Origin of the sequence: Gilliamella apis, from assembly GCF_002142155.1 — a bacterium.
Taxonomy (GTDB): Bacteria; Pseudomonadota; Gammaproteobacteria; order Enterobacterales; family Orbaceae; genus Gilliamella; species Gilliamella apis.
On the sequence record NZ_NASD01000018.1, the window covers coordinates 1 to 53,469 of the forward strand.

Consider the following 53,469-nt stretch of genomic DNA (forward strand, 5'->3'; position numbering starts at 1 on the left):
GCTGAAAGTATTACTAGCTCAGATAATACAGAGGTATGGGATTTTTATAAGGTTTCTGAAAGAAATGTATTAAGCAATAATGATAATTATAGAGACAATCTTATAGAACAATATAAAGATACTAAAGTTAGTATACACAATAAGCAATTAACAGTTAACAACCTTTGTTCGGTTCAGTATGTTAAATATCAAAGAAAACCAGTTGAATATTGGATGTCAGTGAAAACGGCAGAATTATATAAACAGCTTTTTTTAAAAGAAGGTATTTCTTTAGATAGTGATATGAATGTTTTAATGTCTTTATACCCCGATAAAGATTGTCCTGCTCCATTTACAGAGCTTATTGAAACTAACAATTATTTAGTAGCAGTTACTAAAGAAGGATATTTACTATTTTTTTTACAAGAAAAGAATTATAAATATAAACAAAATGTTGTAGATTTAAATGAAAAGAGTGAGTTTAGCTTATTAGGTGATCCTATTATTAGTAATAAAAATTTTATAACTGAAACTAACAAAAACTGTAATTTTCCATCATATGACAATGAAAAGGATAATCAATGTGAAGTGGTTAAATTAGAAATTTATTATGGTGGACTAATTGAAGAGCAATTTGTAAATCAACAACAAGTTTATTTACAAAAAGACAAAGAATCTAAATATTTTCTTAGGAAAGATAGTATACAAGAAAATGTGTTAGAAATAACTTTACTTATAGAGAATAATAATGAGCTTATTGATACTTTAAAAATATATAGTGAAAAAGTGTCAGAAACAGCTGCAATCACTCAGTATTACTATATAGATGAACAGTTAAAAAATATATGGACAGTGCAAATACTAGCAGACGAACTTAATCGAAGAGTTAGTTTTTGGAAGCATTACGCTATTGAGGATACAAAGCATATTAAATTAATAGAGTCTATATCATGTAAATATGACATGGGAAATATTGATACTACAAAATGTAGCAGTGATTACTAAAAAGATGAAGCAACTAACTCTACCCAAATAAAATAGGGGCATAAATAGGGGTATAAAATTGAACTTACTTTTTAAAAATACTTTAAAATCAATAAATTAATCACTTAAATTGGAGCGGGAAACGTTCTCTGGTTTTTAGTGCTAACTCTTTGAAATCTCAAGAGTTAAAAAATACCAATTAGTAAGAATGTACCTGTTAATGTACCACTTCTTGCTAGATACCTATTTTAATAGTGATACAGCAGTTAATCAATACAAATTACCTAAAAGGTACAAAAGAAAAAGGCGTAAGGGCCATAAAAAAGGGAAGGGGTATTAAAATTAAGAGAAGCCATTTCTAGCGAAATGGCGACTATCTGGAAAAGGATCAATACTTTAAAAGGAAAAGACTTATAATCCTGACGCTTGATAGCCAAGCATCAAGGTTAATTTCAATTATCTCAATTAATTGATAAGATCGTTATCATTTAGGGCTCCTAACACTTCTGCGAGGATGATTTGTTTGTCAAACACAGCGTAAAGGAGTGTTTCACGAAAGCCTGCATCATCAGTATTGAGTGCTGCTCGCGTCATAGCAATACATTGCATGATGAGCTCATCGGGTTCTTGTGTGATGTAACTGGCAAGATCTTTCATGGTTGCACCACCTTATCTGTCGTGGTTACCCAGAAATGATATTTGCGAAAAAATAAAGATCCTGTATGCTTATAAATAGCCATGGCATTACCTCCCGTAATGTTGTGGTTAGAAGCCTCGTTGTGTTCCACCACAGCGGGGTTTCGTTAAGAACAATTCAAATGTTCTGTTCAATGGTTAATAACTGCACCCTAGTTATAACAAATTAATGAGCTATTTTATAATCGTTTGTTTAGATCAATTGAGTATTATTGATCGGTGAGTTAGGGATAATTTATAAGTCTATTACTAAAGATAAAATAAAACCTCGTAAATAAGAGGCTTCTAAAAAATATTGCTGTATCAAGCGCTATAGGCCTATAGCATTTTCTTATGCCATGATGGTGAATTTACTTTTTCTGAAACTTTAATCATAAAACTTTGTTGTAACTTTGTGGGGTCTGGATACTGCAAACCTAATAATATATCAGACCCAAATGGTGAACCAATAAAATAGCGAGATTTAATTAATTGCTCAAATATATTGATGATACAGTCAATATAAAATTTACTATAATCATCATAATTTGTACCATCAAAATCTCCTTCTTTATAAATTCCTATTAAGTCTCCATCATAATCAGCATTTCGTATTTTTTGTGTGAAGTCATTTATAGCAGAAAAGCTCTTACTACTAGGGCTATAATATCCCCATTCAGCTGCATGCATTTCCACATATAAAATTGCTTGCTGTATACTGCATGCATTTATTTCTTGTATTTTTATTGATTGAGATTTTAGCCAGCTTTCTGTGCAAACAGCAGCTCCAAAATTACTAAATGCACTATCACAAAATATGCAATATGAAAGAATAGTTTCTTTACATAGTTTTTCTTTTACAATAGATATATCTTCGCTATAAGCTTGTATTAATAAACTTTCAAATTCATTTCTATGTTCACTTAAAATCATCCACACCTCCACACTTATTGCTTTTTCAGTGCCTTATGGATAAAAAACCTCTAAAAATAGAGGTTTTTTAAGAACGCTATTGAATTAAGAACTATAGGCTTCTAGCATTTTTTGATACCAATTTTCAGAACTAAGTTTTTCAACAGAGTTCAATATATATTTTTTAGCACCATCTGTTGGGTCTGAAAACTGAATTCCTAAAAACATATCTATTTCGAAGGGTTTAGTCTTAAAAATATTATCATCTTTTAACTTTGATAACACTTGAACAGAGATATCAAAGAAAAAGTCATCAAGATCAGTTGTATCATCAGTTATATCTTCAATCTCACCATCGTAAAAAGCATCTTGTACTTTTTCGATTAATTTATCTACACTTCTAAAAAATTGACTATTCTTATTAAGATAATCCCAGAGATCAGAAGAAGATTCAGCTATTAAACAAGCTTTCTTTTGTGTTAATCCCTGCTCAAATAGTTCATGAGTATAACTTTCTAGTCTCTTCCTTGTACATGCACAACTACTGAGTGAGTCAAAACCGCTATTACCTAATATAGCATAAGAAAAAACACTCTCACTTTTCAAATCCTTTATTATTAAGTCAATATCTTGTTTACATGCAAAGTATAGATCTTCTGCAAGTTCGAGTTTAATATTTTTCAATAATATCATATTAACTACCTATTTTTTGACATTCTACAGCCCATTTTTTTGAATATATAGTTGTTTGTATATCACTTTATTGAGTATAGAAAAAAGCCTCTAAAATATAGAGGCTTCTAAAAAATATTGCTGTATTAAGGGTTATAAGCTTTTAACATTTTTTTATGCCATGCTGGCGAGTTTACTTTCTCAGAAATATCTAAAATAAAATTTACCTCTGTCTCATCTGGATCTCCAAATTGGAGCCCTAGTAAAACATCATTTTCAAAATTAATATTGAATAATATTTTTGAGTCTTTAATTTTTTTAATAAGATCTTCAACTATAGAAATAAAAAAATCATATAACCTCTTAAAATCCAAAGAACCAGGAATTTCAGGTAAGTCAACAATTTCATTAGCATAAAAGGCATTAAATATCTGATCAACTTTCTCATTAACACTACTAAATAATTGCCATGTATTTTTAACATAATTCCATTCTGATGAAAAAGTTTCAGCTCTTAAATATGCTTGTTTATCCTCAAAAAATATATTTTCTATACTTTTCCTAGTACAGGCAGCACTTCCAAAACTAACAAAACCACTATCACAATAAATCGTATAAGCAAAAAAAATGTCTTGAGATAATTCAGTTTTAATATAATTAATATCTTGTACACAAGCATCATATAACAAATCAATTAGGTGATTTTTTAACTCTCTTAATAGCATATTATTTTCCTATATTTTGACATTCAATAGCCTATTCTTTTAAAACCGCCTCAATAGCACCTCGATTACCTTTAACAGGCGCTAAACGTCTATTCAATTCAGCTTGAGGGAGTTCACCATGTTGTCCTGTTATTTTATTGAGAGCCGCCGTAAAATTTTCTCCATTAAGTAATAAATTTGTATCAATATCTTCTAATTTTTTTGATTGACTATTGCTTTTAAAAGAGGAATCAGAGTTTAGATGTCTTGTACAACGAAGGTTTTATAGTATTATTTCAATAAGTATTTATAAGAAAGCTCTTAAACAAAGAGCTTCCTTAAAGAACTGATATCAAGTTTAATCAGTTAATTTCATATGATTCAATCATTTTATCATGTAGAGCATTACTATTTAATTTCTCAGAGATTTGAAGTATCCATTCTCTTTCATCTTCATCTGGACTACCAAACTGTAAACCTAATAAAGTATCTTTAGAAAAAGGAACAGTACTGAAGAGGCCAGATGCTTTTAATTTTTGTAGAACTTTTATAATAATACTTACATAAAATTGGAAAAAAAGATTGTAGTTGAAGTCTCCTACCTTATATACACCTATTATTTTCCCCTCATTGTCAGCATCTACTATTTTTTGATTAAGTTCATTGACTTTAAAAAATAAATTAAGTTTATTATCATTATAATAATCCCATTCAGCTGCAAATGTAGCAACATATAATTGTGCAGACTCTTCATTTAACTGAATTTCTTTTTCAACTAACTCTTTGGATTGAGTTATTAATTGTTTTTCAGTACATGCAGCCGTACCAAAACTTCTAAAACCACTATCACAATAAACTGCATATGCAATAATATTATCTTGTGTAAAATTTTGCTTAATATGATCTATGTCTTTGACTAATGCTTGATATAATAATTCTTCAAGCTCTTTTTCTACGCTATTAAGTAACATATCTATTTTCCTCTATTTTGACACTCTATAGCCCATTCTTTAAGTACTTGCTCTATGCCTTCTTTATTTCCACGAACAGGCTGTAACCTTCTATTTAATTCTGCTTGAGGTATTTGTCCATGTTGCCCTTTTACTTTATTCGGAGCCCATGTAAAGTTTTCTCTTTGTAAGTTAGGATTAATACCTACCTCTTGTAATATTGTCCTATTTTCTGCGCCTGCAACCCCACCGCCTACTTTTTCCACCAAGTGATGTGCATGCATTGGATCTCCAGGATGTGTTGTCCCTGAAACCTCAGACCAGTATTTGCCCCAGTCTTTACCTCCTCCAAAAATATTTTCATTTTTCTCAAGAGAGCCACGATAAAAAATTTCTCTTATACTTTCATTTGCCTGCGCTTCACTAAGCCCTTCTGCCTTCAAGTCTTTGGCTAACTGCTTTTTCCATGTTTCATAATTTGATGAGGTAACATTATCTCTAAAATATTTTATCTTTTCTTCAAAAGAAGTTCTAGTAATGCCTGTTGGAATATCTGCATCATCAATCGGTCGTTTTAAAGGACAAAGATCACTCAATCCTAACGGATCAACATAACCCACTGGATTTTTGGTGTATTGATAGTTATTTAAACCTCCCGCCAACTTGATAGGGTCAGGGGTCATATAGCGACCAACGGTTGGATTATAATACCGATAGCGGTTGTAGTGAAGCCCCGTTTCTTGGTCGTAATATTGGCCTTGGAAACGTAACGGATTATTTACTTCTGCAATATCCAATACGGCTAAATTACCGTAGGCTTTATAGCGAGCAGACCAGCAGATACTACCATGAGTATTGGTGAGCTCCTGTGGTGTACCTAGGTGGTCAAGTTGGTAGTAGTAAACTTGGGCTTCTTTGCCTTTGCCTTTGAGTAAAGCAAGTGGTTTAAACGTACCGGGTTCGTAAAGGTAACTTTGGTAATGTTGTTTACTGCTTTCTGCAACAATTTTACTGCCTTGCCAAATGTATTCGGTTTTAGTTTTTGTACCAGCTTTGTCAGTCACTGTTTTACGAATACGACGACCAAAGGCATCGTATTGGTATTCAGCTACTGTTCCATCGGGTAGAGTAGCAGTTTGTAGCTGGTGTTGGCTGTCGTATTGGTAGTGGGTAACGAGCTGTTGATTTTGCCCTCGGCGCTCTTCAATTAAGCAACCAAAATCATCATAACTAAAATGTTTATCGCCTTGCATAAGCAAGCGATTGCCTTGCATATTGACGTGATGAACGTTATGTTCTTGACTGAGTAAGTTACCAGCAGGATCATGAATCAGGTCTTCAGTGATATCGCCACGGACTTTAGTGAGGCGATCCAGCGGGTCATAAAAATATTCACGTTTACCTTTACGGCTATCTTCAATTTGCTCCAAATTGCCCGCAGGACTGTATTGATAGTGGCGTTTGTAAAGAGTTTTATGTTGATTACTGATAAAGTGTGATTTGAGACGACCCTCGTCATCGTAATCATAGATACTGGTTAACGCACCTTGTTGGCGCTCCACTTCTTGGCCTAAGTTGTAGAAGTGTTCAGTCAGTTTTTGACCATTTAAATTCACTTGGCTAAGTTGGCCACCTTTGGTGTGTTTGTAGTCAATAATATTGCCATCAGGCAGTTTGCATTGGCTTAAAATACCGAGTGGGCTGTATTGATAGCGTAGTGTTGCCCAACCTTGGTGTTCGGTGGTTAATCGACCTGCAAGGTCATACTCATAGTTGATTGGCCAGTTACCATCCTCTACGCTTAACAGTTTGCCTGCTGGATTGTAGCGGTAGTTGATTTGTTTACCATCGGGCAAGGTTTTTTGTAGCAGTTCACCCGTATTGGTACGTTGATAGGTGGTGGTGTAGGCATTACCTTGTTTATCATATTCTGTTTTAGAGAGTAGATGCCCACCAAGATCATATTGATAGCTCGTTGTTAATCCTTCAAAAGAGGTTTCTTGGCTAACTAGCCCATTAGGGTAGTAGTCTATATGATAGCGTTGCCCTGTTTCATTGATAATATCGGTTAAGTTAAGTTGTGCATTATTGTATTGGTAGTTAACCTCTGAACCATCAGGATTAATCTTGCGACTGATAACGTGTAGGTTAGGTACATAGTCATAACGAGTGATGCGGCCTTGCTCATCAGTCACCTTGGTGACTTTGTTGTAGCCATTGTACTCAAAGGCATTACTTTTACCATCGGCGCGAGTTATTTTAATGAGTCGATCAATGGCATCGTACTCCATTTGAGTAACTTTGCCAAACTCATCTTGGCGAGTGATTTGACGGCCTAGCGTGTCATATCGGTAACGTACAGTGCCACCTTCAGGGAGCTTTTCTTCAATCAGTTGTCCTAGGCGATTCCATGTGAGTTCATGAATACTGCCATCAGGGTACTTGATTTGTTTGATTTTACCCGTGGTGGTGTATTCATAATAGGTAATTTGTCCATCAGGTTCGGTTTGCCAAGCGATTTCACCTTGTTCATTGTAAGCACATCGCCACGTAGCATCACCTTTCGAGATAGAGTCCACACGTCCAAGGTCATAACCATATTGGGTAAGTTCGCCAGAGGGAGAGATAACTAGCCTTAAATTACCTTGATAGTCATATTGGTAAAGTGTTTTCGCTCCCAGTGGATTTTTTTCCGCAATAATGCGGCCTTGTGGGTCGTAATCTTTGGTGACTTCACCGCCATCCGGTGCGATTTCTTTGATCAGTTTTGCGTCTTTATCGTGTTCATAGACTTGTTGGCTACCGTCTTTACGGGTGATGGTAACCTTGCCATTATCATCCCAATCATAACGGGATTCCATTTGCTCAAAGTTAGCCCAGTGGCGTAAACAGCGTACTTCTTTACCTTGACCTTCCCATTGCCAGTAGAAGGTCGCTCCACCGGCCATTTTACGTTCTTGAATAACGTTTAATTCGTCATAGCTATAATGTTCCGACTCACCAACCGCATTTATGGCTTGAATGAGTTGGAATTGCTTGTTATAACGATAGTTAACCAGCGGTTGTATGGTTTGCCATGAGTCTTCAAGGTTATCCGCAGCGATTTCACGTTGATAATCTATACCAACAATATGATTATCTTCATAACGAATTAATAAACCTCGTCCTGCGGTATTGTGGATACGGTGAATACGACCTAGCAAATTGCGGGTGATGACAATGCGGTTATCGTGTTTATCACTAATGTATTCAAGCTGTGCACCAGATTTTGTGCGTTTAAAGTGATAAAAACCTTGTCCGTGGGCTTGGGCAAGAATAATTTCCGATTCATCACGCCCTAAATAAATAGCGGCTTCAGCTAGATTATTAATCCCGACAGGAATATCTTTAGTGGGCAGAGGTAGCTCAGTGGTTAGGTTTTCATCATTGATCCAGCGTACTTTGTCGTGCTCAATAATGAGTTGGTGTGATAAAGCATGACTCCAGCCATAACCTAAGCCGACATCAATTTCTGCGGCACTGGTGCGGTAAAGCCGTTTCCAAACGAAGGGGAGTAGGCCTCTAAGTTCGCCATCATCAAGTGATAAAAGCTCTTCTCCAGTGACCATGGAAACGGGGCAACCATCAGCAGGACAGGTTTTTGAATTAGGTGATGATTCATCTTTCGGAGTCGTAGTCGGTTTATCGACCTCACTCGTTGGGGTGGTGTCGGCTCTTTCTGCTCTAATTTCAGTTTTATTAGAGCTTTCAATCTGGTTGATAAGCTTGCCTGCATCATCTGCTGTATTTGTTCCTGTTGTCGTGCCTTCCGTAGTGGCAATAGCTCTCGCATTACCGCTATTTGACGGTTTTAAAATGTTGGGTTTTATAATATCAACGTAGCGATTCATGCTCTTGGCAATGATATTGCCAAGCTCCCCCGAAAATGAACTGACATAGGTTGTGACTTTTTCAATAGCGGAAAGTTCAGAGACGATGCCTTTTACTACCACGGCATCTCTAGCTACTAAGGCAGCTTGTATCGAAATTTTAGCGGCAAGCCCAGCTCCCCCCGTTAAAACTACACCGATGACAATATTAACAACTAATTCAGCCATCCCTCTAGAGATGAAAGCGCATAATAAATCAGGGGGAAGTAAGCAAATCCAATTAATCACCGCTGAATACACAACGTAAAGCAGCGATTTATCAATAAGTAAAAAGAAAATCCGCTCAATTTTTGAGCGCTCAAGCTTTTTTAAATTAGCAATAAGTTCATTCGTGAATTTTTCTATGGAATCTTTGTATTTACTGCGTAAATACAGCGAGCCCCCCATGCCAAAAGTAGTAAATGCGGCGATATCATCCCAGTGATTCACAACAAATGAAGCAATGGACGAAATCATATCCCAGAGCCCCACTAAGGTTTTCCAAAAGGCTTCTCCATTTTGTTTAAGAAATTCATAAAACTTTTCTTGTTCACTGCTAGATTGATAGCGAGTTTTAAAATCAATCCAATTGGGATGATGCTTTGAATCCCATTGCATTTTTAATAAGGCAGCGGCTTGAGCTATGATATCCAGATATTCGTCATTAATTGCAGCTTCACTCGTTCCGTCGTAATCAGGATAAAATTTAATCAGATATTCAACGCCAGGTGTGCATTCGTCAATAACAGCATGCCCATTTTCATCGGTAAAACCTGTTTTTTCAGCGGTAAAATAACCCTTCCAGTCATTTCTATCGGCTGCATAGGGAACTTTAGTGATAGGTATTTTCCCTGAAGGGAAGGTATGCTCTATAATAATTTGACCGGAGTTAGGACAGGTTGCAACGTCTTTTTCTACTTCTCTTGTTATAGCCCGATAGGCGGAAATCGCCATATGTGTATTGAAGCTAGTAAACCCAACATTATCTGAGTCATGTTTTGCAATACCAGTGATATAATCATTTAAATATTCATAAATATCTGGAATATCGCGTTCTTTTATCATTCTATCAAGCATGTAAGCAATAATCATGGTTAAATCTCTTCTTGAGTCAAGTAATCTAATAACTGATTGGCTACGGTATCAGCGCTGTACTCATGGTTTTCAACAAAGTAAGTCACTTTGCTTCGCACATTGGGTTCAGGGTATTGGTAAAACAGGGCTGAGTTCTCTTCCTTTAGCCATTGCATGAGATTATTAATTAAACTGGTCGGGTTTTGTTCAGTAAGCTTGTTAAGTAATTCTTTTTCTACTCGCCACCAAGGATAAGCTTTAGGTTCAGGCAGGTTAGGCGATAGTGCTACTTCTAACGCCTGTTGATTAATCAAATAATGACTAAACACAGGAATTAACTGAGCGGCTTGTTGTTTTTGGTTGAGGTAATCGAGAATAGGGTAGAGGTATTTACCATCCCAGTATCTAAAAAACACATCCATGCCATCAGGCATCAATACCTTGGTGAGGCTTTTAAAGTGTTGGCGAATAGTTTCAGGCTCATAGGATGACGCCGCAAGCCAACCCCAATCCTTGGGTTTAGTTTGATCCACCCATTCAAAGAACTTGCTATCACGCGGAATGGGCGCAATATAAGGCATTGCTTCAAACCAATTGGCATAAGGCGTTTCTTGCCATAGGGCGGTTAAATTCACTTGGTTGGTTTTTTTAAAATAGGCTGTAACGGGTTTAGCTGAACTGATACTGCCCAATAATGTATAAATGGTTAAATTATCAGGAATGGTTTCAAGCCATTGTTGGGTGGTAATCATACGTTATTCCCACCATTCGGATTAAACCCCGTTGTCGTTGAGCTGATATCTGGTGTTTTTAAGCTGGTAGCCGCCGTGGTGGCTTGAGTGAGCGTTTCTGGAGTTTGTTTGGCTTTGTTGGCTAAGTCAGCCCCTTGTTGTACGGTTTCAGTGGCTGTTTTTAAGGTTTCGTTACTGTTAACCGCTTGTATTGCTGCATCGGTAGCAGCCTTTGTGGCTTGCTGCTGGATTGCTTGAGTTGGGTCTTTGGTCAAGCCTTGTAACGTATCGGTCATATTCGCCATATTACTCATATCAGCCATGTTAGTAAGATTACCCATGCTACCGGTTAAATTACTCATACCACCCATTACTCCAGTCATACTACTGCTTAAACCGTCGGTTAAGCCACCGGCAAAGCTCGGTGTACCTAAACTACTGTTCAGGCTGTTGGTATCCAATACCGCATCCGGTGTGGCTTTATTACTAAAATCAGTGGCACAAATGCCCATGGCATTCAACATACACTCCAAACAAAATGGCGCATCACTGGCCATGGTTTGGGTTTGTACCGCCGTTAATGGCCGTGGTACAGGCGCAGAAGTAGCGGCTACAGAACCCGCTTTACTGAGTGGCGGCATCGATACCGCCGGTGTTCCTTCCATTGGTATGCCTCCTGTCCATACCGGCATGGTCATCCAAATCCCGGCAGGGTTTAACACGATGTGTTGCCCCCCAGCACGTAAAGTCAGCGAAAGGCCTCCATCCACAATGGTCTGCAAACCACTTTTTAAATGAATCTCCATCCCCGCTTCTGTGGTTTTGACCGTGCCAATAGTTTCATGCTCTGAGATGCCCACCGTTTTATAGTCATTCATCATGATTTGTGTCATGCGATTTTGGTCTGTCAGATGGTGCTCTTCACTTTTGTTGTGGGTATATCGGTTGGCTTTGATAGTTTCTGAGTGCTCGTTATTCACTTGCAAGTGCGAGTTATTATTGACCTGTACCGTGTGATTATTCTTGGTCAAAGCATCAAAATTACGCTGTGATTGCACAAAGATTTGCTCTTGTCCAGCCTTATCCTCGATTCGCAGTTCGTTAGAACCCACACCACCTTTACTACTACTGGTTTTAAACACACTGCGCGTTTTATTAGCCGGTAGATCATAAGGCACTTTATTAACCCCGTTATGCAACGCCCCCGTCACCAATGGCGCTTCAGGATCGCCCTCTAAAAAATCCACCTTAACTTCCATGCCCACCCGTGGAATCACCACCGCACCATAACCGTCATGAGCCCAATTAGAGGCAACCCTGACCCAATTCGAGCTGTGTTCGTCGAAATTTCCCTCTCTATCCCACATAAACTGAAGCTTCACCCGACCATATTCATCACAAAATATTTCCTCACCGGCAGGGCCTACAACAATCGCCGTCTGACTGCCTAACACTTGCGGTTTAGGATGTAACCGTGTAGGTTGATAAACCACCTTCCGAGGGGTAGCAATAAAACAATTACGATACCCTTGGGTAAAGGCATCAAACGGAAACCCCAGCTCTTCGGCAATCGGATGACGAAAATATTTTTCTATTTTTTGTTGCGTACGCGCGGGCTGAGATGAGTCTGCTGAACTTGAACCACCAAAGGCTTCAAGTACCTGTGGTTGTCTGCCTTGGTGTCGCACTTGATTTAATAACCAAGGTCCTTTACTGTCCATCGATTCGAGTGCAGGAAAACCGTCCACCTCAAAAAAACAACCCGCATGTAAGCGGGGAATATCAGAATCACCTTCGGCTAAGACTTGTCGGGCTCGTAAGCGCTGAATCTCATTTTCAGCATAGTGTTTTGCTTGGGCAATATTAGAATGGGGATTGGGGTAATTGTAGGATTCGAGTAGGGGTTCTTGGGCGTTGTTGGCTTTTTCGCTTAACATCCCCTCGGCACTGCCTTCAGGAATTTTCATGTTAGTAAAATTATAATTACGAAAACTCGCAGTCTTTGTCGCGGCCTGTAACAACACATCAAAACGCTTTAATACGGGATAATCCGCCACAAATCCCGTGTCACTTTTATACTCAAGCGCTTTATCTAAAGAAGGGAAAAACGGCTGTGCATCAGAAAACACCAATTGATGGCTATTTTGACTAAAACGATAAGACATCGCCCAGCCATCCTCTTCACACAACCGATGAATAAAATCCGAATCAGTTTCATCATACTGCACACAAAACTCACGGGGTTGATAGAGTGATTCATCTTTTAACTTAAATGCAAAGCCATTTTGCTCATCACGCACCATCGCATGGTCAGCAAGGACATCGGTAATAATTTCCAGTGACGTTTTATCGACCCAACGGCGTTGATTCATTCGCTTATACAAATGACTAAAGCGTGGGGCTAAAATAACCTTAAACTGCGCATAATGCTCACCTATTGCGCCACGTTGTACTTCGTGGATAACACCATGAATCCCTTCCTGCTTGTCAGAAGTAAACGATAAAAAAGCGGGTTTAGAGAGTAACTGCGTGATATCAAAACGCACTCGTTCATGGACAAGGGTAATTTCAAAGGCATATTCCGCATCGAGTCCTTCAATTCCGTCAAATGACAACACCTGTAACTTCGAACTATCCACGCCCTCAACGTCCAATGAATAGTGTGTGCTATTGGCGGACTCAAACATCGGCTTACTCCTTGTAACAAAAATACGACTAAAGATAAATTGACTTATAAAAAATAACCAAAAAGCAGTCAATTAGACTATAGTCTAATAAATTAACTATAAATTGATTTTATTGATGTTTTTAATTAAAGACAGCGTAAAAAAAGTGAGGTCGTAAAACAGTTATTCGAATATAGTCGACTATAAAATCGACGATGTTATTTGATTTAACCCATGAACAATTATCAGTATAAACATTACAAACAATGAAAAAAAATTTAAATGATTCCATTAAGGTATATAGCCATCCAATGACGTGTATAGACGTATCCTAATCCATTGCAAACAGGCGCATGAAGCTAAAATAAAGGTTGATTTTGCTAAAGCGACACGCCATAATCAAGGTATGTTTCGCTAACGTAGTTAGCAACATACCCAGACAGCTCTACTCTTTGAGGCTGTGTTTCGTTGTTAACGAAATGAGTAAACGACCCAGGCTGACACAACCTTTAAGTCGGCGGTAGGTCTTTGAACCTACAGGTTGAAACCACCCACATTAGTTTCCGCTCCGGTGGGGGATTACTGTAGTTACCCATATTGCAGTGAAGGTTACATGAATAGTAAATTAGCCTTAATGGGCACGGATGTATTATTTTACATAGGTTTGGTTAAACGGAATGTTTTTTTATGCTCTTTTAATCAATGCCATTGCACTCACTTACCAATTCGTTGGTTGAGTTACGCATTCTATTAGTTAAGATTTTTTAATTTAGCTAACTTTTAACCTCGATTGCTTAACGCATACACGGTATATATTTCAATTGCTTAAGCGGCATGGTTCAATCAAAAATGTTTAACCCTAAACGTCGTTTTATGTCATCACGCTATAACACTTAAACAGCAACTAAGCTGCTCACTCTCAAATACATCCATCGTAATTAATCAAGCGCAATGGATAATCCATTTACCACACAAAATTATCGCTTAACGGTGAATTTTTGGAAGCCAAAAACGGTCGTAGCGTCACTTTACCATGAATAATGAGAAAGTGACGCTACGTAAATACCTCAAGCTAAGTCTTTGCTGACAAGGGATGTCACTCTTTGTGAGTAAATGACACACCCTTTTTTAGGCTTTTTAAGCTAAAAAATCTCAATCTTAAGGCGTGTTTAATCATTGAAATTATTCCAATGGATTAATTACCCTCCGTATTTTTAAACCCCAGTTAACTAACCACTGTTTTATAAAGCAGTAGGCATAGTTGACCATTATTTTTTAGGAGTTATGTTGACCGATACCGACGGCTGGTCACCGCCAGTGGGAATTCCTGTATTGATAACAGGCGGCTGTACTGAGTACATCACCGAACCCCAACACCTCAACACCATTTCGCTCTGGTGCATAGGTATCGTCAACGGCAAAGCGAGACTTTGTCATTTTGTAGCACGCGCCAGAGAGGGGTTTTATTTTAGTGGTAAGAGTCATTTTTTTAGGGAGTATTTTTTTATGCGTCATCACAGCAGTCAAAGTAAAAACAGTAACAACTAACCAGATAAGAATGAGATAATACCGATGAAATTAATCAATTCACAAACTAAATTTAATAAAACCAACATGAAGCATAGCCGTCAGACCAAGGCAAAACCGAAGTCCTTACAACAGCAACTGACAAACAACGCAAGGCAAGCCGGCGGTGCTCATAAAACAGTGGATAATCGGCAAAAGATGATAAAACGGTTTGGCCAGTATTTAAAAGACAACAACATCCAAATCAGCGATATGAGCCACATCAAGGTCAGCTATATAGAGAACTATATTAAAACCCGATTAAGCCAAGGGATCAGTCAACGCACCCTACACAATGAAATGTCCGCCATTCGACAAACATTAAGAGCAGCGGGCAGATATAAATTGGCTGACCATCCGAGAATCAGCAACTCAGCGTTAGGGATCAGCGGTGCCAGTCGTAAAGGCACTAAAGTGGCGATTAGCCAAGAACAATATCAAGCTATCTATCAACAAGCATTACAAAAAAGCCCCGCACTGGCTGCCACCTTAGATATTGCTGTCACCTTAGGACTACGCGGTGAAGAGGCGGTGCAAAGCTGTCAATCGATGAAAACATGGCAAAAGGCCCTACAACAAGACAAAACAACGCTTCATGTTGTGTTTGGTACCAAAGGAGGTAGACCGAGAGATGTACATATCATCAACCCACAACAAACCTTACAAGTTATTAATAATGCGCTTGCCATTATGCAACAACAAAACGGCAAATTGATTGATAAGCCCAGCTTAAAACAAGCTATGAATTATTGGCGTAATAGCACCTATCGTTTAGGTTTAACAGGCAAAATTTCGCCGCATAGCCTGCGTTATGCCTTTACCCAAGAGCAAGTCGACCAGTACCTAACACAAGGTTACAGCGAACAAGAGGCGTTGGCTAAAACCTCGATGGATTTAGGGCATGGGGATGGGCGAGGGAGGTATATTAAGCAAGTTTATAGTAAAACTTAGTGAGTAGATGTTGTAAAGCCTTATATTTGACTTGCTAACTTAAATCCATGGAATATAATAAAAGTTAGGGACAGATTAGTGCCATTAGACGAAATTAATTAAAATAGTTTTTTTATAACCGTTAAAGAAGAGATCAAAATGAGTTTACAGACTAATTTACAAGGTCGTCTACGCAATACATCCTTGCCCAAAAGTCATGGGCTTATGCCTGTCTTTGAGGCGGTTGTAAACTCTATTCATTCGATAGAAGAGAAAGGTAATCTTTCTTCAGGAAAGATTACTTTAAAGATTAATCGCGTAAGTCAAGAACACTTAGATTTTGATGCAAAAGCATTACCAGCTATTACTGGTTTTACGATTATAGATAATGGTTGTGGTTTTAATGAAAAAAACTTTCAATCTTTTAAAACATTGGATTCTGATCACAAGATAGATAAAGGATGTCGAGGTATAGGTCGTCTGATTTGGTTAAAAGTATTTAGTCAGGTAGTAATTAATAGTCAGTTTATTGATGAGGGTAGAGAACGAAAACAAAGAGTTTTTTACTTTGATAGCAAAAAAGGGGTTCATAGTGATGTAATAAGTAATAGCGACCAAGAGGAAACCGGTACAATAGTTGAACTTAAAGGGTTCGATGCTGATTACCGAGACAATGTGGCAGCAAAAGGTTTAACTATTGCCGCTCAGTTATTAGAACATATTCTTTGGTATTTTGTACGCTCAGAAGATGCTCCAACTATATTGGTTGTAGATGATTCAGGAGAAAAAATTGATCTAGATATTTTATACGATCAACATATGCATACTAGTACTTTCCATGAAACTATTACAATTCAAGAGCAAGTTTTTGAACTTACTCATATAAAATTTCGGGCATCCATAAATAAAAAACATCAATTGGCGTTGTGTGCTGCAAATCGACTAGTAAAAGAAGAATCTATTCAAGGTAAATTGCCAGGTCTTTATGGGAAAATTTCAGATGAGTCTGGTGAATTCACTTATACATGTTATGTAGCATCAGATTATTTAACAGAACATGTAAGAAGTGAAAGAACGTCTTTTAATATTGCAGAAAATGTTAATGATATTCTTAATGAAATCAGCTTTAAAACTATTCGTGAAGCTGTATTAGAAAGAGCACAAGAGTATTTGAAGGATGTATTAACAAACAATATCTTAGCAGGAAAAGAGCGAGTAGATAGATTTATTTCCACTCATGCTCCCCGCTACAGACCCATAATAAATTATGTTTCTGAAGATCTATTGATTGTTGATCCAGAAAAGTCTGATAAAGAGTTGGAACTACATCTTCACTCTCAGTGGTACGAAGTCGAACGCCAACTGCTTTGTGACGGACATAACATTATGCAGCCCCAGAGCAATGAACATATAGAGGAATACAAAGATCGTCTGAATGAATACTTAAAAAAAGCAGAGGATCTCAAAAAATCTGATTTGGCTAATTATGTATCTCACAGAAAGGTTATTATCGACCTTCTTCAAAAGTCTATTGAACGCACTCCTGATGGAAAATATGTACGAGAAGATATGATTCATAGCTTAATTATGCCAATGCAAAAAGATAGCCGGGAAGTATTCTTAGATTCTTGTAATCTTTGGCTTATCGATGAACGCTTAGCCTTTCATAGTTATTTAGCATCAGATAAGACAATAAATGCCATGCCAATTACATCGAATAACTCTACAAAAGAGCCTGATATAGCAGCATTAAAAATTTTTGATAATCCATTGTTAGTTAATAATCAGTCTGATTTTCCATTATCTTCGATCACCATCATCGAAATTAAACGGCCTATGCGGAATGATATGAGAGAAGGCGAAGATAAAGATCCAATTGACCAAGCATTGAGTTATCTTGAAAAAATTAGAGATGGTAAAGTAACTACTCCTAGTGGAAGACCAATTCCGGGGGGGAAAGATATGCCTGGCTATTGTTATGTATTATGCGATTTAACTGAATCAATGCAACGCCGTTGCAGACGGGCTAATCTTCGTATCACCTCCGATGGCATGGGGTTCTTTGGTTATAACGAACCTTCTCACGCATATATAGAAGTTATTAGTTTTGATCAATTAGTTAAATCAGCAAAAGAGCGCAATCAGGCTTTTTTTCACAAACTAGGCTTTTGTAATTAGTTGTATGAATCACAAAAATGACTATATTTAGACTTACTCTTTTTGTTGTTGACCAAACTTAGACGCCCTAAACGTCCCTAACTGAGCCTTGCGAATCATCCCAAACAAATACCCTGCAGGATTACGAATGTCTTGTGACAAACACCGCGCTTGCCACTCATCGAGCAACAACTGCTGAGTTGATAAAGGCAGTGCTGACAACTGCACCAACGCATCCTGTTGCTGATCCTTTGCTAACAATCTAAATAATTGTGGATAACTTATTTGTTCAGATAATCCGTACGTACGTTCCGTGGTATTTATTTTATTATTTTCTAAATGCCTACGTACGTACTCAATAACTTCACTACTGGGTTTTAGCATACGACACCTCATGGATAAAAAACAAAAACGACCCACCTAGTACACGCTAAATAACCACTGCAAAAAAGCAAAAAACCAAAATCAACGTTGCATATTTTAATTACTCACAAATCCGAAGGAAGCTAAACAATTCATGTGAATATTAGAAAAAGTATCGAACGTCTTCGATAATCAATAACTATAGGGTAAAAAGTAGATAAAATCTGAAAGATAAAAAAGATAAATAATTGGTTTGTAGGGTAATCCAAGAGTCACAGATAAATTATTAGAGGTCTAATAATTTGATTGTACTTTCTATCAAAAAAATTATTCGAGGGCGAATAAAATAAATGAGGGAGAGCAAGGCAACTGAATAAGAAGTAACACGGACTTATAGAATCCTATGAGTTGTGCTTAAAAAAGCATTTAAAAGCATCAAAAACAACCAATCATAAAGCTAAAAGTCAGTTAAAGTTGAGATAAAAAAGAAATAATAAACAGAATATTTAATGCTTTTACACCAACAGACAAATTATTAGGGGGCTAATAATTTGATTGTAATGTCTGTCAAAAAAATTATTTGAGGTCAAATAAAATAAATGACGAAGTGGCTAACAAAAAAACTATTTAGCCCTCAATAAACCAACAGTAGCGATTAAGTTTTAAGCAAATAATCATATAAAAACTGTTAAAATAATTAACTATGCAGTTAAAATAATTAATTATGCGGTTAAAATAATCGAAAATAACTAATTCGGTAACTAAAATACAGTATTTCGATTGAGCAATGGATTGCTTCACTCTTCATCACACAATCAACGGAAGGAGGGGATTGATTTTAGTCCCTTCGGTTTTAGTGAATTGAATTGTCGTGGCTCAAATTGACTTAAAGCAACCGCATTGAAAGATACTTGTTAAGTGTAATAAAATACCATGCCGCATCACCACATCACCACACTAACTCGCCTTGGCCTGCTGACAAAATCCTTGCCGTTGCCATTCATCCAGCCGATCTGCCCAATCCTGCATCATGACTCTACGTTGCTCCACATACTGCGCATGATTATAAGAGGCTCGAATCTGATCCTTATCCGAATGCGACAACTGCGCCTCAATCCACTGCTTAGGATAATCCAACTCATTCAATGCGGTAGACAACGTCGCCCGAATCCCATGTCCCGTTAAACGCCCATCATAGCCTAAGCGTTTTAAGCCATAATTCAACGTATTCTCACTGATAGGTAATTTAGGGTAAGAACGATGACAGAGCAAAAAAGGCTGCCAAGGATACATCAGCGAAAGTAATTCTTTAACAACCCCAATCGCCTGTCTAGACAACGGCACCACATAAGGCGGAATACTACCATTATGCCTCACTGAACGTTGCAACTGCTTGACCTGCTCTGCGGGAATGCACCAAAGCCCTTTCTCCAAATCAAACTGAGCAGGGGAGGCTTGTCGTAACTCCCCGGTACGCACGCCCGTTAACAACAACAGTAAAATACCCAGCCTCGTCTGAATCGCCCCCTGATACCCAGCTAATTTTACCAAAAAAGCTGGCAACTCCTCTTGCCGTAAAAACGGATTATGCTGCGTTGGATTTTTAGGTAACGCCAATACCGCCATCTCCGCTGCTGGATTACACCCAATCAACCCCTCAGCCTGCGCATGCTGAAACAACTCAAACAACCAACCACGGCACTTCTCCGCAATCGACAAGGCTCCTCGTGCCTCAATACCCCGTAACACCTTAAGCACATCCGCCTTACCAATCCTATCCATCGGTAATGCCCCCAACACAGGCAACATATCCTTACGCAAATACCGCTCAATCTGTACTGCCGTACTTTGTCGTTTATCCTTTTTATCTAATCCGAGCTTACGAAACTTAAACAACTTCCAACGCACACTAAAGTCAGCAAATGACTCTACCGAAGACGAAACAACAGAGGATACCGCCTTATCATCCGAAGCATGACCTTCTTGTTGTGAGTTAGATACATCAGACATACCACAAGTAGTAGGAACAACAGAAATATCAGCAGTCACAGAAACCGGTGAAATCCCTTGCTTCACCAATGAACGATTAGACTCACAGCGCAGTCTAGCCTCTGCAAGCCCAACCTCAGGATACACCCCCAATGAAATACGCTGCCGTTTACCACCTAAGGTAAACCGAAAATGCCACGACTTACCACCTGAAGGCGACACAAACAACGCCAAGCCCTCAATATCCTTCAAGGTATAAGCTTTCGATTTAGGTTTACAGTGTTTTACTAAGGCATCAGACAAAGCCATAGACAATCTCCTCAACAACAAAATAGAAAAAAGGAGATTCCAATTATTAGGAGATAGAACTAAAAGTCAGTCAAAAATCCAATGTACCGCTTGTTTATTTCAATGTACCGTTGGATGTACCACTTACGAGTGGATTATAGTACACCTTAGTACTCTTTAATGGAGTACAAAACAAGGTTTACTGACTGATTTTAAAAGAGAAAACACCACTAAGTGCTTGATTGTAAAAGACTATAAATCGTGAACTGGAGCGGGAAACGAGGTTCGAACTCGCGACCTCAACCTTGGCAAGGTTGCGCTCTACCAACTGAGCTATTCCCGCATATTGATTGCTTCGAAAGAAGTGGTGAGCATTATACAAAAATATTAGTCTATGGCAACCTTTTTTAACCGTTATTTTTTATTCTTCCAGCTAAGTGTTTCAAAAACACCAAAAATAAAAAGTCTAAGTGCTCTAAATTTATCCTGCTGCTTTTCCTGGTTGGTCATTGTTGATTGTAATAACCAAGCTTGTAAGCCATGAGTTATAACAAATGCAGCCAATCCAACGTAAGCAACAATATTGGCTGGCTTTGGAAATGGATGAACTAAGTTAAATAATAAAAATAACCATATAAATGAATAGATTGATTTGCCCAAAAGTATAAACATTATTTTTCTTCTCGTATAAATAAATAACTATGAACTTGGCCGGCGGTTTTTTCCCGATGTAAATACCAATTTGATGGGATATAACTAGTTAGATCATGATTTGTTTCAGACTCGATGTAAATATAAGCTGATGAAGTAAGCCAATGATTATTTTCAAGGAGTTGTACTGTCTTTTCAATCAATGATTGATGAAAAGGCGGATCGATAAAAACAACATCAAATTGTTTTTGCGCAGGTTTATCTAACCATAGAAAAGTATCGGTTGCAGAAATATCAATATTATTACTGGCAATGAGTTGTTTATTTTTTTTCAGCTGATTAGCTGTTTGCTTGTCTTTCTCTAATAATGTGACTGATTGAGCTCCACGTGATGCAGCTTCAAAACCTAATGATCCACTACCTGAAAAACAATCTAAACAATTGCTATTTTGTATAATTGGCATTAACCAATTAAACAAAGTTTCTTTTACCCTATCTGTGGTTGGACGCAGGCCTTGTTTATCAAGAACTGATAATTTTCTACCGCGCCATTTACCACCAATAATTCTTATTGAACCATTCATATAATAACCTTACTTAGAATAGTTCTTGAGTATTGCCTTGTGAATCCGTCACACTAGTACCAACTTCTTGTGATCCATATGTAGTTGGCTCTGTTCCTTTAATAAAGTATTCTGACATTGTTCTTGCACCAGAACCTGGTAACATTCCTGTTCGTTGATCAATTGTCACTGAAATCACATTATCTGGTTTTACATCTTGTTTTTCTGGCACATCTTTAAGAGCAACTTTCATATAATCAACCCAGACTGGGTTAGCTGTAACTGCACCAGCTTCGGCACGGAAAGTCCGCCCTAAAGCACGACGGTGATCATCAAAGCCCATCCAAACCGATGTGACAATATTGCCACCAAATCCAGAAAACCAAACATCTTTCGATTGGTTAGTGGTACCAGTTTTACCACCAACATCTTTTCGACCTAAGGCTTTTACACGCCATGCTGTACCTTGCCAATCCGAACCACCAAAAACAATGGTACGTAATCCATCTTTCATAATATAAGCAATACCGCTATCAACCGTGTGTGGCGCATATTTAGGTGTTACATCAACGGTTTTGTTATCATTATTAATATCAGGTAGGATTAGATTATCTTCTGACTTAAGATTTGCCTCTTCTGGCTCTTCATTACCTATTTCATTCGATTCATTTTCAACGTTATCTAGCGATACAGAAACTGAATCAAATTTAACAACCTCATCGTTACAATTATGACAAGCAATTAATGGTTGGTGTTGATAAATCACACCACTGTCATTGTCGTGTTCAATTTTTTCAATTAAATATGGCGTAATTAAATAGCCACCGTTCACGATTACTGAATATGCCCTAGCAACTTGTAAAGGTGTAAATGATGCAGAACCTAAGGCCAACGATTCATTATGAGAAATATTTTCTTTCGGGAATCCGAAACGTTCTAAATAGGTTGCCGCATAGTCAATACCTATAGCACGTAACGCCCTTACCATCATCACGTTTTTAGACATTCCTAAACCGATTCGCATTCTTAAAGGACCTGCATAGTTAGGAGGAGAATTTTTTGGACGCCATGTAACACTACCAGTAGTCCGCACAATAGGTGCATCATTAAGTAGCGTTGCCATGGTTAAGCCCTGTTCTAAAGTTGCTGTATAAATAAATGGTTTTATATTAGAACCTAACTGACGTAATGCTTGTGTTGCACGATTAAATTTACTTAAATTGAAATCATAACCACCAACAATTGCCTTAATAGCCCCATTATCCGAATCAAGAGAAACCAATGCGGCATTAACAGCTGGTATTTGCGCTAAGCCCCAATTATCACCAGATTTTTTTACCCAAATTAGTTGACCTGCTTTTAACGTATCATTAACTTTTCTTGGCAAAGCACCTTGTTGATTATCATTAATAAATTTTCTTGCCCATTTCATATCTTGGTAAGCAATAGTAATATTACTTTTGTCAGATAATACAGCTGTTGCTTCCTTATCATTCGATTCTAATACCACTGCTGGGCACATACCGCTATAGCAAATATATTTGTGTAAGGCTTCTTGGATTTGCTCTTCGTTTAATGCTGGCTCATTATTTTCCCATAAGACTTTTTCGGGGCCTCGATAGCCATGTCGCATATCATAATCAATAATATGTTTTTGAACTGCTTCAGTTGCTGCAACTTGATCAGTTTTAGAGATAGTTGTATAAACTTTATAACCGTCAGTATAGGCATTTTCACCAAATTTATCGTACATAAATTGTCTTGCCATTTCAGCAACATATGGTGCAGAAAATTCAATATTTGGCGTATGGTAACTTGCATTTAAAGGTTTCTTAATTGCTTCATCATATTCAGCTTGAGTAATATAAGATTGGTCTAACATTCGTCCCAAGACCCAGTTACGTCTAATTAACGCCTTATCTGGATGAGAAATCGGATTAAACGCTGAAGGAGCATTTGGTAAGCCAGCAAGTAACGCGGCTTCATCTACGGTTAACTGATCAGGTGTTTTACCAAAAAAGGTAAATGATGCGGCAGCAATACCATATGCTCGCGATCCAAAATTGATCATATTAAGATATAACGCCATTATCTCGTCTTTAGATAATTCTTGCTCCATACGAATAGCAATAATCATCTCTTTTACTTTACGAGATATGCTTTTTTCCGGTGTTAAGAAAAAGTTTTTAGCAACTTGTTGAGTAATAGTACTACCACCTTGTGAAAAGCCTTTTTGTTTTAATCCTACATACATTGCTCGCACAATACCAATTGGGTCAATCCCAAAATGTTCATGAAAACGAGCATCTTCGGTAGCGATAACAGCATTTACGACAATTGGTGGAATTTCATCATATTTTAATGGTATTCGTCGACGTTCACCAAAGACAGCAATCAATTCACCATCTTTACTTAGCACTTGCATAGGTGTTTGTAATCTAACATCTTTTAATGTTGCAACATCCGGTAAATCTTTTGAATAATAGCTATAACCAGCTATACCTATAATTAAGCCACAAAGAAATAAACCTATAAAAAGTTTAAGACAAAATTTTAATATTTTTAGTATTATCACAAATCATTCCTATCCAATTGATTTTTTTGATCAAAAAAAGATAATAAAACTGTTGTTATATTTATTATATCAAATCATTTTTAACCGACGAGTATACTACTTACTCGATAAGACTCAAAATAAAAAGCAGTAATTATCTATATTTCAAATAATATTTGAATCAGATTTTTAACCATTAACTCTTTTAATTTAAATGAGAAATTTAGCTTAAAATTAATTGCAATTCTTATATTTCGTTACTAATACGTTGATTAATAAATTACCATCAATACATGATAGAACAGTGCCAAAATTGCGAACAAATTGTCGATTTTAACTGTATTGTCAGTAAATTATTCAAGGATTTTACGTATTATCTCACAATATTTTTATATTTTTAAATAAAACAAATAAATTGATTAAATAATTTTGTTTTACATCTAATTAAAGAGTAACAATATGTGGAGCACAAACCTTACTCCATCTTTTTTACAATTATTAGGTTCTTGCTGTTTTTATTTAATTTTAATTATCATCAGTTTAATTCAGTTTGCCGATACATCACTAAATTGTTATACCTATATTTTAATTTTAGTTTTAATCGTTGAATGGTGGCGTAGTGTCAATTATTTCAGAACTATTAACGGAGAACTGGCATTATTTGATTATATACATCAAATTTATTGGCATAAACAACGTTGGCATTTAATACGAAAACCACTTCTTTTACGTTATGTGGTAATTTTAAATCTAAAATCATGTCGCGATGGCAAAAGAAGAGTATTGTTTTTAATGATCGATAATCTTACACCTAATGATTGGCGCACATTACACTATCATTTAAAACAAATTGATTTATCGTAATGAAAATGAATTTAATGGAGAATTATTCAGATCAATTTATTAATGTGATTTTTTAATCCAATATTCAAATGGTACTGATTCAATTTGCGCGTTAACTAATTGATGGTCCATATGCCGACAAAAGCTAGGAATATCACGAGTTGTAGCCAAATCATCAGCTATAACATGTAGAATTTGGCCAACAGCTAATTCTCTAATCGCTTTACGAACTAACATAATGGGTTCTGGGCAACGCAGGCCCAGAGTATTAAGATCTTTATCAACAATCATATTTATGGTTAATATAACTATTCAAATTAAAGTAAAAGATTAGCTAAATAGTGAGGTACAGCATCATCAGCATTAGAGCCAATTACTTCAAGTTCAGGAAGTAACGACTTAAGTTCAGGGCTCGCATCTTTCATAATACAGCCCTTCCCTGCCATTTTTAACATTTCATAATCATTCATACCATCACCAAAGGCAATACTGTCTTTAAGTTGATAACCTAAGCTTTCAACCACTAACTTTAATGCACTACCTTTAGTTACATTTTCCGCCATTACTTCAAGACAGTTTGCTGTGGAAAAAGCAATACTAACTTTTTTACCAAATTGTTGTTCAATTTTGTGTTTTAGTTCGACTAAGTGATGGTTATGTGCAACATCAGAAGTAGTAAAATAAATTTTGGCAATATCATCAGCAGCAAAGTTACGCGGGTCGAAAAATTGATATTTAAATTGTGTATCAGTGAAAAAACTAAGCGAATATGCATCTGGTTTATTAATTAACCAATCATCACCACGATAAACATGTGTATAAATATATGGACTGTCCTGACAAATTTGTGCTAACTCACAGGCTATATTAGCTTCAAAGCTGCGACTAAAAACTAAATTACCACGACTATCATGAACTCTGGCACCATTTGCGGTTATCATAAAAGCATCGATTTCCATATTTTCGCGCATTTGGCCAACATCGATATGGTGTCGACCAGTAGCAAAGGCAAAATGAATGCCCATTTGACGTAAAGCTTGAAGAATTTTTTTAGTAAATGGCGATAAGCTATGCTCAGTATTTAGCAAAGTACCATCTAAATCAGAAGCGACAAAATGAAACATGATATTCTCAACTTTTATAATAAATTGTAATTTTAGCGGCTATATTTTGCTGTGAGTTAATATGCTCAAAACAAAGTAACAAAATAAGATTGAGTATGATACAACTCCATGACTATTTACTCAACTAATTGCGGCGTAATAAAGATAACTAATTCTCTTTTTTGTTGTTTTTTTGCTTTGTTTTTAAAAGCATTACCGATAATGGGTACATTGCTAATGCCTGGAACGCTATTTTTACTAACATTATTAATTTGTTGGAAAATTCCACCTAATACAACAGTTTCACCACTTTTAATTTTGACTTGTGTTCTAATTTCCTGTGTTTCAATAGCTAGCGCTTCGCCCCCATCACGTCGCTTTATTGAACGACCAGCCGTATTTTGTGTGATATATAAATCTAATATCATTTGATCGTTAGCAATAATTTTCGGGGTAACTTCTAAACCTAATACAGCTTGTTTAAATTCGATGGATGTTGATCCATTACCACCATTTGAAACTTCGTAAGGGATTTCTGTGCCTTGTTTTATCGAAGCCATATTTTGATTTGCCGTTAACAAATTCGGACTTGCGATAATTTCTAACTGGTTTTCTGATTCTAGTGCCGAAAGTTCAAGATTTAACAAACTTCCGGAAAGTTTTGCTAAATTGAAGCCAACCGAAGATGCTGCATTGGTGACACCAAAGTCAACATCAAACTTACTCAATACTTGTGATGAGTGCCCGGTATATCCCCACTTTATGCCTAACTCATCCATACTTTGCTTATTCATTGTGACAATATGAGCCGAAATATGTACTTGAGGAATTGGCTGATCCAAACTTTTAACTAATTTTTTAATGTTAGAAAATTGTTTAGACATATCGGTAATAATAATTGAGTTAGTTCTTTTATCGATAATCGCTTTACCTCGCTCAGATAATAATCCTTGTGATTGAATTGTTTCAACTAGATTACTAAGGTCAGCATGATTAACTGGAATAGTTAGTAAAGTTAGAGGCTCATTTAACTGCAGTTCTTTTTGTTCTAGTAATTTTTTTTGAAGCAACTCCTCTGGATCATCAGCTTTTGATATAAATAAGATATTATCGTCAATTTCAGCGCGTAAATTTGCAGAATTTAAAACAACTGTTAATGCTTTTTGCCATGTAACATTTTGTAGTTTAATGGTTTGTTTGGTTGACAAATCATCGACCATGACTAAGTTCATTTGTTTATTGTCAGCAAGTGCTTGCAAAATTATGGCAATGTCTGTTTGATAAAAATTTATAGAAACTAGATCGTCCGATTCAGCACTTGATAAAGTTTTAGGATTTGCCCAACATGACATAGAAAAAAGAATAGCTAAAATAATAATATTTAAATATTTTTTTGCTAATTTTTTTAATATTTGACTAATTTTAAACATTAATTATAACCTTAAACTTGAATAGTCACTTATTTTGTCAACGGCATTGTCCATAACACATTATGATTGCAATAGTTAGGTAAACTTGCTTGCCATAAAAGTTTATCGTCTAAGACAGCACTTATAGTCCATGGAAACAAAATATGCGGTATAGTATTATCAGTAATCGCTAACCAATTATTTTCAGAAAAAAGCCATAATTGTTGGTAATGGTTCTCTATGCGATGGATATAACCTTTATATTGCCAAACTTGGATCTGTTTATTAAGAATATCTGTCTGCTCCTGACAACTAAAATTAATAGTTTGTAAAAAAGGATCCCTTGTTAAATGAATATCTGCATTAACATTAAAACAACAAATCATTAATAAAAAAGAACTGATAATAAGATAATGATTCATTTAATATCCCTTTTAATCAATATGCTAAATTTAATTAGCAAATAAGTATCTTGCTTATCAATAATAAAATTCTGAAAATCTAAATAATAAAAATTGTCATTTAACTCACTAATAAATTGCATAAAATTAATAAACTGCCCTTGTAGCTCAATATGCCAATAACTTGACGTTTCATTTTTCTCATATTTAAAGGAAGTTAAATGCAATTGATTACGTTTGATTGCTTTAGCAAACTCAAGTTCTGTTAGTAAAGTTAGCGAACTATTTTTAGCAGATTGATAACGTTCAATTTTTGATTGAAGTAATTTAATTGTCGTTTTCTTTTCTTCATATATTGCAATTTGCATCTCAGTTTGTTGTTTTAATTCTTGAATAAAAAACTGATAACAGATAAAAAACACAATTGAAGGTAGCAAAAAGCTAATTAAATATTGTTGCCAAATAGGTCTATAAAAAAAATCATTATTCATTTAACTCAATATCCATTTGAAATAACAAACTGTCTCCAATATTTTCAATATTTTTCACTTGGCTACTATTTACCTCATGACTGGATAAAAGTTGCTGATTAAAATTAATAATATCTACATAATTAATACTTTGACCGGTAATTTTTATCTTTTGTGCTTCATATTCATACAATCTTAACCAAATTGTCTCCGGCAGAATTTCTGCAAACATTTGTAGCGATTGTTGAATCTGTTTTTGACTTGGTGAAGGATTAGGAATAAAACTTGCTAATTGAGCAGACAATTGCTGTTCTAGCGCTTGTTGTGTTGATAGCCGTTTCGAATATTGAGTAAATGTAGTTTGGCTATCAAGTAAAAGATAAAAGAAGAAACAACTCAATAAACCAATAAAGCTAACCATGAAAAGTAGTAATTGAAACTGATGCTGCCTTGCTTTTTGCTGGCGCCAGGGTAAAAAATTAAATCTTATATTTTCAAACTTACTATTAATAGAAAGCAAAGTTAAACCATGCTTTTTGGATAAATCTATCCAATAATTGGCTGTATCACTCTCACAAATAGCAATCATAATGGTTTTCGGATGGCCTGCTAATGACACAAAGTCGAAAAACATATTGTTTGCCGGTAACTGAAATTGTTTACTGATTATTGATTTTACATATAAAGTTAATTCTGCTGAATTTAACTTCACCTCAGGATAAGCCGTTTTCTGAAACTGAACGTAACTTTGGCCTAAATTCAGTGCTATTGCGGTTAATTTGGGCTGCTGTTTTTTTAAATTTTGTATCAGTTGTTCAATATCAGTCGAGTTTTGATAAGGAATATCAGCTAAATTTTTATTATTAGAATGTTGGTTAAGGGCTTTAATAGTTACCACTTGATAGCTTAATATTTCTGGTTCGATTGTAATAACAGCACATTTTTTATTAAAAAACATCATATGAATCTTAAATAATGTTGATTGGTGATATCAAAAATCATAATCATAATTAGCTGAAGATAAGCCAACAATATGCATATTTGCGAAGTATTATCCAAAAAATGTCTAAAATTAAACCGAACAGGGTTAATTTTAAGGAAATTTAAAAAAAAAGGTTGACTGAAATAAGACGTGCCTTATAATGCACATCCACACGGTAAGGGTGATTAGCTCAGTTGGGAGAGCACCTCCCTTACAAGGAGGGGGTCACTGGTTCGAACCCGGTATCACCCACCAATTCTTACCGTGATGTTTTAGAAATAAAACACTTGGGGTGATTAGCTCAGTTGGGAGAGCACCTCCCTTACAAGGAGGGGGTCACTGGTTCGAACCCGGTATCACCCACCACTTTTACTTTCTTAATGGGTTGTTAGCTCAGTCGGTAGAGCAGCGGACTTTTAATCCGTTTGTCGAGCGTTCGAATCGCTCACGACCCACCACTTTTTTTTCTCTTTCACCTATTCCATTACAGATAAATTACTTAGCGATGAGAACGCTAGCGTTCGACAAATTCGTCTGGAACGAATTTGAACAACATAAAGTGTTGGCCCTGAAAGGGTGAGGCACACGATGTGCCGAATAATCTGGCTCACGACCCACCACTTTTTTCTCTTTCACCTATTCCACTACAGATAAATTAGTTAGCGATGAGAACGCTGCGTTCGACAAATTCGTCTGGAACGAATTTGAACAACACAAAGTGTTGGCCCTGAAAGAGTCAGGCACACGATGTGCCGAATAATCTGGCTCACGACCCACCATTTTTTTTTCTTTCACCTATTCCACTACAGATAAATTACTTAGCGATGAGAACGCTAGCGTTCGACAAATTCGTCTGGAACGAATTTGAACAACACAAAGTGTTGGCCCTGAAAGGGTGAGGCACACGATGTGCCGAATAATCTGGCTCACGACCCACCATTTCTTTTTCTGTTTTACTTATTCCATTAAAAATAAATTACTTAGCGATGAGAACGCTACGTTCGACAAATTCGTCTGGAACGAATTTGAACAACACAAAGTGTTGGCCCTGAAAGGGTGAGGCACACGATGTGCCGAATAATCTGGCTCACGACCCACCACCTCTTTTTCTGTTTTACTTATTCCATTAAAAATAAATTATTTAGCGATGAGAACGCTAGCGTTCGACAAATTCGTCTGGAACGAATTTGAACAACACAAAGTGTTGGCCCTGAAAAGGTGAGGCTCACGATGTGCCGAACAATCTAGCTCACGACTCAACATTTTTACTAACCAAAAGAAAATTATTGATACTTTTGTAAACTTGCTTATAAAATAGCTAAATTACATAACGACAATAGATTTATCTATAACGAATAAATTCGCTACAGTCCTTTTACAGTAATAAAATTACTGGGTATATAATGAAAAAATTAATTCTAATCCTATTATTAGGTTTGTTCACTTATAGTTCGGCTTTTGCTGATGAACAACCTGAATTAAATTTTGAAAGTGAATATCAAAAAGCTACAGAACAAAATGATCCTGAGGCTCAATATCATGTTGGAATAATGTATTTTAATGGTTATACAGTTAAAAAACGGATATTTAAAGGTATTGAACAAGGGGCAATTAATGAGCCCGAACAAAAAACTGAACCGGATTATAGCAAGGCAAAAGAATGGTTTGAAAAAGCAGCTAAACAAGGACATATTGGAGCTCAACATAGTTTAGCTATGTTGTATTATAACGGACAAGGTACAAAGCAAAATTATCTAAAAGGTATTGAATGGGATACTAAAGCAGCGCAAAAAGGAGATCCTGTAGCACAATATACTTTAGCAACTATGTATTATAAAGGCACCGGTGTTAAACAGAATTATTTTAAAGCTAAACAATGGTTTGCTAAAGCCGCAGAACAAAACTATTTAGATTCTAAAGACCATTTGGCAGTAGTTTCCAAAAAAGTTCAGGCAATTATCAAGAAAAATAATCAAGCAAAAAAACAAAAAACTAGCAGCGTAGATTGTGGATGTAGTTAAAGCAGAAAAAAATTATCATATTTTTTAATTTATTGCTTATTTATAGTTAAAAACTCCACTGAAAATAATAATTGTGCTATTGCCTTAACTTAATTCAATAGCACAAAATAGACAACTTAAAGCGTTAAACCATAACCTAATGGATATAATGCCTGCATGTCGTTTGCTAAATCAGAAGATTGTTTTATAACACTATTCATTGAGTCTGGTAATGCAAATGGTAATTTAGCGCTGAATGGTTTACTATCTAATAAACGTTTAAATAACACATCATCATTTACACCAAAATTTGCAACCACTGCATTTGCTATTTGTTTTACTGGAGTTAAAACTGCTGGTCTATCTAAATAAACAGTGACAACAACTGGATGTTTTTTACTTGCTTCATTAATAAATTTTATATCTTTATCATCAGCAGTATATTCTAGTGAACCTTCATGATATCTTGCACCAAAGAAGTAATTTTTATGTTTTTGTTCATAAGGCGCATTAAATCTAGCAACAACCACATCAGCTTGATCTAATTTATCAACAATAGTTATTTTACCTTTTAAGGTATTTTTAGCATCTTCAGCAAAACCATATAAATAGACTTTACTACTGGATTTCAATGGCAGAATCTTATCTTTATTTTCTAATAACACCAATGAATCAAATTGCGCTTTATCAGCAACTTTTTGGAAATCTTGATTGCCAACGAAACGGCTTGCTTCATTAGGATCAACATAAGGATTTTCAAATTGTCCTAAAGCAAATTTTTGCGTCAAGATTGCTAAAACTGCACTATCAATAGTTTTTTCATCCAGTTTATTGTTTTTTACAGCTGACACAATAACAGAGCTATTGCTCACTCCACCAAATTGTTGAACACCGGCTTGAATAGCTTTAATAAAACGTTGCTCAACAGTAAGATCTTCTACTCCCCATGGCATTCCTTCCGCTTTAGGAGCTATATCAGGCGGGTTACCGTTGATACAAACTTCATTACAATCTTTTGTAATATTCCAATCACTAATAATCACCCCTTTAAATTGATAAGTATCTCGTAATAGATCTTTCAATAAATAGCGATTAAAACCTCCGCCGACAGGTTCTATTTTATGATCATTTAATTGGGCATTTTTTAAAATAGAATAAGTCGGCATAATTGCAGCCACATTGACCTCAAATGCTCCAGTGAATGGTATGATATGTTGTTCTAAACTGTTTTTATGAGTATAGAGTGCATATTTACCATAAGAGTTATGGCTATCTAACCCATCTTCTGCAGCGCCATAACCAACCCAATGTTTAACGACGGCAGCCACACTTTGTGAATTTAAGCCAAGTTTGCCATTTTGCATACCTGAAATATAACCACGCACCATACTTTTACTTAGCATTGGATCTTCGCCAAATGTACCTTCAAAACGAGACCAACGTGGCTCAGTTCCTAAATCTGCCATAGGAGATAAAGCCTGAGTTACCCCTAGTGAACGATATTCTTGTCGAATAATGTTTCCATACTCATTTATAATTGACTCATTACCAATCGCCGCCATACCTAATGTCCCTGGCCATTGGCTAAATCCAGCTTTACTCGTTACTTTATTGCCATAATAGAAAGTATTTCGGGGATCAACACTAATGGTAAGAGGAATAGCCAGACGAGAGGACTCTGCAATTTGTTGTAATTGATTATTTTGCTCAGCAAAATCTTTTGGATTCACCTCTAAACGAGTAATTAAACTATTTACCTTATCATCAAGCACTAACTGTTTAATTTCTTCTAAATTATACTTATCTCCATGACCAAGCTCATCACCTAAACTTCTGGCATTACCATGCATCATCAGCCCTGCTTTTTCTTCTAACGACAATTTGCTAAGTAGATCTTTAGCACGAACTTCAGGCGACAAACGCCAATCTTCAAAAGGAGACAATTTGCCATCTTTATCAAAGTCTTTAAATTCTAGATTATCAATTACAATTTTCTTTAATTGATGGCTTTTAATCTCAACCTGCTCAATAGCAACAGCTTGACCAACAGCCAAAGCCACACTAACCAATAATGCTAATTTCATTCGTTTATTTGTCATAAGAACTCCTTGTCTATTTACTCAGTATCCAATTAATTTTGCATACCCGCTAAAACCGATATTCTATAGTTATTAATATATTTGGCTTTCTTAAAGCAAAAAAACCTAAACACCTTGTTGAGTAAGATGTTTAGGTTTTGCCCGAAAAGTTATGTAAACTAAACAGTAACAATCCAAATTTATAAATTAGCATAATATTAAAAACTTAATCTTGTCATAAACAAAAAATATTATAATTGTGATAAATATCACGTTATTATTAGATTAACTAAACATATTCTAGTTATACATTGATAATGATAAAAATTTTTAATGCCAATTAACTAAATAATGCTACATATATGAATGTATTTAGTAACAATAGATATTAAATTTTAGGGACAAATAAGGTGAAATAGTGACCAGATTAATAGTAATGATTAGCTTATTTTTATTTGCAATAAATACCAGCTTTGCAGTTGAAAATATTGAGGCTTTTTTTGATGAGCAATATAAAAAAGCAACGCAGCAAAATGATGCTGAAGCTCAATTCTATTTAGGCCGCATGTATCTAAAGGGTGAAGGAGTTAAACAAGATTTTACCAAGGCAAAGGAATGGTTTGAAAAAGCAACCGAACAACATCATATGAGTGCACAAGCAGTTTTGGGTTCAATGTACTTTTTTGGTAATGGAATTGATAAAAATAAACAAAAAGGTAAAGAACTGATTGAAGAATCAGCATTAAGTGGAGATCCCATCGGTCAATTTTACTTTGGTGTTCTATATGAAGAAGCCGAACCCCAAAAGACATACAAAGGAATTGAAAAAAATATAGATAATAGTGGATTTTATCAAGACTTTGTCAAAGCTAGAGAATGGTATGAAAAAGCCGCACAACAAGGAAATATGCAAGCAACTTATAATTTAGGCGTTCTTTATGCAAATGGTCGTGGTGTTGAAAAAGATGAATTTAAAGCAAGACAATATTATGAAATAGCTGCAAAAGGTGGTGATTCTCATGCAAAGCATAATTTAGCTATAATGTACTACAATGGTGAGGGAGGACTAACCAAAGATTTGGCTAAAGGTGTAAAATTGGATATCGAAGCTGCCAAACAAGGGTCACCATTAGCACAATACAATTTAGGCTTATTTTTCTATGAAGGTACTTATTTTAAGCAAGACTATACCAAAGCCAGAAAATCATTTGAGTTTGCAGCCGCTCAAAACGAAGCAGGATCCCAATACGTGTTAGCAATTATCTATGAACAAGGGCTGGGAGTTGATAAAGATCCAGAACGAGCCAGACATTATTATTATCTAGCTTGTCAAAATGGCTATGAAGAAAGTTGTACTCATGCTAACGCTAATTAATTTTCAAGTTGAGTGTTGTGGGGAAATTAACAACATTCAACTGCCATAAATAACATAAAAAATAAGTCGGTAAGCAATATAGAACATTACGACGCCTACAATTGAGTCCAATATAACCCACATTCTTTTTTGTTTAAATAATGGTATAAGTAACCGAGCACCATAACCAATACCAAAAAACCAAATAAAAGAAACACAAACAGCACCAATTAAAAATGCCCATTTTTGCTCAGTTGATAAAGTGCCAGCTATACCACCAACAATTACAATTGTATCTAAATAAACATGGGGATTAAGTAAAGTAACAGCCAAAGTAGACAATATAACCTTAGTTAGTGCATTTTTTTGTTGCTGAGTAGAATCAATTTGCATAGTGCTGTTACCTTGTATTGCACTCTTGCAGGCATTAAATCCATACCAAATCAAAAATAAAGCGCCAAAAATGGCAAGCACGTCGGTAATGATAGGATTACTACTAATAAATACTCCGACTCCCCAAATACCGATAGCCATCAAGGTAAAATCACAGATAAAACAAATACCAGCGACAAAAAAGATATGATTTTTTAATAACCCCTGCTTAAGTACAAACAAATTTTGTGCTCCAATGGCTATAATCAAACTCGCCGAGATCATCGAGCCACGTAATATTTCCGTCAGCATTGAACTTAACATCCTAAATAAGAAGCATTATACAAAAAGGTTATGCGTATAACTATTAAAACAACAATGATTATGCATCCTTTATAAAAAAACAGTCATACAATTATTAATCATTAAAAATCTGGAAGTTAACTAATTGAAATATGATTAATTAAAAATGTATACAACAAAGTTTTATTATCGTTGAGTTTATTATCTTATTTAGCACAAATAAAATTATCAGCTTATTTGTAGATTGGTAAAAGCGGTAGTATTTTCTATTAAGCTTATAGCAAACATTGTTAGATAAATTGCAAGGTAACTATCAATAAAGAAACTGATTAACTATTTTGCTATCTCCCTGTTATTCGTTACAGTAAAACTTGCGATTACTTAGAGGAAGAGGTTAAAAAACCCCTTTCCTCAAATTTTTTGGCTTAGAAAATGCTTTTAAAACATTTTATCGGTTATAAATTCAGACAACTAATAGCTTGATTAGACAAAATCTTGATTATTTATTTGTTTCTAACCAATCGATTTGGCATTTATTTTTATTTAAAATAAGAATGATTATTCCTATAACTAACCAAATACCACCGATGATTTTTGCATAATTATCAATATGTAACAATACAGGTAACAACACTGCAATGCCAATAATAGGGATTAAAATATCAAATAAATTAGCTCGCCAACCATTCGAACGTTTTTTAAATTTAAAATAACCTATTACTGATACATGTAACATAATAAATGCACATAAAGCACCAACAATAGATTAAACAATGCAGACTAATATTAGCTGGTTATTTACTTATAACTATCTGTTATAAGAAAGTTATTAAACATGATCCCTTATTTCATAAGTGTAGGACATTTTAGCGGTCTTACCTAACATAATTGAAGCACTACAATATTTTTCAGATGCAAGTTTAATCGCCTTTTCAACAGCCTCGTTATCGATATTATTACCAGTAATTACAATATGAAAATTAATTGAGGTATACACTTTTGGCGAAGAGGTGGCTTGAGTTTTATCAATGTCGATCCAAAGATCTCGAACATCCTTTTTATTATTTTTCAAAATAGCAATAATGTCGTAAGCCATACAACCTGCAGCACCATGTAACAAAAGCTCCATAGGTCTAGCACCACGGTTTCGACCGCCATGTTCAAGACCGCCATCCATTACCAAGGAATGTCCACTTGCGGTTTCAGCTAAAAAACCAAACTCATCAATCCATTTCAAACGATCTTTCATTATTTTCCCCTTTCATCAAAAATCAACTAAACATATTTATTCATATTAATTGCTAAATAACATAAGTCTTTTTAAACGATATGTCATCTTTTGAATTATTTTTCTGGTATAAATCATCAATAATTAACTATCTACTGGTATTTTTAGATAGCCTCAGTACAATATTGCCATAGTACATAACCAATACTATTTTAAATAGACTTGCTAAAAAACTGATTATAACTAATAAATAATCAAATAATTAGTTTTATGAATGCACAACTTAAGGATAGAGTATGATTATTGAATTTATTATCTTGCTTTGTATAGGCGCATTGGCTGGATTACTGGCAGGTATGTTTGGTATTGGTGGTGGAGCGTTAATTGTACCAGCATTACTTATGCTACTCGATTATTTTGGTCATGGCGGGCAATGGATAAACCATATCGCTGTGGCTTCATCTCTAGCAACGATCATTGGTACTAGTTTATCATCAAGTTGGGTTCAGAATAAAAATAATAATATTGTCTGGTCGATCTTAAAAAAGATGGTGTTAGGTTGCATTATTGGCACTATTGGTGGCTCCTACATGACACCTTATATTCCCGGTATTTGGCTCAAATGGATTTTTATTGTTTTCCTCATCTATACAGGCAGTAAATTTATTCTAAAAACTGGAAAAGTTGCGAAAAAACAAGATAACCAATCGACATCATTACCTAACATAATCTATGTATTCATCGGCGGATTAATTGGTGTATTCGCTGCATTAGTTGGTGTAGGTGGTGGTGTGTTAGTGGTACCTTTTTTAAAGAAATGCGGCGTGGATATGCGAAAAGCAATCGGTACTTCTGCGGCATTTACCTTACCTGTTGCCCTTGGCGGTACTATTGGTTACATCATCGCTGGATGGAATATCCAAGAACTACCAAAATACAGTTTAGGGTTCGTCTATTTACCCGCAGTATTATCAATTATGTTAGCTAGCATACCAATGGCAAAAGTCGGCGTTCAAATTACTCAAAAATTACCAATAAATAAACTAATTAGATATTTTGGTATCTTCTTATTATTAATTTCAGTCAAACTTATCGTTTCTTAATTTGCAATTAAAATCCTTGTTCTCAAAAATATTAACCGCTCTTATTTGGCGCGGTTAATATGACGTCTCTATTTATCCCAAACGAGAATTATTTTACCTGGCTCTATTTTAGTTATTCACTCTCAATTCAAAAAATAATAACTAAGATGAAGAACAGAGAGCATAAAAACTGAAGGGTTCGTAAAAGTTAATGGCTGGATTGTACATATAAACATCCCCGCCATACGGGTAAACAATAAACTGCTCACTTCCTGATTGATCTCTAGTCCAATACAAATAATAGTGACCTGTACCCGCACCAATGTAGTTGGTTAGGTATCCCCATTCAGTAAAAAATCCAGCATTTATTCGACGCTGGTAGTGATTACCAGTAGATGATGGTATGGCTCCGATAGCACCCTGACAGTTATCAGCACTCCATGGTCCTGAACAAACCGCATTAGTTAAGTCCTTAACTTGAGGTACACGGTAACCAATACTGTTACACCATGATAATGCTGAATTATAGTTAGAAATTTTATTACCTCGATTGATGAACCATTGCTTTAATTGAAAACCATATTTGATAATTGCATTACCTAAACTATCTCTACCAACCAACTCAAATGTCTGGGGTAAAGAAGGTCTATATATAATACCAGGAGAATCTGATTGCCATTGAACTTCGTTAGCAACGGGGCCTGTTAGTGTAACACGAACAGAGGTACCCGAAGAATTAGGCGTCATGGTAGCAGTTATTCCATCATGAGTAACCGGATCCCATCTCAATGGCCCTACACCACCAATATCTAAATCAAAATATAGATTATTAGCACCAGTTGTTGGGAAATTCAAACCATAAGATGAAGGATCCCTAGACTGCACAATAAAACCTCTACTTGGATCCCACATTGAAGCCGGACCACGAAAGTCTATACCACTAATCTCAGTATCTGAACCATATCTTAATGTAGGTTTCGCAAAACAGATCTTTGGAGGAGCTTTAGGATTAATATAATAAGTCGCACTACTACCACTAAAATCACTACTTTTAGGTACACCATATTGGGTAGATAATGTACCACCATCACTACTCAATACGACTTTATAAGGTGCATTACAAATATCTAATGCGGTATTACGCGATATTTTTTGATTATTTTTATCAGTAATGGTGAGCGTTAAATTACCTGTAACTGCAATACCATTACTGCCTTGACCATCGCCATCATCATCCCGCCAATAATTATAGGGCGCTCCAATAAGTGTATTTAATGCAATTGAATTCGCATTGGTTGGTACTAACATATTAACATTAATTAATGTCTCATTTATATCCGGCAATATAATCGGATTGGTCGACGAATTATTATTTGGCGAATAAGTTCTACCATCAGATAAACTGATACCAAGTAAATTATTCATATCAGTAACGCGAGTTTGACCACCATCAAAGGTTAAATAAGGTGCATTACCATGAATAAAATTTGTTGTACTAGTCGTCAAAGCGAAGCTACTAAATGGAAGCGATAAAAAAAGTAATACTGAAGTTAAATAGAGCGGACTCGATAAAAATGAACTTAAAAATAAAGTTGGTTTTACAGGTTTGGTGTTTGGTGTTTGGTGTTAAAATTATAACGCATCGCGACAATCCTGTCAAGTAACATAATGTTTAATTTAGATTTTTCCTATTTAAATGACTAAATTATAGTCTATCGAATCACTTTTTATGTGATTTAAAGAAGTATAATTATTAGAAAAAACTACGCAACAATTTTTTTGCTTAAAAATTGTTAACTTTTGTAAAGATACGCAGCTAGTGTACAAATGAAATTACTATTGGTACATGATATTTCGGTGTTTCTAGATTTTAAAAATCTTAATATCTAAAAACACCTTTCCTCAAAATTTAATCACCCTAAATAGAAATATACCTGTTCTAGAACGCTGAGGATCTTTACCATTAAGGATAGGTGCACACGCCATCATGACCATAATCCAAACTAAAACGATTGATATAACCACTACTAGAAGATACAACAAATTTATCATTACCGATAGAATCACCCGTCCAATAGGCGTGGCCAACGCTTGAATTAGAATTATTCTGCTTACCTTTAGCATTATTGTCGTGATAGTCAGAGTCAAAATTAGCTCCCGTATAGTTATTCATGTAGCCCCACTCCGAAAACAATCCCCCACCAATTCTTCTTTGATAATTATTGTTAGGTGATGATGGTTTAACACCCGCAGCACCTTGGCAATGAGAACCAGAACCTTTGCCATTACAAGATGCGTTAGTTAAATCCTGAACTTTTACGAGACGATAACCGATACTATTGCACCATGACAATGTATTTGAATAGTTATGATAAACAGTTCCACGATTAACGAACCATTTTTTTAATTGAAAACCATACTTAACCACTACATTACCTTTACTATCTTTACCAGCTAATTCAAATGTCTGTGGTAATGTTGGTTTAGTAATACGACCTGGTGAATCTGAGTTCCATTGAGATTCATTCGCGAAAGGACCGGTCAATTTAACATGAATACTGGTACCTGATGAATTAGGTTTTATGGTAACAGTAATACCTCCTCGAGAAATAGGACTCGCCCATGATAAAGAGTTTTTACCTGCCAAATCTAAATAAAAATATAGATTGTTAGCACCAGTTGTTGGGAAATTCAAACCGTAAGATGAAGGATTCATAGACTGCACAATAAAACCTTTATTCGGATTCCACATTGAAGCCGGACCACCAAAATCTATACCACTAATCACCTTATCCGATCCAAATTTCAATTCAGGACGAACAAAGCATAATTTTGGCGGCGCTTTAGGATTAATATAATAAGTCGCACGACTACCACTAAAATCACTACTTTTAGGTAAACCATACCGGGTAGATAATGTACCGCCATCACTGCTCAATACAACTTTATAAGGTGCATTACAAAGATCTAATGCGGTATTACGTGATACTTTTTGATTATTTTTATCGGTAATAGTAAGCTTTAAATTACCAGTAACTGCAATACCATTACTACCTTGACCATCGCCATCATCATCCCTCCAATAATTATAGGGTGCTCCAATAAGCGTATTTAATGCAATTGAATTCGCATTGGTTGGTACTAACATATTAACATTAATTAATGTCTCATTTATATCCGGTAATACAATCGGATTGGTCGACGAATTATTATTTGGCGAATAAGTTCTACCATCAGATAAACTGATACCAAGTAAATTATTCATATCAGTAACGCGAGTTTGACCACCATCAAAGGTTAAATAAGGTGCATTACCATGAATAAAATTTATTGTACTAGCAGTCAAAGCGAAGCTACTAAATGGAAGCGATAAAAAAAGTAGTACTGGAACTAAATAGAGCGGACTCGATAAAAATAAACTTAAAAATAGAGTTGGTTTTACAGGTTTGGTGTTTGGTGTTTGGTGTTAAAATTATAACGCATCGCGACAATCCTGTCAAGTAACTTTATGTTTAATTTAAACTTTTCCTATTTAAATGACTAAATTATAGTCTATCTAATCACTTTTTATGTGATTTGAAGAAGTATAATTATTAGGAAAAACTACGCAACAATTTTTTGTCTAAAAATTGTTAAGTTTTGTAAATAATTGTTCATATACTTATCAAGTAAGTATTTATTTTATAAGATTTAACCGATTGAACATATTATTATTTTTTTGATGTCATTCTCAAAGACTGTTGCTTTTTAATATGATTTCCTAATATTTCTAGGCATCTTAATTATGTAATTTGAAAAAAATAGACACTAATGACTAATACACAATAAAAATCACTATTAATGTAATAACTGTTCATCTTTTTCTAATTGATTTCCTTGATCTTCAGCATTATGTCCTAAAGTTAACCATTAAATATTCATATCGATTTATGATAGCTAATAATGCAATCTTAAGGCATAGAACACGTCCCCCTTAAGGTTGTCTCGCTAGAAAAATTCCTATTTACATGACCATTGTTAGAATAAACTGAAAACTGGATACCATCCGAAGTAATATCGCTAGTCCAATAGTTGTATCGATAATCATCAACACTGGCATTAAAATAAAAATCCATGTACCCCCACTCGGAAAAAAATCCTGAACCGATTCTACGTTGGTAATTATTACCAGTTGATGGTGGTTTAGCCGCGACAGAACCTTGACAATGACTACCGCTCCATACGCCAGTACAAATAGCATTAGTTAAGTCTTTAACCTGTACCATCCGATAACCGATACTGTCACACCATGATAATGTATTAAAATAATTGCGATAAACAGTTCTACGATTAACGAACCATTGTTTTAACTGAAAACCATATTTAATAATTGCATTACCTAAACTATCTCTACCAACCAACTCGAATGTCTGAGGTAAAGAAGGTCTATATATAATACCGGGAGAATCCGATTCCGATTGAATTTCGTTTGCTGCAGGACCTGTTAGTGTAACACGAACATAGGTACCGGAAGAGTTCGGCGTCATGGTAGCAGTTATTCCATCATGAGTAACCGGATCCCATCTCAATGCCCCAACACCACCAATATCTAAATCAAAATATAGATTATTAGCACCAGTTGTTGGGAAATTCAAACCATAAGATGATGGATCTGTAGACTGCACAATAAAACCTCTATTTGGATCCCACATTGAAGCCGGACCACGAAAGTCTATGTCACTAATCTCAGTATTTGAACCATATTTTAATATTGGCCTAGCAAAACAGGTCTTTGGACGATCTTTAGGATTAATATAATAAGTCGCACTACTACCACTAAAATCACTACTTTTAGGTACACCATATTGGGTAGATAATGTACCGCCATCACTGCTCAATACAACTTTATAAGGTGCATTACAGATATCTAATACGGTATTACGTGATACTTTTTGATTATTTTTATCGGTAATAGTAAGCTTTAAATTACCAGTAACTGCAATACCATTACTACCTTGACCATCGCCATCATCATCCCTCCAATAATTATAGGGTGCTCCAATAAGCGTATTTAATGCAATTGAATTCGCATTGGTTGGTACTAACATATTAACATTAATTAATGTCTCATTTATATCCGGCAATACAATCGGATTAGTCGCCGAATTATTATTTGGCGAATAAGTTCTACCATCAGATAAACTAATACCAAGTAAATTATTCATATCAGTAACGCGAGTTTGACCACCATCAAAGGTTAAATAAGGTGCATTACCATGAATAAAATTTGTTGTACTAGCAGTCAAAGCATAGCTACTAAATGGAAGCGATAAAGAAAATAGTACTGAAACTAAATAAAGCGGACTCGATAAGAATAAAGTTGGTTTTACAGGTTTGGTGTTTGGTGTTTGGTGTTAAAATTATAACGCATCGCGACAATCCTGTCAAGTAACTTTATGTTTAATTTAAACTTTTCCTGTTTAAACGACTAAATAATAGCCTATCCAATCACTTTTTATGTGATTTGAAGAAGTATAATTATTAGGAAAAACTACGCAACAATTTTTTGTCTAAAAATTGTTAAGTTTTGTAAAAACAACTATTTTGATGCAGAATGAATTGATATTGATTCTAAGTAATTAGGATAATCTTAAGCTATTTTATCTTTTTAAGATTGATTATTAAAGACAGTTTAATTTTACCAGGATTATTTAACGTTCATTAAATTTTATTAATATAGTTATACTGAAAATTAACCACTATTTGATTAACCAGTTTTTATTAGATATTAACAAACTAGCCTTTGATATTTTCTATCCTTAATGTCCTTGATTGTCAGGGCAATTTAATAGCATAAGCCTTGAAAAAATTATTTTTAACAGTAAAAGAAAATATTGCGAGAACTGATTGTATTTTTACCAACAACTTGAATAGTTATTTGCTTTGATTTAACTAATTTCAAAGTTGTAAAAACCCCTCTCCTCAATTTTTTGCACAGTTTATTTGCATTAATAAAAAAGGTCGCAACTTGCGACCTTTAGTTTTGTGATTTAACGTTATTTTATCTGGCTTGTTTAACAGCTAATCCTAATTGCCATACCGCCATAGCATAATGTGTACTATGATTATAACGAGTAATTACATAAAAATTAGGTAAACCATACCAAAATTGGTAACTATCGCCCATATCTAAACGTAACAAACTAACTTCTTTATGACCTTCTAATGAACTTTTTGGCTTTAATCCTGATTGAGCTAAATGCTCAATTGAATATTTGGTACTAAAACCTGTATCAAGAGAAAGCGCTTGTCCATCAGCAATGACCGCCACTTTTTTATTGCGTTGCCAACCATGTGATTTGAAATAATTTGCCACACTACCAATCGCATCAACAGGATCCCATAAATCAATATGACCATCATGATTAAAGTCAACAGCATGATTTCTAAATGCTGATGGCATAAACTGGCCATATCCCATAGCGCCGGCAAATGAACCACTTAAATCAAAGGGATCTACCCCTTCATCACGACACATAATTAAAAAGTCTTCCAACTCTTTAGCAAAATATTGTGACCGTCTTGGGTAGTGGAATGCTAATGTTGATAATGCGTCAATTATTTTGGTTTTGCCCATTACTCGGCCCCAACCTGTCTCAACACCAATAATACCAACAATGATTTCAGGTGGCACACCATATTCTTTATATGCTCGTTGTAAATCTTTGTCATATTTATTCCAAAAATCGACACCTTTAGGCAAATTATTTGGCGTAATGAATTTATTTTTATACCGAATCCATGCGCCATTAGGTACATTTGAAGAGCCTGATTTAGGTGCTTGCTTATCCATTAGACCAATTACCCAATCAAGTTTGTTTGTCTGCTCTAAAACTGTACGAAGCTGTTGACGATTAAAACCATGTTTTTTTACCATCATGGTAATGAACTTTTCTTTATCAACAGATAAAGGTGCACTAATAGGTTTCGGCTGTTCATGCTGTTTCTCTAAATAAACACCACCTTTTACATCTGAATGCCCTCGATGTTTCTGCATAGGTGTTTTAGAAGAACCGCCACTAGAACAAGCAGCAAGCCATAAAATCATCATGAGACAAATAACGATACGTTGCATAAATCATCCATATTTAATTAATTAAAATAACGGCGACATATTAAATTATTTATTGTTATTTAACAATATTTTGACATTCTTTCCCTTCTGAAATTTGAGCAATATTATTTAATGTTGTATCGGAAATATTTAACAATGCTTCTTGGGTTAAAAATGCTTGATGACCAGTAAACAGCACATTATGGCATGATGATAATCGACGGAATACATCATCTAAAATAACATCGTTAGATTTATCTTCGAAAAAAAGATCTCGCTCGTTTTCATACACATCCATGCCTAACGCACCAATTTTAGTTTGTTTTAAAGCTTCAATGGCTGCGGTTGCATCCAATAAACCACCACGACTAGTATTAATAATCATCACACCATTTTTCATTTTATTAAATGACTCTTTATTGAGTAGATGATAATTTTCTGGTGACATCGGACAGTGTAAAGTAATCACATCGGATTTAGTATAGAGTTCATCTAATTGAACATATTGCGCACCTAATTCAACGACAATATCATTAGGATAAGGATCATAAGCTAAAATATTCATGCCAAATCCTTTTAAAATACGAATAACAGCTTGACCAATTTTACCTGTACCAATAACCCCAGCCGTACGATTATGCATATTAAAACCTGTCAATCCTTCTAAAGAAAAATTAGCATCACGTGTACGTTGATAAGCCTTATGTGTTCTACGATTTAATGTCATCATTAATGCAACAGCATGTTCGGCCACTGCCTCTGGCGAATAAGCAGGAACACGAACTACAGTAATGCCTAATTTCTTAGCTTCAGCCAGATCGACATTATCAAAACCGGCACAGCGTAAGGCTAATATTTTAATCCCATAATGAGCTAATTTTTGTAATACTCGTTTATCCACTTCATCATTCACAAACACACATACAGCATCATATCCTTCAGCAGTAACCACTGTTTTATGACTTAATTTATGCTCATAATATTCAATTTCAAATCCAAAATGCTTATTTGCGATTTCTAGATGTTCTTTGTCGTAATGTTTACTGCTAAAAACAGCAACTTTCACAGTTTTCTTCATAATGGCTACTCCCTTTAAGATAAATTGATGTATTGTTTTGATTTTAAATGATGATTGAAACACATTGTCACATGCTAATTTTGACAACATTGAATGCTGAGTTTTGATTTATTTTGATTTAATTGGCTATTTTAGCCTTGAAAACTGGGCATCAACAAATCTACATATATAGTAAAACGTTTTATGATGGCTTTAGCAATTACTTTTTTTATTATTATGCTATGATAGCACTTCCCTAAAAACTCACCAATAATGTTATGTAATGAATAACCCGCAAAATTCTATTTTCAAAACTATTTTTAATACAAAAATGCTAATCTGCATTTTCACAGGTTTTGCGTCAGGATTGCCTTTTTATTTATTAATACAACTATTACCTGCATGGCTAGCTAGCGAAGATATCAACATAAAAACTATTGGGATTTTATCTTTAACCCAGATGCCATATATTTTCAAATTTCTCTGGGCACCATTTATGGATAATATTTCTCTATTAAAACTTGGGCGACGTCGAGGTTGGATGTTTATATCACAACTAGTTTTACTTTTTTCGATTGCGATTTTAGGTATTTTGTCACCAACATTAGATATTTGGTTAATCGCTAATATCTGTTTTATTATCGCACTCTTTTCAGCAACCCAAGATATTGCTTTAGACGCTTTTCGGCGTGAATTGTTACTCGATAATGAACTTGGATTAGGTAATAGTATTCATACTAATGCTTATCGTATTGCCGGATTGGTACCTGGTTCACTATCATTAATACTATCAAGTTATTTACCTTGGAACAGTGTTTTTCTCATTACCGCATTATTTATGTTACCAGCGATTATTATGACATTACTGGTTAAAGAACCAATTAATCAAATTCCTAAAACTCATAGTTTGGATGAAATTATTATTAAACCTTTTAGTGAATTTATTACACGCCAAGGTGTTAAAAGTGCCGTATTGATTTTAGCTTTTATCTTTTTATATAAATTAGGGGACAGCATGGCGACATCTTTAGCTACCCCATTTTATCTAAATATGGGCTTCAGCCGTTTTGATGTGGGTTGGATTGCTAAAAATGCATCATTATGGCCAAGTGTGTTAGGAGCTCTATTTGGCGGTATATTAATGATAAAAATAGGAATTAATCGCGCTTTATGGTGTTTTGGCTTTGTCCAAGTTATCTCTATTTTAGGTTTTGCTTGGTTATCAATCGAAGGACCTTTTGATGAGATTAATACTCATCAAAAAATTTTATTAGCATTAGTAATAGGATTTGAAGCATTAGGTGTTGGCCTTGGTTCAGCTGCTTTTGTTGCCTTTATTGCTAAGACCACTAATCCATTATATACCGCAACACAGTTTGCGTTATTTACCAGTATTGCCTCTATTCCTCGAACACTTATTAATTCGACAACAGGAATTATGGTTGATTATTTAGGCTGGACAAGCTTTTTCGGTTTATGTACGATGTTAGCGATACCTGGTATGGTGTTATTATTAAAAGTAGCACCATGGAATTTAAAATCTTAGGAGACTTTATGGACAAACTATCTCTAGCATTCGAGTTTAGACATGCTTGTAAACTGTTTGATGAATCAAAAAAAATTAATCATACAGATCTTGAAGCAATTTTAGAGGCTGGTCGTTTATCTCCTTCATCATTTGGGATGGAGCCTTGGCATTTTGTAGTTGTCGATAATGCAGATATTAAAACTGAATTACGTGCTGCTTGTTATAACCAAGAGCAAGTTACTAGTTGCTCACACTATGTGATTATACTTTACCGTAAAGCCAATAACTTTACTTCACAAAGTCATTATTTACGTCAAGCGGTAGCAAGAACGTTACCTAATCAAAATGATCAAACCGCCATTGATATTGCTTGCCAAGATTTTATTAATTTTACTAAATTTGGCTTAGCAAATGGTTTAACGGTAAATCATTGGTCAGAAATGCAAGATTACTTAGCGGCAGCAAATATGATGACAGCAGCGGCTTATCATGGTATTGATTCTTGTGCTATTGGTGGATTTGAACATGATAAAGTCATCCAGATTTTAGAAAAACATATTCCACAGTTTAGTGGTGAAACTTTTGGCGTTGGACTCTGTTTAGCATTTGGTTATCGAGTTAATGAGCAACAACCGCATATTCGTTGGTCACTTCAAGATGTGACGACTTATTTATCATAATCAATAACAAAATCTCTTCTGTCGCCAATTGGCGGCATGAAGATCAAAGCCTAAAAACTCATCATCAACGTATACAGTATTTCAACATCAGTTGATAACGACTGCAAAATAAATTCAATACCAGATAAAATATTACCTATTTGTGGATCACTAATATTTTTTGCGTGGAATTTGGAGTTTTTACCCATTTTATTTCAGCTAACAGAGCGTTCACTGTTTATTGTGAGGATGTGATCATAGTATTTGCTTTTAAATAAAACTGATTTAATCTCATTATTATTTAATAAAAAATAATTTTTAAGATCTAATTGAAAACTTAAAAAATTAATATAAACAACACAAAACGTATAAAGAAAAACCTAATTAAAAAAATAAAAATATAAAGAAATAAAAAATTCAATAGCGATTCAAATTATCAATGCTACCTATCGCTATGATAACCAATTTTTTTGCACGATAATGCTTGATAATGTTAGACTTATCAACTATAAATTGCGCTAACCGTATTTAAATTAGCCAGAATATCAGAATAAAGAAGGATATAACATGAACACCAAACATGCCCGCTTATTGATACTAGGGTCAGGACCTGCTGGCTACACAGCTGCTGTTTATGCTGCACGAGCAAACTTATCACCAGTATTAATTACTGGTACACAACAAGGTGGACAACTGACTACAACCACCGAAATAGAAAACTGGCCTGCTGGCGATCCAGAACTTACCGGACCAGAATTAATGATAAAAATACAACAACAAGCAGAACGATTTAATACAGAAATCATTTTAGATCATATTGATCGTGTTGACTTTAGCCAAAAACCATTCAAACTTTTTGGTAGTGATACCGAATATAGTTGTGATGCATTAATCATAGCTACAGGCGCATCAGCACAATATCTTGGTTTACCATCGGAAGAAGCGTTTAAAAGTAAAGGTGTATCAGCTTGTGCTACTTGTGACGGTTTTTTCTATCGTAACCAAAAAGTTGCTGTTGTCGGTGGTGGTAATACAGCTGTTGAAGAAACTCTCTATTTAGCCAATATCGCTAGCGAAGTTCATTTGATCCATCGTCGTGATAGCTTTAGGGCTGAAAAAATATTAATGGACCGTTTAGCTGAAAAAGTGCAAGAAGGTAAAGTTATATTGCATACTCATCAAATTATTGATGAAATTCTAGGTGATAATATGGGTGTGACAGGTGTTAGAATTCGTAGTAGCCAAGATCCCAATATTAGCGAAGAAATTAATGTAATGGGCGTTTTTATTGCTATAGGTCACAAACCTAATACTGCTATTTTTGACGGCCAACTTGAACTAAATAATGGTTATATAAAAGTACAATCAGGCACTCAAGGTAATGCAACTCAAACTAGCATTGAGGGTATTTTTGCTGCCGGTGATGTTATGGATCATATTTATCGACAAGCAATTACATCGGCTGGAACGGGATGTATGGCAGCGTTAGATGCTGAACATTATTTAGATAATTTAAAATAGAATCAGCTAAATAATATGTCTTTAGATAAACAACGCCAAACTTATTTACTTAACTGGTTAAAACAACACACCAAAATACACAAGTCAGATTTACGTGCTTCGGTTTTGACTGGATTTATGTTAAGTATTTTAATGATTGCTCAAGCAGCTTTTTTGGCGATTATTTTACAAAGATTAATTATTGAACAACAGTCTTTTTTGACGGTTATTCCTTACTTTTTATCTTTAATTATCATTTTACTGGCTCGAGGATCGTTAATTTATCTTCGTGAAAAGATTAACTTTGCTTTAGGGCAAAAGATCCGTAAGCAAATTAGACAAAAATTAATCGATCAGTTTGAATTGTTTGGTCCAGCTTATTTAAATCAAAGCACTACCGGAGCATGGAGTACGTTAGTTATTGAACAAGTCGATAATTTACATGACTTTTTTGCCCGTTATTTACCGCAAATGCGTTTAGCCAGCATGGTACCAATATTAATTTGTATTGCTATCTTCCCTTTCAACTGGGCTGCGGCCGTTATTTTACTTTGCACCGCCCCCCTGATCCCTATTTTTATGATTTTAGTGGGAATGGGAGCAGCTGACATTAATCGACGCCATTTTAAAGCGTTAGCTTATTTAAGTGGCCATTTCTTAGATCGATTAAAAGGACTTAACACCATTCGTTTATTCAATCAAGGTGAACAACAAACGGAAGAAATCGCTCAAGCATCTGAAGATTTTCGAGTTAAAACCATGCAAGTGTTAAAAATGGCCTTTTTATCCTCTGCTGTGTTAGAGTTTTTTACCTCAATTTCAATTGCTATTGTGGCAGTCTATTTTGGTTTTTCATATTTAGGCGAATTTGATTTTGGCGCCTATAATGGAACTGTTACTTTATTTGCTGGTTTTTTTGCACTAATTTTAGCACCTGAGTATTTTCAACCCTTACGAGATCTCGGAGTCTATTATCATGCTAAAGCCGAAGCTATTGCTGCTGCTGATAATATCGAAACTTTTTTAAATAAAAATTTACCGCAACAAGTTGATAACGCTCAGCCAAAAAATAACTTGAACCAATTGCAAGCAAACAATTATCTAGATATTGGAGTTTTAAAAACAATTGAAGCCAAAGATCTGATCGTACTATCCAATGAAGCTCTGCCAATTGTTGGGCCACTTAGCTTTTCATTACATGCGCCCTTTAAACTAACCTTAATTGGCACTAGTGGTGAAGGAAAAAGCTCGCTCATGCAAGTATTACTTGGATTTTTGCCTTATCAAGGTTCACTCAAAATTAATGGTATTGAATTTAATCATTTAGATTTAAAGAGTTGGCAACAACAAATCAGTTGGATTGGCCAAAATCCTTATCTCATTAACGGTTCGATTCGTGAAAATATTCTACTTGGTAAACCCACAGCAACCACTAATGAGCTTGATGAAGTGATAGCCAAAGCACAATTATCTGATGTTATCGCTAAACTGCCTGAGGGAGTGGAGACACAGGTCGGCGAAGATGCAGTTCGATTATCAGTAGGACAAGCCCAACGTGTAGCGCTGGCCAGAGCAATGCTAAAACCTTGCCAATTACTAATCCTAGATGAACCAACCGCAAGTTTAGATAAACAGACAGTAGAATTGTTAGCACCATATGATATTGCCACTAACAGTATTACCATAACTCATCAACATGATGATATGCATGATTTTGAGCAAGTTTGGAAACTGTCAAAAGGACAAATTAACGCCATTAAGGAGAGTTCATGCTAACGCTATTACGTCCTTATATTGCACTTTATAAGCACTACTTTTGGCAAATCGTTATTGGACTTGGTTTATCTATTCTTACGCTATTTGCCAGTATCTTTTTGCTCTCATTATCGGGATGGTTTTTAGCCTCTACAGCCGTTGTTAGTGTTGCCGGTTTATATACCTTTAATTACATGTTACCTGCAGCTGGTGTACGAGCAGCAGCAATTACCCGAACAGCATCACGCTATGTAGAGCGTTTAGTTGATCATAACACTACCTTTAAAATTTTAGCTTATTTAAGAACGTTAGCATTTAGAAAGATTTTACCACTCAGTGCTAACCAATTAGCTCAATATCAAAAAGCTGATTTACTTAACCGTTTTATTGTCGATATTGATGCACTTGATCATCTATATTTAAAACTATTTTCACCGATTGTTACAGCATTAGTCATAATTTTGTTGCTGTTTGTCGGGCTAAGTTATATCAATTTACCCATTGCCTTAATCATTACTATCGTGTTAACAATTACCTTACTCGCTATACCTGTCATTTTTTATCATGCAGGCAAACAGTTAGGAGAAACATTAGCTAAACAACAAAGTGAATATCGGGCGTTATTAATTAATTATTTACAAGGTCAAGCTGAACTAACGTTATTTAATGCGCAACATCGTTACCGTACAAAACTAGATAAACTTGAATCAGACTGGCTTTTTCATCAACAACGTCAATCAACATTAATGGCACTATCAAGTGCACTCGTCGTATTGATTGCTGGTTTTTTAACTTTATTGGTGCTGTGGTTGATTACTCAATACACATTATCACCTTTAGTTGCCTTATTTGTTTTTGTTTGCTTGGCTAGTAGTGAAATTTTAGCGCCCATTCCAGGAGCATTTATCTTTTTAGGGCAGGTATTAACATCCGCAACACGCACAACAGTCTTATTTAACCAAACACCTGATATCAAATTTATTGAACAAGGCAAAACTATTGATTTATCTATTGCTAAACTACAATTCGATGACATTAGTTTTAGTTATCCTCATCAACCTTTTACTATTTTAAGTCACTTTTCATTAACCATTAATTCCGGTCAGCATGTTGGTTTAATAGGTAAAACTGGCTGCGGCAAATCAACACTGCTTAATTTAGTTACTCGCACATGGGAACCAAATTCCGGCAAAATTTTGATCAATGATATTCCGGTTGATCAACTCGATGAAACCACACTTAGACAAATCATTGCGGTTGTACCTCAGGTTATTACTATTTTTAGTGATACACTTAAACAAAATTTGCTAATTGGTAATCAACAGGCATCTGACCAACAGTTGATCGATGTATTACATCAAGTTGAACTATCAAAATTATTAGCGAACGATCAAGGTTTAAATTTACCATTAGGACAAGGTGGGCGCGCTCTATCAGGCGGCGAAATTCGTCGTATCGGTATTGCTCGAGCATTATTACATAATTCACCACTGATCCTAATGGACGAACCAACTGAAAGTCTTGACCAACAAACCGAACAGCAGATCATCAAGCTGATTAAACAAACCTGTAAAAATAAAACATTACTAATGGTCACCCATAGATTAACCGATAGTCCCTTGTTTGATCGAGTAGTTGAGTTGTAAGTATTAATATTTCATCCATTTATCAACCCTTTTGAATTCAAAAATTCAGCTCCGTAAATTTTTGAGGTTAAAAAGTGCGTTCTTCAAAGATATGCTATGCAGTCAATTCTATATTCGATGCTTTATTTATTAAAGGCAGAACGCAACTTATTGTATTTATACATTTATTGATAGGTACAATTTGTTGCGTTGTATTTGCCAGATTATCAATCGTTAACTTTATAGAATTAATCTCCACGGCATATCGCTCTTTTGTTAAAAATAGCCATATTAATAATATTAGAATTTCC

At 35.3% G+C, this 53,469-nt stretch carries 43 protein-coding genes and 4 tRNA genes; 16 read left to right on the forward strand and 31 right to left on the reverse strand.

Annotation, left to right across the window (positions count from 1 at the left end):
- Nucleotides 1-984 (forward strand): hypothetical protein (locus B6C84_RS11585; RefSeq protein ID WP_165755854.1); only part of this gene is annotated, 984 nt, incomplete at its 5' end.
- A gap of 444 nt (nucleotides 985-1,428) precedes the next feature.
- On the opposite strand, the gene B6C84_RS08640 is transcribed toward B6C84_RS11585, so the two are convergent.
- The 8 genes from B6C84_RS08640 to tssI all read right to left on the reverse strand — a co-directional run bounded on the left by B6C84_RS08640 (nucleotide 1,429) and on the right by tssI (nucleotide 13,276).
- Nucleotides 1,429-1,620, reverse strand: a complete 192-nt coding sequence (locus B6C84_RS08640; RefSeq protein ID WP_086354229.1) for a hypothetical protein — start codon at nucleotides 1,618-1,620, stop codon at nucleotides 1,429-1,431.
- Between the two features lie 357 nt (nucleotides 1,621-1,977).
- On the reverse strand, nucleotides 1,978-2,571 hold the full coding sequence (locus tag B6C84_RS08645) for a hypothetical protein (protein WP_086354228.1): 594 nt from the start codon (nucleotides 2,569-2,571) through the stop codon (nucleotides 1,978-1,980).
- 84 nt (nucleotides 2,572-2,655) lie between these two features.
- On the reverse strand, nucleotides 2,656-3,243 hold the full coding sequence (locus tag B6C84_RS08650) for a DUF4303 domain-containing protein (RefSeq protein WP_086354227.1): 588 nt from the start codon (nucleotides 3,241-3,243) through the stop codon (nucleotides 2,656-2,658).
- A 125-nt stretch (nucleotides 3,244-3,368) separates the two neighbouring features.
- Nucleotides 3,369-3,947 (reverse strand): DUF4303 domain-containing protein, encoded by a 579-nt coding sequence (locus B6C84_RS08655; protein ID WP_086354226.1) that lies wholly within the window; start codon nucleotides 3,945-3,947, stop codon nucleotides 3,369-3,371.
- A gap of 341 nt (nucleotides 3,948-4,288) precedes the next feature.
- Nucleotides 4,289-4,897, reverse strand: a complete 609-nt coding sequence (locus B6C84_RS08660) for a DUF4303 domain-containing protein (RefSeq protein WP_086354225.1) — start codon at nucleotides 4,895-4,897, stop codon at nucleotides 4,289-4,291.
- 2 nt (nucleotides 4,898-4,899) lie between these two features.
- Complete coding sequence (locus B6C84_RS08665; protein ID WP_165755156.1) at nucleotides 4,900-9,402, reverse strand: RHS repeat-associated core domain-containing protein; 4,503 nt, start codon at nucleotides 9,400-9,402, stop codon at nucleotides 4,900-4,902.
- Nucleotides 9,403-9,878: 476 nt separating this feature from the next.
- The gene (locus B6C84_RS08670) at nucleotides 9,879-10,610 is read right to left on the reverse strand and encodes a DUF4123 domain-containing protein (RefSeq protein WP_086354223.1); all 732 of its coding nucleotides are present in this window, start codon (nucleotides 10,608-10,610) and stop codon (nucleotides 9,879-9,881) included.
- Nucleotides 10,607-13,276, reverse strand: a complete 2,670-nt coding sequence (gene tssI, locus B6C84_RS08675; RefSeq protein ID WP_086354222.1) for a type VI secretion system tip protein TssI/VgrG — start codon at nucleotides 13,274-13,276, stop codon at nucleotides 10,607-10,609. The genes B6C84_RS08670 and tssI overlap by 4 nt, the downstream gene beginning before the upstream one ends.
- Before the next feature lie 1,263 nt (nucleotides 13,277-14,539).
- On the opposite strand from tssI, the gene B6C84_RS11505 reads away from it, so the two are divergent.
- The 3 genes from B6C84_RS11505 to B6C84_RS08685 all read left to right on the forward strand — a co-directional run bounded on the left by B6C84_RS11505 (nucleotide 14,540) and on the right by B6C84_RS08685 (nucleotide 17,929).
- The gene (locus B6C84_RS11505) at nucleotides 14,540-14,803 is read left to right on the forward strand and encodes a hypothetical protein (RefSeq protein WP_133052307.1); all 264 of its coding nucleotides are present in this window, start codon (nucleotides 14,540-14,542) and stop codon (nucleotides 14,801-14,803) included.
- Nucleotides 14,804-14,869: 66 nt separating this feature from the next.
- Complete coding sequence (locus B6C84_RS08680; protein WP_086354234.1) at nucleotides 14,870-15,772, forward strand: integrase domain-containing protein; 903 nt, start codon at nucleotides 14,870-14,872, stop codon at nucleotides 15,770-15,772.
- Nucleotides 15,773-15,910: 138 nt separating this feature from the next.
- Complete coding sequence (locus B6C84_RS08685) at nucleotides 15,911-17,929, forward strand: ATP-binding protein (protein WP_086354221.1); 2,019 nt, start codon at nucleotides 15,911-15,913, stop codon at nucleotides 17,927-17,929.
- Nucleotides 17,930-17,962: 33 nt separating this feature from the next.
- On the opposite strand, the gene B6C84_RS08690 is transcribed toward B6C84_RS08685, so the two are convergent.
- From B6C84_RS08690 to B6C84_RS08715, 6 genes are all read right to left on the reverse strand, one after another.
- The gene (locus tag B6C84_RS08690; RefSeq protein WP_086354220.1) at nucleotides 17,963-18,292 is read right to left on the reverse strand and encodes a hypothetical protein; all 330 of its coding nucleotides are present in this window, start codon (nucleotides 18,290-18,292) and stop codon (nucleotides 17,963-17,965) included.
- A 936-nt stretch (nucleotides 18,293-19,228) separates the two neighbouring features.
- Nucleotides 19,229-20,569: a tyrosine-type recombinase/integrase gene (locus B6C84_RS08695; RefSeq protein ID WP_086354219.1), complete on the reverse strand. Its 1,341-nt coding sequence runs from the start codon at nucleotides 20,567-20,569 to the stop codon at nucleotides 19,229-19,231.
- Nucleotides 20,570-20,815: 246 nt separating this feature from the next.
- A tRNA-Gly gene (locus B6C84_RS08700) sits at nucleotides 20,816-20,891 on the reverse strand.
- A gap of 71 nt (nucleotides 20,892-20,962) precedes the next feature.
- A complete protein-coding gene (locus B6C84_RS08705; protein WP_034902452.1) occupies nucleotides 20,963-21,220 on the reverse strand; it encodes a DUF1145 domain-containing protein in 258 nt (85 codons plus the stop codon).
- Entirely contained in the window at nucleotides 21,220-21,783 is a 564-nt protein-coding gene (gene rsmD, locus B6C84_RS08710) for a 16S rRNA (guanine(966)-N(2))-methyltransferase RsmD (protein WP_086320364.1), read from the reverse strand. The genes B6C84_RS08705 and rsmD overlap by 1 nt, the downstream gene beginning before the upstream one ends.
- Before the next feature lie 13 nt (nucleotides 21,784-21,796).
- Complete coding sequence (locus tag B6C84_RS08715; protein ID WP_217332124.1) at nucleotides 21,797-24,337, reverse strand: penicillin-binding protein 1A; 2,541 nt, start codon at nucleotides 24,335-24,337, stop codon at nucleotides 21,797-21,799.
- Between the two features lie 438 nt (nucleotides 24,338-24,775).
- Here B6C84_RS08715 and B6C84_RS08720 point away from each other — a divergent pair, with 438 nt between their 5' ends.
- Nucleotides 24,776-25,180: a protein YgfX gene (locus tag B6C84_RS08720; protein ID WP_086320363.1), complete on the forward strand. Its 405-nt coding sequence runs from the start codon at nucleotides 24,776-24,778 to the stop codon at nucleotides 25,178-25,180.
- 39 nt (nucleotides 25,181-25,219) lie between these two features.
- On the opposite strand, the gene tusA is transcribed toward B6C84_RS08720, so the two are convergent.
- From tusA to B6C84_RS08750, 6 genes are all read right to left on the reverse strand, one after another.
- Complete coding sequence (gene tusA / locus B6C84_RS08725) at nucleotides 25,220-25,450, reverse strand: sulfurtransferase TusA (protein ID WP_034902442.1); 231 nt, start codon at nucleotides 25,448-25,450, stop codon at nucleotides 25,220-25,222.
- Nucleotides 25,451-25,476: 26 nt separating this feature from the next.
- The gene (locus B6C84_RS08730; RefSeq protein ID WP_065579353.1) at nucleotides 25,477-26,283 is read right to left on the reverse strand and encodes a Cof-type HAD-IIB family hydrolase; all 807 of its coding nucleotides are present in this window, start codon (nucleotides 26,281-26,283) and stop codon (nucleotides 25,477-25,479) included.
- Nucleotides 26,284-26,399: 116 nt separating this feature from the next.
- Entirely contained in the window at nucleotides 26,400-27,692 is a 1,293-nt protein-coding gene (locus B6C84_RS08735; RefSeq protein ID WP_065613433.1) for a secretin N-terminal domain-containing protein, read from the reverse strand.
- 29 nt (nucleotides 27,693-27,721) lie between these two features.
- Entirely contained in the window at nucleotides 27,722-28,093 is a 372-nt protein-coding gene (locus B6C84_RS08740) for a hypothetical protein (protein WP_086320361.1), read from the reverse strand.
- A complete protein-coding gene (locus B6C84_RS08745; protein WP_086320360.1) occupies nucleotides 28,090-28,563 on the reverse strand; it encodes a hypothetical protein in 474 nt (157 codons plus the stop codon). The genes B6C84_RS08740 and B6C84_RS08745 overlap by 4 nt, the downstream gene beginning before the upstream one ends.
- Entirely contained in the window at nucleotides 28,556-29,500 is a 945-nt protein-coding gene (locus B6C84_RS08750) for a PilN domain-containing protein (protein WP_086320359.1), read from the reverse strand. Before B6C84_RS08750 ends, B6C84_RS08745 begins: the two co-directional genes overlap by 8 nt.
- Before the next feature lie 203 nt (nucleotides 29,501-29,703).
- Here B6C84_RS08750 and B6C84_RS08755 point away from each other — a divergent pair.
- The 4 genes from B6C84_RS08755 (at nucleotide 29,704) to B6C84_RS08770 (ending at nucleotide 31,545) form a co-directional block, all read left to right on the forward strand.
- Nucleotides 29,704-29,779, forward strand: a tRNA-Val gene (locus tag B6C84_RS08755).
- A gap of 35 nt (nucleotides 29,780-29,814) precedes the next feature.
- Nucleotides 29,815-29,890, forward strand: a tRNA-Val gene (locus B6C84_RS08760).
- 16 nt (nucleotides 29,891-29,906) lie between these two features.
- Nucleotides 29,907-29,982: transfer RNA gene (locus B6C84_RS08765), tRNA-Lys, on the forward strand.
- Between the two features lie 945 nt (nucleotides 29,983-30,927).
- A complete protein-coding gene (locus B6C84_RS08770; protein WP_086320358.1) occupies nucleotides 30,928-31,545 on the forward strand; it encodes a tetratricopeptide repeat protein in 618 nt (205 codons plus the stop codon).
- 116 nt (nucleotides 31,546-31,661) lie between these two features.
- On the opposite strand, the gene B6C84_RS08775 is transcribed toward B6C84_RS08770, so the two are convergent.
- Entirely contained in the window at nucleotides 31,662-33,623 is a 1,962-nt protein-coding gene (locus tag B6C84_RS08775; RefSeq protein ID WP_217332123.1) for a glycoside hydrolase family 3 protein, read from the reverse strand.
- A 397-nt stretch (nucleotides 33,624-34,020) separates the two neighbouring features.
- Between B6C84_RS08775 and B6C84_RS08780 the strand changes: the two genes are divergently transcribed.
- Nucleotides 34,021-34,977 carry a tetratricopeptide repeat protein gene (locus tag B6C84_RS08780; RefSeq protein ID WP_065613439.1) on the forward strand — a complete coding sequence of 319 codons (957 nt, stop codon included), beginning with the start codon at nucleotides 34,021-34,023 and terminating at the stop codon, nucleotides 34,975-34,977.
- A gap of 36 nt (nucleotides 34,978-35,013) precedes the next feature.
- Here B6C84_RS08780 and B6C84_RS08785 read toward each other — a convergent pair whose 3' ends face one another.
- The 3 genes from B6C84_RS08785 to B6C84_RS08795 all read right to left on the reverse strand — a co-directional run bounded on the left by B6C84_RS08785 (nucleotide 35,014) and on the right by B6C84_RS08795 (nucleotide 36,880).
- Nucleotides 35,014-35,640: a LysE/ArgO family amino acid transporter gene (locus B6C84_RS08785; RefSeq protein ID WP_174565011.1), complete on the reverse strand. Its 627-nt coding sequence runs from the start codon at nucleotides 35,638-35,640 to the stop codon at nucleotides 35,014-35,016.
- Between the two features lie 490 nt (nucleotides 35,641-36,130).
- The gene (locus B6C84_RS08790) at nucleotides 36,131-36,367 is read right to left on the reverse strand and encodes a hypothetical protein (RefSeq protein WP_065613441.1); all 237 of its coding nucleotides are present in this window, start codon (nucleotides 36,365-36,367) and stop codon (nucleotides 36,131-36,133) included.
- Between the two features lie 93 nt (nucleotides 36,368-36,460).
- Nucleotides 36,461-36,880, reverse strand: coding sequence for an OsmC family protein (locus tag B6C84_RS08795; protein ID WP_034902772.1), 420 nt, complete (start codon nucleotides 36,878-36,880; stop codon nucleotides 36,461-36,463).
- Nucleotides 36,881-37,155: 275 nt separating this feature from the next.
- Between B6C84_RS08795 and B6C84_RS08800 the strand changes: the two genes are divergently transcribed.
- The gene (locus tag B6C84_RS08800) at nucleotides 37,156-37,962 is read left to right on the forward strand and encodes a sulfite exporter TauE/SafE family protein (protein WP_065651289.1); all 807 of its coding nucleotides are present in this window, start codon (nucleotides 37,156-37,158) and stop codon (nucleotides 37,960-37,962) included.
- Between the two features lie 141 nt (nucleotides 37,963-38,103).
- On the opposite strand, the gene B6C84_RS08805 is transcribed toward B6C84_RS08800, so the two are convergent.
- From B6C84_RS08805 to B6C84_RS08825, 5 genes are all read right to left on the reverse strand, one after another.
- Entirely contained in the window at nucleotides 38,104-39,447 is a 1,344-nt protein-coding gene (locus tag B6C84_RS08805) for a hypothetical protein (RefSeq protein WP_086354217.1), read from the reverse strand.
- Nucleotides 39,448-39,904: 457 nt separating this feature from the next.
- Nucleotides 39,905-41,287, reverse strand: a complete 1,383-nt coding sequence (locus tag B6C84_RS08810) for a hypothetical protein (protein ID WP_086354216.1) — start codon at nucleotides 41,285-41,287, stop codon at nucleotides 39,905-39,907.
- 604 nt (nucleotides 41,288-41,891) lie between these two features.
- Nucleotides 41,892-43,226: a hypothetical protein gene (locus B6C84_RS08815; protein ID WP_086354215.1), complete on the reverse strand. Its 1,335-nt coding sequence runs from the start codon at nucleotides 43,224-43,226 to the stop codon at nucleotides 41,892-41,894.
- Between the two features lie 755 nt (nucleotides 43,227-43,981).
- The gene (mltB, locus tag B6C84_RS08820) at nucleotides 43,982-45,055 is read right to left on the reverse strand and encodes a lytic murein transglycosylase B (protein WP_065613446.1); all 1,074 of its coding nucleotides are present in this window, start codon (nucleotides 45,053-45,055) and stop codon (nucleotides 43,982-43,984) included.
- 55 nt (nucleotides 45,056-45,110) lie between these two features.
- A complete protein-coding gene (locus B6C84_RS08825; protein ID WP_065613502.1) occupies nucleotides 45,111-46,100 on the reverse strand; it encodes a 2-hydroxyacid dehydrogenase in 990 nt (329 codons plus the stop codon).
- A gap of 274 nt (nucleotides 46,101-46,374) precedes the next feature.
- Here B6C84_RS08825 and B6C84_RS08830 point away from each other — a divergent pair, with 274 nt between their 5' ends.
- Both B6C84_RS08830 and B6C84_RS08835 read left to right on the forward strand, forming a co-directional pair.
- Complete coding sequence (locus tag B6C84_RS08830; RefSeq protein ID WP_086354214.1) at nucleotides 46,375-47,637, forward strand: AmpG family muropeptide MFS transporter; 1,263 nt, start codon at nucleotides 46,375-46,377, stop codon at nucleotides 47,635-47,637.
- Nucleotides 47,638-47,645: 8 nt separating this feature from the next.
- Nucleotides 47,646-48,299 carry an NAD(P)H-dependent oxidoreductase gene (locus B6C84_RS08835; protein ID WP_034902787.1) on the forward strand — a complete coding sequence of 218 codons (654 nt, stop codon included), beginning with the start codon at nucleotides 47,646-47,648 and terminating at the stop codon, nucleotides 48,297-48,299.
- A 50-nt stretch (nucleotides 48,300-48,349) separates the two neighbouring features.
- Here B6C84_RS08835 and B6C84_RS11590 read toward each other — a convergent pair whose 3' ends face one another.
- Nucleotides 48,350-48,487: a hypothetical protein gene (locus B6C84_RS11590; protein ID WP_165755155.1), complete on the reverse strand. Its 138-nt coding sequence runs from the start codon at nucleotides 48,485-48,487 to the stop codon at nucleotides 48,350-48,352.
- Between the two features lie 358 nt (nucleotides 48,488-48,845).
- Here B6C84_RS11590 and trxB point away from each other — a divergent pair, with 358 nt between their 5' ends.
- Genes trxB through cydC form a run of 3 tightly spaced genes read left to right on the forward strand, consistent with a single transcriptional unit; the run spans nucleotide 48,846 to nucleotide 53,179 of the window.
- A complete protein-coding gene (gene trxB / locus B6C84_RS08840) occupies nucleotides 48,846-49,799 on the forward strand; it encodes a thioredoxin-disulfide reductase (protein WP_086354213.1) in 954 nt (317 codons plus the stop codon).
- Nucleotides 49,800-49,814: 15 nt separating this feature from the next.
- Nucleotides 49,815-51,554: a heme ABC transporter permease/ATP-binding protein CydD gene (gene cydD / locus B6C84_RS08845; RefSeq protein ID WP_086354212.1), complete on the forward strand. Its 1,740-nt coding sequence runs from the start codon at nucleotides 49,815-49,817 to the stop codon at nucleotides 51,552-51,554.
- On the forward strand, nucleotides 51,548-53,179 hold the full coding sequence (gene cydC, locus B6C84_RS08850; RefSeq protein WP_086354211.1) for a heme ABC transporter ATP-binding protein/permease CydC: 1,632 nt from the start codon (nucleotides 51,548-51,550) through the stop codon (nucleotides 53,177-53,179). Before cydD ends, cydC begins: the two co-directional genes overlap by 7 nt.
- A gap of 94 nt (nucleotides 53,180-53,273) precedes the next feature.
- Here the strand turns inward: cydC and B6C84_RS11665 are convergent.
- Nucleotides 53,274-53,469: hypothetical protein (locus tag B6C84_RS11665; protein ID WP_217332122.1), on the reverse strand; the 196-nt coding region annotated here is incomplete at its 5' end.

What these genes read in the sequence shown, in the direction of transcription:
- B6C84_RS08640 (WP_086354229.1), bottom strand. Translation starts at nt 1,620, where the DNA reads ATGAAAGATCTTGCCAGTTACATCACACAAGAACCCGATGAGCTCATC.
- B6C84_RS08645 (WP_086354228.1), bottom strand. Translation starts at nt 2,571, where the DNA reads ATGATTTTAAGTGAACATAGAAATGAATTTGAAAGTTTATTAATACAA.
- B6C84_RS08650 (WP_086354227.1), bottom strand. Translation starts at nt 3,243, where the DNA reads ATGATATTATTGAAAAATATTAAACTCGAACTTGCAGAAGATCTATAC.
- B6C84_RS08655 (WP_086354226.1), bottom strand. Translation starts at nt 3,947, where the DNA reads ATGCTATTAAGAGAGTTAAAAAATCACCTAATTGATTTGTTATATGAT.
- B6C84_RS08660 (WP_086354225.1), bottom strand. Translation starts at nt 4,897, where the DNA reads ATGTTACTTAATAGCGTAGAAAAAGAGCTTGAAGAATTATTATATCAA.
- B6C84_RS08665 (WP_165755156.1), bottom strand. Translation starts at nt 9,402, where the DNA reads ATGCAATGGGATTCAAAGCATCATCCCAATTGGATTGATTTTAAAACT.
- B6C84_RS08670 (WP_086354223.1), bottom strand. Translation starts at nt 10,610, where the DNA reads ATGATTACCACCCAACAATGGCTTGAAACCATTCCTGATAATTTAACC.
- tssI (WP_086354222.1), bottom strand. Translation starts at nt 13,276, where the DNA reads ATGTTTGAGTCCGCCAATAGCACACACTATTCATTGGACGTTGAGGGC.
- B6C84_RS11505 (WP_133052307.1), top strand. Translation starts at nt 14,540, where the DNA reads ATGTTGACCGATACCGACGGCTGGTCACCGCCAGTGGGAATTCCTGTA.
- B6C84_RS08680 (WP_086354234.1), top strand. Translation starts at nt 14,870, where the DNA reads ATGAAGCATAGCCGTCAGACCAAGGCAAAACCGAAGTCCTTACAACAG.
- B6C84_RS08685 (WP_086354221.1), top strand. Translation starts at nt 15,911, where the DNA reads ATGAGTTTACAGACTAATTTACAAGGTCGTCTACGCAATACATCCTTG.
- B6C84_RS08690 (WP_086354220.1), bottom strand. Translation starts at nt 18,292, where the DNA reads ATGCTAAAACCCAGTAGTGAAGTTATTGAGTACGTACGTAGGCATTTA.
- B6C84_RS08695 (WP_086354219.1), bottom strand. Translation starts at nt 20,569, where the DNA reads ATGGCTTTGTCTGATGCCTTAGTAAAACACTGTAAACCTAAATCGAAA.
- B6C84_RS08705 (WP_034902452.1), bottom strand. Translation starts at nt 21,220, where the DNA reads ATGTTTATACTTTTGGGCAAATCAATCTATTCATTTATATGGTTATTT.
- rsmD (WP_086320364.1), bottom strand. Translation starts at nt 21,783, where the DNA reads ATGAATGGTTCAATAAGAATTATTGGTGGTAAATGGCGCGGTAGAAAA.
- B6C84_RS08720 (WP_086320363.1), top strand. Translation starts at nt 24,776, where the DNA reads ATGTGGAGCACAAACCTTACTCCATCTTTTTTACAATTATTAGGTTCT.
- tusA (WP_034902442.1), bottom strand. Translation starts at nt 25,450, where the DNA reads ATGATTGTTGATAAAGATCTTAATACTCTGGGCCTGCGTTGCCCAGAA.
- B6C84_RS08730 (WP_065579353.1), bottom strand. Translation starts at nt 26,283, where the DNA reads ATGTTTCATTTTGTCGCTTCTGATTTAGATGGTACTTTGCTAAATACT.
- B6C84_RS08735 (WP_065613433.1), bottom strand. Translation starts at nt 27,692, where the DNA reads ATGTTTAAAATTAGTCAAATATTAAAAAAATTAGCAAAAAAATATTTA.
- B6C84_RS08740 (WP_086320361.1), bottom strand. Translation starts at nt 28,093, where the DNA reads ATGAATCATTATCTTATTATCAGTTCTTTTTTATTAATGATTTGTTGT.
- B6C84_RS08745 (WP_086320360.1), bottom strand. Translation starts at nt 28,563, where the DNA reads ATGAATAATGATTTTTTTTATAGACCTATTTGGCAACAATATTTAATT.
- B6C84_RS08750 (WP_086320359.1), bottom strand. Translation starts at nt 29,500, where the DNA reads ATGTTTTTTAATAAAAAATGTGCTGTTATTACAATCGAACCAGAAATA.
- B6C84_RS08770 (WP_086320358.1), top strand. Translation starts at nt 30,928, where the DNA reads ATGAAAAAATTAATTCTAATCCTATTATTAGGTTTGTTCACTTATAGT.
- B6C84_RS08775 (WP_217332123.1), bottom strand. Translation starts at nt 33,623, where the DNA reads ATGACAAATAAACGAATGAAATTAGCATTATTGGTTAGTGTGGCTTTG.
- B6C84_RS08785 (WP_174565011.1), bottom strand. Translation starts at nt 35,640, where the DNA reads ATGCTGACGGAAATATTACGTGGCTCGATGATCTCGGCGAGTTTGATT.
- B6C84_RS08790 (WP_065613441.1), bottom strand. Translation starts at nt 36,367, where the DNA reads ATGTTACATGTATCAGTAATAGGTTATTTTAAATTTAAAAAACGTTCG.
- B6C84_RS08795 (WP_034902772.1), bottom strand. Translation starts at nt 36,880, where the DNA reads ATGAAAGATCGTTTGAAATGGATTGATGAGTTTGGTTTTTTAGCTGAA.
- B6C84_RS08800 (WP_065651289.1), top strand. Translation starts at nt 37,156, where the DNA reads ATGATTATTGAATTTATTATCTTGCTTTGTATAGGCGCATTGGCTGGA.
- mltB (WP_065613446.1), bottom strand. Translation starts at nt 45,055, where the DNA reads ATGCAACGTATCGTTATTTGTCTCATGATGATTTTATGGCTTGCTGCT.
- B6C84_RS08830 (WP_086354214.1), top strand. Translation starts at nt 46,375, where the DNA reads ATGAATAACCCGCAAAATTCTATTTTCAAAACTATTTTTAATACAAAA.
- B6C84_RS08835 (WP_034902787.1), top strand. Translation starts at nt 47,646, where the DNA reads ATGGACAAACTATCTCTAGCATTCGAGTTTAGACATGCTTGTAAACTG.
- B6C84_RS11590 (WP_165755155.1), bottom strand. Translation starts at nt 48,487, where the DNA reads ATGGGTAAAAACTCCAAATTCCACGCAAAAAATATTAGTGATCCACAA.
- trxB (WP_086354213.1), top strand. Translation starts at nt 48,846, where the DNA reads ATGAACACCAAACATGCCCGCTTATTGATACTAGGGTCAGGACCTGCT.
- cydD (WP_086354212.1), top strand. Translation starts at nt 49,815, where the DNA reads ATGTCTTTAGATAAACAACGCCAAACTTATTTACTTAACTGGTTAAAA.
- cydC (WP_086354211.1), top strand. Translation starts at nt 51,548, where the DNA reads ATGCTAACGCTATTACGTCCTTATATTGCACTTTATAAGCACTACTTT.